47 protein-coding genes and 1 tRNA gene (1 of these 48 running past the window's edge) are annotated in these 57,251 nt (G+C 65.9%); 13 read left to right on the forward strand and 35 right to left on the reverse strand.

Translation table 11 applies throughout. The features are described 5' to 3' along the window. Positions 1-235: 235 nt before the first annotated feature. Complete coding sequence (locus tag NOG11_RS09045) at positions 236-1,606, reverse strand: PleD family two-component system response regulator (protein ID WP_256619431.1); 1,371 nt, start codon at positions 1,604-1,606, stop codon at positions 236-238. 39 nt (positions 1,607-1,645) lie between these two features. After that, positions 1,646-2,020, reverse strand: coding sequence for a response regulator (locus NOG11_RS09050; protein ID WP_256619432.1), 375 nt, complete (start codon positions 2,018-2,020; stop codon positions 1,646-1,648). Positions 2,021-2,111: 91 nt separating this feature from the next. Between NOG11_RS09050 and NOG11_RS09055 the strand changes: the two genes are divergently transcribed. Together NOG11_RS09055 and NOG11_RS09060 are read left to right on the forward strand one after the other, a co-directional pair. Then, positions 2,112-3,389, forward strand: a complete 1,278-nt coding sequence (locus NOG11_RS09055) for a DNA polymerase IV (protein ID WP_256619433.1) — start codon at positions 2,112-2,114, stop codon at positions 3,387-3,389. Further along, a complete protein-coding gene (locus NOG11_RS09060) occupies positions 3,386-3,847 on the forward strand; it encodes a RidA family protein (protein WP_256619434.1) in 462 nt (153 codons plus the stop codon). Before NOG11_RS09055 ends, NOG11_RS09060 begins: the two co-directional genes overlap by 4 nt. Here NOG11_RS09060 and NOG11_RS09065 read toward each other — a convergent pair. The 13 genes from NOG11_RS09065 to NOG11_RS09125 all read right to left on the reverse strand — a co-directional run bounded on the left by NOG11_RS09065 (position 3,797) and on the right by NOG11_RS09125 (position 17,079). Further along, positions 3,797-4,975: a lipid-A-disaccharide synthase gene (locus NOG11_RS09065; RefSeq protein ID WP_256619435.1), complete on the reverse strand. Its 1,179-nt coding sequence runs from the start codon at positions 4,973-4,975 to the stop codon at positions 3,797-3,799. The genes NOG11_RS09060 and NOG11_RS09065 overlap by 51 nt on opposite strands. Beyond that, a complete protein-coding gene (locus tag NOG11_RS09070; protein WP_256619436.1) occupies positions 4,972-5,850 on the reverse strand; it encodes an LpxI family protein in 879 nt (292 codons plus the stop codon). Before NOG11_RS09070 ends, NOG11_RS09065 begins: the two co-directional genes overlap by 4 nt. Further along, a complete protein-coding gene (lpxA, locus tag NOG11_RS09075; RefSeq protein ID WP_256619437.1) occupies positions 5,832-6,623 on the reverse strand; it encodes an acyl-ACP--UDP-N-acetylglucosamine O-acyltransferase in 792 nt (263 codons plus the stop codon). Before lpxA ends, NOG11_RS09070 begins: the two co-directional genes overlap by 19 nt. Next, positions 6,620-7,087: a 3-hydroxyacyl-ACP dehydratase FabZ gene (gene fabZ / locus NOG11_RS09080; RefSeq protein ID WP_256619438.1), complete on the reverse strand. Its 468-nt coding sequence runs from the start codon at positions 7,085-7,087 to the stop codon at positions 6,620-6,622. Before fabZ ends, lpxA begins: the two co-directional genes overlap by 4 nt. Before the next feature lies 1 nt (position 7,088). Beyond that, on the reverse strand, positions 7,089-8,078 hold the full coding sequence (gene lpxD / locus NOG11_RS09085) for a UDP-3-O-(3-hydroxymyristoyl)glucosamine N-acyltransferase (protein ID WP_256619440.1): 990 nt from the start codon (positions 8,076-8,078) through the stop codon (positions 7,089-7,091). 90 nt (positions 8,079-8,168) lie between these two features. Then, positions 8,169-8,834, reverse strand: a complete 666-nt coding sequence (locus tag NOG11_RS09090) for an OmpH/Skp family outer membrane protein (protein ID WP_256619441.1) — start codon at positions 8,832-8,834, stop codon at positions 8,169-8,171. A 105-nt stretch (positions 8,835-8,939) separates the two neighbouring features. Continuing rightward, complete coding sequence (bamA, locus tag NOG11_RS09095) at positions 8,940-11,579, reverse strand: outer membrane protein assembly factor BamA (RefSeq protein WP_256619442.1); 2,640 nt, start codon at positions 11,577-11,579, stop codon at positions 8,940-8,942. Between the two features lie 32 nt (positions 11,580-11,611). Next, on the reverse strand, positions 11,612-12,841 hold the full coding sequence (locus NOG11_RS09100) for a M50 family metallopeptidase (protein WP_256619443.1): 1,230 nt from the start codon (positions 12,839-12,841) through the stop codon (positions 11,612-11,614). 9 nt (positions 12,842-12,850) lie between these two features. Next, positions 12,851-14,035 (reverse strand): 1-deoxy-D-xylulose-5-phosphate reductoisomerase, encoded by a 1,185-nt coding sequence (gene dxr, locus NOG11_RS09105; RefSeq protein WP_256619444.1) that lies wholly within the window; start codon positions 14,033-14,035, stop codon positions 12,851-12,853. 36 nt (positions 14,036-14,071) lie between these two features. Then, complete coding sequence (locus tag NOG11_RS09110) at positions 14,072-14,893, reverse strand: phosphatidate cytidylyltransferase (RefSeq protein ID WP_256619445.1); 822 nt, start codon at positions 14,891-14,893, stop codon at positions 14,072-14,074. Beyond that, the gene (locus tag NOG11_RS09115; RefSeq protein ID WP_256619446.1) at positions 14,890-15,657 is read right to left on the reverse strand and encodes an isoprenyl transferase; all 768 of its coding nucleotides are present in this window, start codon (positions 15,655-15,657) and stop codon (positions 14,890-14,892) included. Before NOG11_RS09115 ends, NOG11_RS09110 begins: the two co-directional genes overlap by 4 nt. 62 nt (positions 15,658-15,719) lie before the next feature. Further along, positions 15,720-16,271: a ribosome recycling factor gene (gene frr / locus NOG11_RS09120; protein WP_256619447.1), complete on the reverse strand. Its 552-nt coding sequence runs from the start codon at positions 16,269-16,271 to the stop codon at positions 15,720-15,722. Positions 16,272-16,362: 91 nt separating this feature from the next. Next, positions 16,363-17,079: a CRISPR-associated protein Cas4 gene (locus NOG11_RS09125; RefSeq protein WP_256619448.1), complete on the reverse strand. Its 717-nt coding sequence runs from the start codon at positions 17,077-17,079 to the stop codon at positions 16,363-16,365. A 316-nt stretch (positions 17,080-17,395) separates the two neighbouring features. On the opposite strand from NOG11_RS09125, the gene rpsB reads away from it, so the two are divergent. Continuing rightward, the gene (gene rpsB / locus NOG11_RS09130; RefSeq protein WP_256619449.1) at positions 17,396-18,295 is read left to right on the forward strand and encodes a 30S ribosomal protein S2; all 900 of its coding nucleotides are present in this window, start codon (positions 17,396-17,398) and stop codon (positions 18,293-18,295) included. A 36-nt stretch (positions 18,296-18,331) separates the two neighbouring features. On the opposite strand, the gene NOG11_RS09135 is transcribed toward rpsB, so the two are convergent. Further along, positions 18,332-19,606 carry a glycosyltransferase family 4 protein gene (locus NOG11_RS09135; protein WP_256619450.1) on the reverse strand — a complete coding sequence of 425 codons (1,275 nt, stop codon included), beginning with the start codon at positions 19,604-19,606 and terminating at the stop codon, positions 18,332-18,334. A 201-nt stretch (positions 19,607-19,807) separates the two neighbouring features. Here NOG11_RS09135 and tsf point away from each other — a divergent pair, with 201 nt between their 5' ends. Then, positions 19,808-20,716 carry a translation elongation factor Ts gene (tsf, locus tag NOG11_RS09140; protein ID WP_256619451.1) on the forward strand — a complete coding sequence of 303 codons (909 nt, stop codon included), beginning with the start codon at positions 19,808-19,810 and terminating at the stop codon, positions 20,714-20,716. A 252-nt stretch (positions 20,717-20,968) separates the two neighbouring features. Here the strand turns inward: tsf and NOG11_RS09145 are convergent, their stop codons facing one another. Further along, positions 20,969-21,694: a TetR/AcrR family transcriptional regulator gene (locus NOG11_RS09145; protein WP_256619452.1), complete on the reverse strand. Its 726-nt coding sequence runs from the start codon at positions 21,692-21,694 to the stop codon at positions 20,969-20,971. A gap of 169 nt (positions 21,695-21,863) precedes the next feature. Between NOG11_RS09145 and pyrH the strand changes: the two genes are divergently transcribed. Continuing rightward, on the forward strand, positions 21,864-22,580 hold the full coding sequence (pyrH, locus tag NOG11_RS09150) for a UMP kinase (RefSeq protein WP_256619453.1): 717 nt from the start codon (positions 21,864-21,866) through the stop codon (positions 22,578-22,580). Positions 22,581-22,655: 75 nt separating this feature from the next. On the opposite strand, the gene pdxH is transcribed toward pyrH, so the two are convergent. Beyond that, on the reverse strand, positions 22,656-23,357 hold the full coding sequence (pdxH, locus tag NOG11_RS09155) for a pyridoxamine 5'-phosphate oxidase (RefSeq protein ID WP_256619454.1): 702 nt from the start codon (positions 23,355-23,357) through the stop codon (positions 22,656-22,658). A gap of 69 nt (positions 23,358-23,426) precedes the next feature. Between pdxH and aroC the strand changes: the two genes are divergently transcribed. Continuing rightward, positions 23,427-24,539 (forward strand): chorismate synthase, encoded by a 1,113-nt coding sequence (gene aroC / locus NOG11_RS09160; protein WP_256619455.1) that lies wholly within the window; start codon positions 23,427-23,429, stop codon positions 24,537-24,539. 165 nt (positions 24,540-24,704) lie between these two features. Here aroC and NOG11_RS09165 read toward each other — a convergent pair whose 3' ends face one another. Then, positions 24,705-26,174, reverse strand: a complete 1,470-nt coding sequence (locus tag NOG11_RS09165; protein WP_256619456.1) for an alkaline phosphatase family protein — start codon at positions 26,172-26,174, stop codon at positions 24,705-24,707. Between the two features lie 84 nt (positions 26,175-26,258). On the opposite strand from NOG11_RS09165, the gene NOG11_RS09170 reads away from it, so the two are divergent. Continuing rightward, entirely contained in the window at positions 26,259-31,103 is a 4,845-nt protein-coding gene (locus NOG11_RS09170) for an alpha-2-macroglobulin family protein (RefSeq protein ID WP_256619457.1), read from the forward strand. Next, positions 31,100-33,091 carry a penicillin-binding protein 1C gene (gene pbpC, locus NOG11_RS09175; RefSeq protein ID WP_256619458.1) on the forward strand — a complete coding sequence of 664 codons (1,992 nt, stop codon included), beginning with the start codon at positions 31,100-31,102 and terminating at the stop codon, positions 33,089-33,091. The genes NOG11_RS09170 and pbpC overlap by 4 nt, the downstream gene beginning before the upstream one ends. A gap of 77 nt (positions 33,092-33,168) precedes the next feature. On the opposite strand, the gene NOG11_RS09180 is transcribed toward pbpC, so the two are convergent. The 8 genes from NOG11_RS09180 to NOG11_RS09215 all read right to left on the reverse strand — a co-directional run bounded on the left by NOG11_RS09180 (position 33,169) and on the right by NOG11_RS09215 (position 40,766). Continuing rightward, positions 33,169-34,077: a pirin family protein gene (locus tag NOG11_RS09180; RefSeq protein ID WP_256619459.1), complete on the reverse strand. Its 909-nt coding sequence runs from the start codon at positions 34,075-34,077 to the stop codon at positions 33,169-33,171. A 105-nt stretch (positions 34,078-34,182) separates the two neighbouring features. Beyond that, complete coding sequence (gene gltX, locus NOG11_RS09185; RefSeq protein WP_256619460.1) at positions 34,183-35,538, reverse strand: glutamate--tRNA ligase; 1,356 nt, start codon at positions 35,536-35,538, stop codon at positions 34,183-34,185. A 54-nt stretch (positions 35,539-35,592) separates the two neighbouring features. After that, a complete protein-coding gene (locus NOG11_RS09190; RefSeq protein WP_256619461.1) occupies positions 35,593-36,318 on the reverse strand; it encodes an oxygenase MpaB family protein in 726 nt (241 codons plus the stop codon). Between the two features lie 372 nt (positions 36,319-36,690). Beyond that, a complete protein-coding gene (gene pdhA, locus NOG11_RS09195) occupies positions 36,691-37,686 on the reverse strand; it encodes a pyruvate dehydrogenase (acetyl-transferring) E1 component subunit alpha (RefSeq protein WP_256619462.1) in 996 nt (331 codons plus the stop codon). Positions 37,687-37,965: 279 nt separating this feature from the next. Beyond that, positions 37,966-38,262 (reverse strand): hypothetical protein, encoded by a 297-nt coding sequence (locus tag NOG11_RS09200; protein ID WP_256619463.1) that lies wholly within the window; start codon positions 38,260-38,262, stop codon positions 37,966-37,968. 117 nt (positions 38,263-38,379) lie between these two features. Next, complete coding sequence (locus NOG11_RS09205) at positions 38,380-38,943, reverse strand: DUF924 family protein (protein ID WP_256619464.1); 564 nt, start codon at positions 38,941-38,943, stop codon at positions 38,380-38,382. Then, positions 38,940-40,241, reverse strand: a complete 1,302-nt coding sequence (locus NOG11_RS09210) for a cation:proton antiporter (RefSeq protein ID WP_256619465.1) — start codon at positions 40,239-40,241, stop codon at positions 38,940-38,942. The genes NOG11_RS09205 and NOG11_RS09210 overlap by 4 nt, the downstream gene beginning before the upstream one ends. Before the next feature lie 54 nt (positions 40,242-40,295). Continuing rightward, positions 40,296-40,766 carry a DUF2306 domain-containing protein gene (locus tag NOG11_RS09215; RefSeq protein WP_256619466.1) on the reverse strand — a complete coding sequence of 157 codons (471 nt, stop codon included), beginning with the start codon at positions 40,764-40,766 and terminating at the stop codon, positions 40,296-40,298. Positions 40,767-41,148: 382 nt separating this feature from the next. Between NOG11_RS09215 and NOG11_RS09220 the strand changes: the two genes are divergently transcribed. Further along, positions 41,149-42,249, forward strand: coding sequence for an ATP-dependent DNA helicase (locus tag NOG11_RS09220; protein ID WP_256619467.1), 1,101 nt, complete (start codon positions 41,149-41,151; stop codon positions 42,247-42,249). 10 nt (positions 42,250-42,259) lie between these two features. On the opposite strand, the gene NOG11_RS09225 is transcribed toward NOG11_RS09220, so the two are convergent. The 7 genes from NOG11_RS09225 to NOG11_RS09255 form a co-directional block, all read right to left on the reverse strand. After that, positions 42,260-42,649, reverse strand: a complete 390-nt coding sequence (locus NOG11_RS09225) for a type II toxin-antitoxin system death-on-curing family toxin (protein ID WP_256619468.1) — start codon at positions 42,647-42,649, stop codon at positions 42,260-42,262. After that, on the reverse strand, positions 42,646-42,870 hold the full coding sequence (locus NOG11_RS09230; protein ID WP_256619469.1) for an AbrB/MazE/SpoVT family DNA-binding domain-containing protein: 225 nt from the start codon (positions 42,868-42,870) through the stop codon (positions 42,646-42,648). Before NOG11_RS09230 ends, NOG11_RS09225 begins: the two co-directional genes overlap by 4 nt. 62 nt (positions 42,871-42,932) lie before the next feature. Further along, complete coding sequence (locus tag NOG11_RS09235) at positions 42,933-43,532, reverse strand: YceI family protein (RefSeq protein WP_256619470.1); 600 nt, start codon at positions 43,530-43,532, stop codon at positions 42,933-42,935. A gap of 79 nt (positions 43,533-43,611) precedes the next feature. Then, positions 43,612-44,010 (reverse strand): DUF1801 domain-containing protein, encoded by a 399-nt coding sequence (locus NOG11_RS09240; protein ID WP_256619471.1) that lies wholly within the window; start codon positions 44,008-44,010, stop codon positions 43,612-43,614. A gap of 323 nt (positions 44,011-44,333) precedes the next feature. After that, complete coding sequence (locus NOG11_RS09245; protein ID WP_256619472.1) at positions 44,334-46,529, reverse strand: 3-hydroxyacyl-CoA dehydrogenase NAD-binding domain-containing protein; 2,196 nt, start codon at positions 46,527-46,529, stop codon at positions 44,334-44,336. A 21-nt stretch (positions 46,530-46,550) separates the two neighbouring features. Next, a complete protein-coding gene (locus NOG11_RS09250) occupies positions 46,551-47,498 on the reverse strand; it encodes an isoaspartyl peptidase/L-asparaginase family protein (protein WP_256619473.1) in 948 nt (315 codons plus the stop codon). A gap of 161 nt (positions 47,499-47,659) precedes the next feature. Beyond that, the gene (locus NOG11_RS09255) at positions 47,660-48,871 is read right to left on the reverse strand and encodes an acetyl-CoA C-acetyltransferase (protein WP_256619474.1); all 1,212 of its coding nucleotides are present in this window, start codon (positions 48,869-48,871) and stop codon (positions 47,660-47,662) included. Between the two features lie 139 nt (positions 48,872-49,010). Between NOG11_RS09255 and NOG11_RS09260 the strand changes: the two genes are divergently transcribed. Next, positions 49,011-49,087, forward strand: a tRNA-Met gene (locus tag NOG11_RS09260). Positions 49,088-49,317: 230 nt separating this feature from the next. Here NOG11_RS09260 and NOG11_RS09265 read toward each other — a convergent pair. Beyond that, a complete protein-coding gene (locus NOG11_RS09265) occupies positions 49,318-50,814 on the reverse strand; it encodes a TolC family protein (RefSeq protein WP_256619475.1) in 1,497 nt (498 codons plus the stop codon). A 361-nt stretch (positions 50,815-51,175) separates the two neighbouring features. Between NOG11_RS09265 and NOG11_RS09270 the strand changes: the two genes are divergently transcribed. The 3 genes from NOG11_RS09270 to uvrC form a co-directional block, all read left to right on the forward strand. Beyond that, positions 51,176-52,315, forward strand: coding sequence for an efflux RND transporter periplasmic adaptor subunit (locus tag NOG11_RS09270; protein WP_256619476.1), 1,140 nt, complete (start codon positions 51,176-51,178; stop codon positions 52,313-52,315). Continuing rightward, a complete protein-coding gene (locus NOG11_RS09275; protein ID WP_256619477.1) occupies positions 52,312-55,509 on the forward strand; it encodes an efflux RND transporter permease subunit in 3,198 nt (1,065 codons plus the stop codon). Before NOG11_RS09270 ends, NOG11_RS09275 begins: the two co-directional genes overlap by 4 nt. A 268-nt stretch (positions 55,510-55,777) precedes the next feature. Further along, a protein-coding gene (gene uvrC, locus NOG11_RS09280; protein ID WP_256619478.1) for an excinuclease ABC subunit UvrC crosses the window boundary here: on the forward strand, positions 55,778-57,251 show its 5' portion. The gene runs 446 nt beyond the window's last position; the window shows 1,474 of its 1,920 coding nt (coding positions 1-1,474); it begins with the start codon at positions 55,778-55,780; the stop codon falls past the right edge of the window.

The raw sequence follows: 57,251 nt of genomic DNA on the forward strand, positions 1-57,251 counted from the left end.
AGCTTCGCTGTCCGGGATGACGGCGGGAGGAACTACGCTTACTGCATAGGAATGGTGGCCGCCTCCGGCGTCCACCCTACGGGCCGTCATTCCGGGGACGCGAAGCGTAGCCCGGAACCCAGAACTGGGACCTTAGGAACAGAAGAGCCGCCCGGCAAACCCACCCGGACCGAGTCTGGGTTCCGGGCTCAGGCTCCGCCTTCCCCGAAATAAGACAGCCAAGCCAAACCTACCTTCAGGCGGCAACCTCGGTGATCTGGTTCCGCCCGTTCTCCTTAGAGCGGTAGAGCGCCTCGTCCGCCTTCTTCAGGATGCTGGCCAGGCTGTCGCCTTCGGACAGGCTCGCCATGCCGATGGACACGGTCACATCGAGGCGCTGGCCGTCGGCGAGGTGCACCCCCTCCGCCGAGACGGCGCTCAGCACACGATCGGCGATCTCCTTAGCAGAGGCTCTCGGCGTGCGCGGCATGAGCACGGCGAACTCCTCGCCGCCCGTCCGGCAGGCGAGGTCCGATCCCCGTACGGAGTGGGTGAGGCGGGAGGAGACCTCCTTGAGGACATCATCACCTGCCTCGTGGCCGTAGGTGTCGTTGACGAGCTTGAAGTGGTCGATGTCGATCATCAGGCAGTGGAGGTCGTCCCCCGATGCCTTGGCCTCCTCGATCAGGCGGCTGCCCTGGTTGGCAAGGAAGCGCCGGTTGTAGAGGCCGGTGAGCTGGTCGATGATCGCCAGCTCCATGGTCTGGTCGAAGCTAGCGCGCAGCTTCTCGATGGACCGCATACGCCGCACCTGGGTGCGGACGCGGGCGGCGAGCTCCTGAGCATCGACCGGCGCCATGATGTAGTCGGAGACGCCGAGGTCCAGGGCGCGGATGAGCTGCCTGGTCTGCTCCTGCTCGGCGATGGCGAGCAGCGGCGCGAGGCGCGAGTTGTCGAAGGCGCGGATGGCCGAGCAGAGCCGTAAGGGATCGTAGCTCTCCATGCCGAGGTCGATGAAGACGAGGTCCGGCTCGCCTCGGCGGATGGCTTCGAGCGCCATGCGGGCGTCCTCCTCATAGACCACGTTCATGTGCTTGGGCAGGTGCTCCGACCCCTGATCGAGGGCGGCGACGCGGCCCCGGTCGGTCACGGCGAGGATCGTCGCCTGCTCTTCGTCACCCCCGGCGAGGTCCGCCTTGCTCAGCACACCCATGGCCGCCCCGGCTGCATGGCGGTGGCGCAGCTCGTCCGTCATTTGCTTGAAGCGCGTCAGGGATTTTACACGGGCGAAGAGCGCGATGTCCTGGACGGGTTTGGTCAGAAAGTCGTCGGCCCCGGCCTGGAGGCCTGCCACACGGTCGGCCTGCTGGTCGAGAGCGGTCACCATCACCACGGGGATGTGCCAGGTGTCGTCGTGGGCCTTGAGCATCTCGCAGGTTTGGAACCCGTCGAGGCCGGGCATCATCACGTCGAGGAGGATGATATCGGGCTGCTGCTCGACGGCGATGTCGATCGCTTCCTGACCGGACAGCGCCGTCAGCACCTCGAAATACTCAGCCCGAAGCCTTGCTTCGAGGAGCTTCACATTCGGTTCGAGATCGTCGACGACGAGCACACGAGCTGTCATAGCGTCCCCAGGCGCGGGCGGATCCCGCGGGGCTTATGGCTAGGACAAAACCCTTTTTACTTTCTCAAGAAACTCGGTGACGCTGATCGGTTTCGCCAGATAATCGTCGCAACCCGCAGCCCTGATACGCTCCTCGTCGTCGCGCATGGCGAAGGCGGTCACGGCGATGACGGGGATATCGCGGATCTCCGGATCGGCCTTGAGCTCCTTGGTGACCTCCAGGCCGGACTTCTCAGGGAGCTGGATGTCCATGATGATGAGGTCGGGCCGCTCGTCCTTGACCAGTTGATAGGCCTCGGTCCCCCGCCCCGTCTGCACGATGCGGTAGCCCTGTACCTCTAGCAGGTCGTGAAAGAGCTTCATGTTCAGCTCGTTGTCCTCGACCACCAGGATGGTTTTCTGCTGCTCTTGCATCCGTATATCCTTCTGCAGAAGCCCATGACGCGGGCTTTGCATCCCTGGCCTAGAAAGTTGCACTTGAATGGTCGAGCTTAAACGATCGTTGATGACAGCTCCCGCAGCTATCTGCATTGGATGCGGCGCCGTGGTGCCTGCCGGAGAGGACGAGCACTGCCAGGGCCACCGGGTGCTGGAGCATCCTGAGCTCGCCGCCCTCTCCATCGCCCATGTGGACTGCGACGCCTTCTTCGCTAGCGTGGAGAAGCGGGACAATCCCGAGCTGGCTCACCAGCCCGTCGTCGTTGGCGGCGGGGAGCGGGGCGTCGTCGCCGCCGCCTGCTACATCGCCAGGACCTACGGCGTGCGCTCCGCCATGCCTGCGTTCCAGGCCAAGAGGCTCTGTCCCAACGCCGTCTTCGTGAGGCCGCGATTCGAGGCCTATAAGGAGGCTTCGATGAAGGTCCGGACGGCCATGGAGGATCTGACGCCGCTGGTGCAGATGGTCTCCGTCGACGAGGCCTATCTCGACCTCACCGGCACCGCCCGGCTTCACGGCAAGGTACCCGCCGCCTCCCTGGTCGCCCTGCAGCGGCGGATCGAAGCGGAGGTGGGTGTCACGGTCTCCGTCGGCCTCAGCCACAACAAGTCCCTCGCCAAGATGGCCTCCGACCTCGACAAGCCGCGCGGCTTCGCGGTGATCGGCGAGGAAGAGACCCTGCGCTTCCTCGCCCCCCTGCCCGTCTTACAGATGCAGGGGGTCGGGCGCTCCTTCGCGGCGAAACTGGAGCGCGACGGCATCGCGACGATCGGTGACCTGCAGCGGCGGGAAGCACGCGACCTGGTCGAGCGCTACGGCGAGATGGGGCTGAAGCTCCACTACCGCTGCCGCGGCCGGGACAACCGGCCGGTGACGACGGTGCGTGAGACGAAGTCGATCTCCGGCGAGACCACTTTCTCAAAGGACACGGGCGACCCGGCGGTCCTCGAGGACAAGCTCTACGCCATGGCCCAGAAAACGGCCCTGCGCGCCAAAGAGAAGGGCTATGCCGGGACGGTGGTCACGGTGAAGCTCAAGACCGCGCGGTTTAAGAGCCTGACCAGGCGCAAGACTTTGGGCGTTGCGACGAACCTCGCCGAAGTGCTGTTCGCGGAGGGGCAGGCGCTGCTCCATGAGGAGCTGAGAAAGAACCCCTCCCTCACCTACCGCCTCATCGGCATCGGCATCAGCGAGCTCGTCACCACGGCGGCCATGAAACAGGACCTTGCCTATCCCGAGGAACGCGAGAAACTAGAGGCCAAGGAAGACGCACTCGGTCGGCTCCGCCAGCGCTTCGGCTCGCAGGTGATCGGCACGATGCGCGACAGGAGGACTGCCAAGAAGTGACCACCGTCGAAGAGAAACTGGCCGAGAAGGGCTACACCCTCCCCGAGCCTGCAGCGCCGCTGGCCAGCTATGTGCCGTTCGTCAAATCCAGGAACCTGCTCTTCATCTCAGGCCAGCTTCCCATGCAGAACGGCGAGATCATGACTGGTCATGTGGGTACGGATCTTTCGGTCGAGGAAGGCGCGAAGGCGGCGGAGCTCTGCGCCGTGAACATCATCGCCCAGATCGGTGCCGCCCTGACCCGCGACTTCGGACGCCTGCGCGACGTGGTGAAGCTCGAAGGCTTCGTTTCCTGCGGCCCGGACTTCACCCAGCACCCCGAGGTCATCAACGGGGCCTCCGAACTCTTCGCCCATGTGTTCTGCAGCCGCGGCAGCCACTGCCGCACCGCCGTCGGCGTACCCTCCCTACCCAGGGGCGCGGCGGTGGAGATCGCGGCGGTCATCTCCATCGACTAGGCGCAGCACGGCTTCAGCCGCAGCCGATGCCGCGTCCTTCGAGCCGAGGAGCTGCGGCAGCAGCCTGCGAAACGCAGAGACCTGGAGCCGCTTCGCCTCGTCGTCCTGCAGCAGGCGGACGATATCCGCGCTGAGCTGGATAGGTGTGGCCTCTTCCTGCAAGCGCTCGGGCACCACGGCTTCGCCTGCGGCAACGTTGAGGATGGTGACGTAGGGGCTGGTGATGACCCTTCGCGCCCAGGCCGCCACCAGGGGGCCGACCTTGTAGGTCACGACCATCGGCGTGCCGGTCAGCGCCAGCTCTGTCGTGACCGTGCCGGACGCAGCGAGCGCCACGTCCCCTGCATCGAAGGCGTTGAAGCGGTCCGTGGGCGGTACGATGATGATGTCCGCGTCCCACTTGCTGACCTGGCTGCGGACGTAGTCCTCGACCGATGGCGCTGCGATGATGGCGGCACGTAGTCCCTTGATCCGCTCGCACACCTCCTCGAAGCTCTCGCGGTAGATGGGAAGGAGCTTCTTGATCTCGCCCATACGGCTGCCGGGGAGAAGAAGAAGCAGGGGCTCGTCCTTGAGGCCGTAGCGCGCCCTGAAATGGGGGCCGGAGCGGGGCTGCTCTGCGGCGTACTGAAAGTTCGGGTTGCCGACGAACTCGGCGCTCCCTCCCGCCTTCTCGAACCACACGGGCTCGAAGGGAAGTAGGCAGAGAAGATGGTCGAAGAGCCCTGCAGCCGTTTCGGCCCGTTCAGGTCGGGACGCCCAGACCTGGGGCGCTGCGAACTTGACGAGCTTCGTCTCGGGCGAGGTCTTGCGCAGACGCTCCGCCGCCATTTTAGAGAAGACCCAACTGTCGATCAGCACCGCAGCGTCGGGTACTTCGGCAGCCGCCATCAGACCGAGTTTGCCAACCAGCTTCTTCGCCCGCGGAAGAGCCGCCAGAGCGTCGATCGGCCCCATGACGGCCAGCTTCTCCGTCGAGAGATCGCCTTGCAGTCCGGCGCGCCGCATCGCCTCGCCCCCTGCGCCGACAAAGCGGATGCCGGGACGCCGCTCCGCAAGGGCCTCCATGATCCGTGCGCCGAGGGCGTCTCCCGACGGCTCCGCAGCGGTGAGGAGGATGGTGGTCATGCTTCCTCCACCGAAGAGACTCCGTAGACGTACAGGCCCAGCTCATCGGCGAGACGCAACGTCTCCTCTCGGTCCACCAGCAGAGCAAGCCCCGCCCCGACGGCGATACCCTTGAGCCCCGCCGCGTGGACATGCCGGACGGTGGCGGGACCGATGGTGGGCAGATCCACGCGAAGCTCCTGTCCGGGCTTGGGCATCTTCACCAGGACGCCGGACCGCACGCTCTTCTCTCCCGGCTCTCCACCCTTCAGCGTATCGGGCAGCTCGGCCACGCGGGCCAGCATCCGGTCGGTCCCCTCGGCTGCCTCCACGGCCAGCACGAAGCCTCGCCGCACCACCACCCCTTGCGCCACGTCGAACGGGCCGAGCGCCTTGACGATGGCTGCCCCCTTCTCGATATCGGCGAGATCCTCCGCACTCGGCTCGGTGCGGCCGATAGCGCCGCTGGGCATGGAGAGAGAGCCTGCTGCCTCATGCGCGCCGATGACCCTGAACCCGGCCTGCTCGAAGCTTTCGACCATCACGTCGAGAATGGCGCCGTCCCCCCTTCGCGCGGCAGCCGCCACCTTCGGCAGCAGGCGCATCCCGCCCCAGTCGAGGCGAAGCTTCGCCAGATTAGGCCGCAGCACGTGACCGGCAAAGCAGACCGCATCGCAGCCGGCCTTCTTCAGCCCCCGGATGACGCCGCCGACCTCACCGACGCCGGCGCGCATCTGCTCGAAGCGCTCGGGAGGGGCCTCTTCGGTCAGCGCACAGAAAAAGGGTTTTCGACCCGCCTCGATCTCGGCATCGGCGATGCGGATAGGCAGGTCGCCGCTTCCCGCGACGATGCCCAGCCGCTGCCAACCCGCGGCGGCTACTGGCCCGGCAGGCAAAGCGAACGGTCCTTCGCCGCGCGCATGAAGGTGACCATCTCCATCACCTCGGGCACCTCACCGTAGGCCTCGACGCAGTCATCGATCCGCTCCTGCAGCGTCCCCTCGGGGGCGAACAGCATGCGGTAGGCGGCTCTGATGGCGTGGATGGTCTTGCGCGGCATGCCCCGGCGCTTCATCCCGACGATGTTGAGCCCCTCGAGCTTCGCCCTGTTCCCGAAGACCGAGCCGTAGGGGATGATGTCACCGGTGACGATGGCCCCGCCGCCGACAAAGGCGTAGTTGCCGATGCGGCTGAACTGGTGGATGGCGACGAGCCCTGAGATGAAGACGCCGTCGCCGATATGGATATGGCCGCCCAGGGTGGCGTTGTTCGCCATGATGATCCGGTCACCGAGGATGCAGTCGTGGGCGATGTGGGCACCCACCATGAAGAGGCAGTCGTCGCCCACCACGGTCTCGCCGCCGCCCTGCACCGTGCCGGGGTTCATCGTCACATGCTCCCTGATCTGGTTGCGCCTGCCCACCTTCAGCGTGGTCGGCTCGCCCTTGTAGCTAAGGTGTTGGGGCGGCGTGCCGAGGACCGCGAAGGGCATGATCTCGGTCTCCTCGCCCACCTCGGTGTGGCCAAGGACCACCGCGTGCGGATGAAGCTTGACGCGGTCGTGGAGCCTTACATGGGCGCCGACATGGACGAAGGGTGCGATCTCGACCCCCTCGCCGATCTCAGCGCCCTCCTCCACGATGGCGCGTGGATGGATGCCGGCGGTCATTTCGGCTCCGTCAGCATGGCCTTGAACTCGGCCTCGGCGACGACCTTGCCGTCGACCTTGGCGATGCCTTCGTACTTCCAGACGGGCGGGCGCTTGGTCGCCGTGCGGACATGGAGCTCGAGAACGTCGCCTGGCACGACAGGCTTGCGGAACTTCGCCTTCTCCACCCCCATGAAGAGTACCACCTTGCCGTCCGTGTCGAGCTTTTCGCCGTAGGCGGTGTAGGCGGCTGCGGCCTGCGCCATCGCTTCGATGATCAGCACGCCGGGCATGACCGGCATCTCCGGGAAGTGGCCTTCGAAATAGGGCTCGTTGTTGGTGACGTTCTTAATGCCCACCGCACCGTTATCCGTCGTGACACGGACGAGCTTGTCGATCATCAGGAAAGGGAAGCGGTGCGGCAGGACCTTTTTGATGCCGGTGACATCGAGATCGGGGAGGTATTCTTGGTCTTGTTCGCTCATCCTATTTCCCGTTCGCTAGGCGCCCGAGGGCAGCCGTTTCCTTCATCCACTGACGCATGGGTTTGGCCGGTGTGCCGCCGACCTTACCGCCTGGCTCCACGTCGCGCATCAGGCCAGCCTTGGCGGCGATGACCGCACCGTCACCGATATGAAGGTGATCGGCCATGCCGACCTGCCCGCCCATCATGACGTAGTCACCGATCGTGCAGGAGCCCGAGATGCCGGTCTGGCTGGCGATCAGGACACCGCGGCCGATGCGGCAGTTGTGAGCCACCTGGCAGAGATTGTCGATCTTCGTCAGATCACCGATCACCGTGTCCGACAGCATGCCCCTGTCCACGGTCGTCAGGGCACCGATATCCACTTCGTCGCCGATCCGAACCGCGCCGAGCTGGGGCACCCTTTGCGGGCCGGTCTCCCCTGCCGTGTAGCCGAACCCGGCCTCGCCGATCTTCGCGCCCGCGTGGATGCGGCAGTTCTTGCCGAGGGTCGCGTGGGTGATCGAGACCTGAGCGGCAAGAGACGTTCCGTCCCCTATGACGACCCCTGGACCGACGAAGCTTCCCGGTCCGATGACGACATTCGCTCCGAGCACGGCGGAGGGGTCGATGACGGCGCTCTGATGAATGCGGCAGGCTTCTCCGCGTTCTCCAGGGCCCTCGCCTTCAAGCCCCTCTTCGGCGAAACTCGTGAACATGGCCGCCGCGATCTTCGAGAAGGCCAGTTTCGGTGAGCGCGCCTCCAAGACTGCACCCGGAAAGTCCTCGCAAACGCTCGCTTGGCCTTCGGGGACGATCAGCGCAACCGCGGGAGCAGGCGCACCTTTCAGCTTCTCGGCGAAGACCAGGGCGCCGTCGCCGCCAGTGCTCAGCTCCGCGACGGTTTCAACGCTACCGCTTCCCCGAACGATCTCGGCCCCGCCGATCTCGGCCGCTTCAGCGATGCTGAGCACACCGTTCCGGCGAAAGAACCGCGGGTCAGGGAAGATCATAGGGTCTCCAGATACAGTAAAGGCGGGCCTAGAGCCCGCCTCGTGATTTGTGAAGGCCAGTAGCCACTAGCCGCTCCGCACCGAAGGCGGTTACTGGTTCTCGCCAGCGGGGACCGCCTGTGCCGGCTGCTGCTGGGCGGCCGCGGCGGCCTGGGCGGCCTGCTGCTGCGCCCGCTGCTGGGCCAGAAGCTGGCCTTGCAGGTCCGGCTTCACCACGTCGATGGAGGTCACTTCCTCATCGAGAGCGGCGATGAGCGCCTCGGTGATGTCGCCTTCCTCGTTGGAGAACAGGACGTTCTGCTTCTCCATCAGGACGAAACCGCCGCGCTCTTCGTACAGGTCCTCGGACAGAGGCTCCCACTCCTCGGCCAGCTCGGCGATGGCGTTGGCGCGGGCCTGCTGCAGCTCGGCCTGACGGATCTGCTGGAGCTGTTCGAGCCCCTGGGCCTTCTGGCGCAGGAACTGGACCCGGCGGGCCAGCTCTTCCTCGCTGTAGTTCTCCCGGTCGGCCTGCAATTGCTGACCTTCGGCCTCGATCTGGGCCTGAATGGTCTGAAGTTCCGTGGCGACTTCCTCGCCGAGCTTCTTGAGCTGCTCGTCGATGGACTTGCCCGCTTCGCTTTCGAGCAGCACCTTCTGCTGGTCGAGGAAGAGGATGTTGGCCTTGCCGCCGTCCCGGCCCGCAACGACCGTTCCGCCGAAGAAACCGACGACGAGCGCAACCGCCGCGGCAATGATGATCTTGAGAATGTTCATGATGGTGCTCTGCCCGTACTAACGTTCGCGTGACACATGGCAAAGACTTCCCGTTTAGGAAAGCCATTGCCGATTAAACTTATGCTAGCGGGTAAGTTCCGCCCCCTAGAACCTGCCCCCTGCCGAGAAGCGGAAGGAAAGCGGCCGGTCGTAGGGCTCGGCGATCAGCGCTTCGGAGAGGTCCACCTGGATCGGCCCGAAGGGCGAGTTCCAGTTGACCGAGACACCGGCCGTCACCCTCGGGTCGAAGCCGTTCTGCAAGGGATCGTCGAACTCCTCGTCGCCGAAGAAGTCGAGGGTCGGCTCGCCGGTATTGAACAGCGCGTCGTCGCCGCGGCTTGTCCCGCCGATATAGCCGCCGTCCACGAAGAGCGACGCCCTGATGCCGTAGCTCGGCGGCAGCGGCAGGGGCAGCAGCGCCTCCGCCGTGCCCACGGCGTAGGCTCTTGCGCCGATGGACTGGCCCCTCGTGGCAGCACGGCCCGTCGCGCCCGCCTGGAAGAGACGGGGGCCGACACCGGCGACATCGAAGCCGCGGATGATGCGGTTGCCGCCGAGGAAGAAGCGGTCGTTGATCCGCACACCGTCATTGTCGAAGCTGTCGACATAGCCGCCATTGAACTTCAGCGAACCGATCAGGCGGAAGGGCAGGCGCTTATAGGTGCCTGCACGGATGGTCGTCCGGTGGAAGTTCACGTCCCCGCCGAGCCCCGCGAAGCTCTGCGAGATGGTGAAATCGTAGCCTGCCGAGGGGACGATCGGGTCGTTCGTCTTGTCCATGCGGAAGGTGTAGCCGACCTGGGAGGTCACGAACTCGCCGTTTCTGGCGCAGGAGAAGTTCACCTGCTGCCCTTCGAGCGAACAGCTATCGAAGCGGACGATGCCCGGATTGCTGATGGCGAGGAAGCCGTCACCGTCCGTATCAATCGGAATATCGCCCAGACGGTCGAAGCTGCTGCCTTCGATCAGGATATCGTCGATGGTGAAATCGGTGAAGCCGAACACGTTGTTGCCTTCGCCGTCCATCGTCTGCTCCAGGAGGAAGAGGTCCCCGCCTTCCTCGCGCTGACCCACGGCTCTGCGGGTCGGAAACTCCACATTGTCGTAGCGCAGGCCGTAATTGACCAGCAGCGATGAGAACTCCGAGGACGGAAAGCCTGCGTTGACGTTGAAGCCCACCGTGTCGGAGACGAAGCCCGCTTCTTCGAAGTCGGTGGCGTTGTAGAACACCGATGCGCCGGCCCTGAGCTGGCGGCCGAGGAAGCGCGGCTCGGTGATCGACAGGCGGGCCTGCTTGGTCCGCTGCGCCGCCTGAAGGTCGAGAAGGACGTACTGGCCGCGGCCCAGGAGGTTCCGCTGCTCCACCGAGACATTGAAGATGAAGTTGTCGTTCGAGCTGGCGCCGCCACCCACCTGGAAGCTGCCCGTGGGCTGCTCGGTGACGTTGACGTTGAGGATGGTGCGGTCGGGGGCCGAGCCGGGCTCCTCCTCGATCACCACGTCGGAGAAGAAGCCGAGACCCTTCACGCGCCGTTCGGAGCGGTCGATGCCGATGCGGTTGTAGGCATCACCCTCGATGACCCGCATCTCGCGCCGGATCACCGGGTCGAGGGTCTGGACGTTGCCGTTGATGTTGATCTCTTCGACATAGACCCTGGGGCCTTCATTCACGTCGAAGGTGATGTCGACGGTGTTGTTCTCGGGGTTGCGGTCGAGCCTCGGGTTGATGTCCACGAAGGCGTAGCCCGCCGCGCCCGTGGCGAAGGTGATCGACTCCTCCGCCTTCTCCACCAGTTCCGAGTTGAAGGTCGTACCCGAACGGATCGGAATCCGTGCACGGAGCAGCCTGCCCGGAAGCTTGGAGAGGGTCGTGTTCACATCGACGCTGCCGAAGCTGTATTTCGGCCCCTCCTCGACGGTGAAGGTGACGATGAAGTCCTTCCTGTCGGGGGTCAGCTCCGCCACCGAGGACACCACGGAGAAGTCCGCATACCCGTTCTTGGAGTAGAACTCGGTCAGGAGCTGCTGCTCGTATTCCAGGCGGTCGGGGTCGTAATTGTCGTTAGACTCGAAGATGTTCCACCAGCGGGACGGCGCGGTCAGGATGGCGCCGCGCAGCTCGGCATCGGTGAAGGCCGTGTTGCCGACGAAGTTGACCGCCTTGATGCCGCTCTTCGGCCCCTCGTCGATGTCGAAGACCACATCCACCCGGTTCTGATCGAGGCGCTTGATCTTCGGCACCACCGTCGCGCCGAACCGGCCCGAACGGCGATAGACCTCGATGACGCGCTGAGCGTCGGCCTGGGCCTTGGCGCGGGTATAGACCGAGCGGGGCTCGAGCTGGATCTCCTCCTCGAACTTCTCCGCCTTCGTCCTTTTGTTGCCCTCGAAGACCACGCGGTTGACGATGGGGTTCTCGAGGACGTTGACCGTCAGCACGCCCCGGCGCGGATCGAACAGCACCTCGGCATCCTCGAAGAGGCCGGTGGCGAAGAGCGATTTGAGCGCGGCGTCGATCTCCAGCGAGCCCACCTGCATGCCGGGCTCCACGGGCAGGTAGGAACGCACGGTGCCCGCCTCGATCCGCTGGTTGCCGGTCACCTCGATGGAGCGGATCAGAAGCCCGCTCTCCTGCTGGACCTGCTGAGCGGCAAACGCCTCGCTCAGGGGCGCGAACCCCATGGCCATCGCCGTCGATAGAAGGAGTAGCCCCGCGAAGGATCGCCCTGCCGCCTGCCTCACCATAAACTTCTCCCGTACCTACCCAAAGCGTCCTGCTAGCCCGCTAGCCGCGCCACATCGTTAACGACAACAAAGGCGATGAGGCCGAACACAGCCACCATGCCGAACCTGTAGAGAACCCCCTGCACCGCCTCGTTCATGGGCCGGCCGGCCACCGCCTCGTAGGCATAGAACATCAGGTGCCCGCCATCGAGGACCGGCACCGGCAGAAGATTGAGAAAGCCGACCGAGATCGAGATCAGGGCGGCGATGGAAAGGAAGGCCGAAAGGCTCGTGAGCAGCCTGTCGGTTACCGTGAGCTCCGGCGCGTCGATGGTGAAGCCTAGGCTTGCCGCCTGTCCCGCCATCTGACCGATGCGCAACGGACCGCCGATCTCGCGGGGGTCTTCCTTGAGGGTCAGAAGCCTGCCGAAAAAGCGCACGGTGAGGCTCACCACCCTACCGACCTCGCCGCAGGCTGCCTGCAAGGCTTCCAGCGGACCGAAGCGCACACGGGTGACGAAGCGCGGGTCGGAACCCACCCCAAGCTGGCCGGCATAAGAGGTATTGCCGAAGCCGTCGGTCACCTCGACCCGGCGCGGGGTGGCACGGATTTCCTGGGAAGCCCCGCCCCGCTCGACCACGAAGGTCAGCTCCTCGCCGGAACTGAGCCGGATGCGTCCGGTCAGATCGTTGAAGGTCCTGATCCGCTGTCCGTTGAGGGTCAGGATGCGGTCGCCTGGCTCGAAGCCTGCCTCGGCGGCCGCGCTATCCTCTGCCACCAGACCGACGACAGGCTCGACCTCCGTTCGGCCGAGGCCAATGAAGAGACCGGCGAAGATGACGACCGCCAGGACGAAGTTCGCCGCAGGCCCCGCCGCGACCACGAGCGCGCGCTGCCAGACCGGGCGGAAGTGGAAGCAGACCTTCTGCTCCTCCTCGGTCAGGGAGGCGGCGAGCTGGTCCGAGCGCGAGGGGAACTGCGTCGTCCCCGCCGTTCCCTGTTCAGTCGCGGCGCCCGTGGAGGCTGCGTTGGCATCGCCGAAGAACTTGACGTAGCCGCCGAGCGGCAGGGCGGAGATGCGCCACACCGTGCCGTGACGGTCCACCCACCTTTTCAGCTCCGGCCCGAAGCCGATGGAGAAGGCGTCGATCCTGATACCGAGGATGCGGCCCGTCTGAAAATGGCCGAGCTCGTGCACGAAGACGATGACCGGCAGCATGACGAGAAAGGCCAGCACACTGACGAGCACCGTCGAAAGGCTTCCTGCGAAGTCTGCCAGCATCAATCCTGCTCAGCCCCTCTGTGCCAGTTCTTCGACCCTCTCCCACGCCCTCTCCCGCGCGAGTTTATCGGTCGCCAGCACTGCTTCGAGATCAGGCCCATCCTGATTAGGCCTCACGTGATTGAGACAATGTTCGGTTACGCCCGCAATGTCCAGAAAGGGCAGGTGACCCTTGAGAAAGGCGGCCACCGCCACCTCGTTCGCCGCGTTGAGGATGCAGGTCGAGAGCCCCCCCTCATCGAGGCTCTCGCGGGCGAGGCGAAGGGCGGGGAAGCGCCGCTCATCGGCAGGGAAGAAATCCATATGCCCAACTTTCACGAGGTCGAGCTGCTCGGCGGGGGTTGCGACCCTGTCGGGCCAGGCCAGCGCGGAGGCTACCGGAATGGTCATGTCCGGCGTGCCGAGCTGGGCCAGGACCGAGCCGTCCACATAATCCACAAGGCTGTGGATAACCGACTGCGGATGGACGACGATCTCGATCTTCTCCTTGGGAGTGGGGAAGAGATAGGCCGCCTCGATCCTCTCCAGCCCCTTGTTCATCATGGTGGCGCTGTCGACGGAGATCTTCGCGCCCATGGACCAGTTGGGGTGCTTGACCGCCTCGGCCGGGGTGATGCCGCGCAGGGTGTCGGGCTCGCGCTCGCGGAAGGGACCGCCGCTGGCCGTCAGGATCAGACGGCGGATGCGGTGGGGCCGCTCGAAATCGTAGACCTGGAAGATGGCGTTGTGCTCGCTGTCCACGGGGAGCAGCTTGCCGCCGCCGCGCTCCATGGCGGCGAGCACGGCGTCACCGGCACAGACCAGGCACTCCTTGTTGGCGAAGGCGATGTTCGCGCCCCGCTCGGCGGCAACGAGCAGCGGCTCGATCCCGGCCGCGCCGACAATGGCCGCCATGACCCAGTCGGCATCCATGGCCGCAGCTTCGAGGACGGCCTCCTTACCGGCGCCGGATTTGATCCCCGTACCGACGAGCCTGGCCGCAAGCTCCTCGCCCGCGTGAGGGTTGGCGATGGCAGCGAACTTCGCGCCGGAAGCCTTGGCGGCCTCGGCGAGCTCGTCGACCTTCGAGTTGGCGGTGAGAGCGACCACCTCGATCTCGGCATCGCGCGCCTTATTAGCGGCGTCGATCAGCGCCAGCGTGGTCTGTCCTACGGAACCCGTCGCGCCGAGGATCGTCGCGCGTCTTTTCAACATCTTGTCTATCCTGCCTCGGCTGCCCAGCCTTTTTTCCTAGGAGCTTTGCAGCAAAAGCACGCTCGCCGCCAGAGCCAATACCGCAAAGAGGAAGCCGTCCAGCCGGTCCAGCACGCCGCCATGGCCGGGAAAGGCGCCTCCTGAGTCCTTCATACCGTAGCGGCGTTTGAGTGAGCTTTCGGCGAGGTCGCCCAGGACAGCGGCGATGCCGATAGTCCCGCCGTAGAAGCAGAAAAGAAGCGCAGGCCCCCCGAAAAGCAGCGCAAAGGCGAGCCCCGTCGCGCCTGCGCAGAGAAAGGCGCCCCCCGCCCCGGCCCAGGTCTTCGCCGGTGAGATCCTGGGCGCGAGCTTCGGCCCGCCGATCAGCCTGCCGAAGAGATAGGCGCCGCTATCCGACGCCCAGACACACAGGAAGAGAAGGATGGTCAGCCTCGCCCCGTCCTCCGCTTCGAGCCTCAGCCAGAGGGCCGCGATGGCGGGCAGGACGATGTAGGCCGCCCCCGCCGCGGGCCAGCTCTGCGGGTTGGTCTTGGTCCACTCCGAGCCGGTTGCCAGCGCGCCGCCCAGCGCCGTGGCGAGGATCGCCGCGATCACCTCGCCGCCGGCGGCGAAGTAGCAGGCCGAGGTGGCGGTGGCGGAGAGGAGAAAGAAGCCGCGTTGCAGCTCCGCCCCGTCGACAATCCTGGTCCACTCGAAAAGGAGGAAGATCGTCATGGCGGCGATCACACCGACATAGAGCCTGCCGCCTAACAACACCGATCCCAGCGCCAGCGGGATGAGGATGAGGGCGGTCAGGAGCCGGTGGGCCAGGCCGGGCGGCGGTGGGGAGCCGGTGCCTTCCGCCTTCCTCTCGCTCACGGAGCCGAAGCGGCCTTCGCCTTGCGCCCGCCATAGCGGCGCTCACGCCGATGAAACTCGGCGATGGCCTCTTCCAGCTCCCTCTTGCCGAAGTCCGGCCAGAGAAGGTCGAGGAAGATGAACTCCGAATAGGCGGCCTGCCAGAGGAGAAAGTTGGAGATGCGCTGCTCGCCCGAGGTGCGGATGACGAGGTCGGGGTCGGGCACGCCCGCCGTGTCGAGCTCGGCCGCCAGGGCCTCCTCGGTTACCTTGGCGTCGCCGCCTGCCGCCGCCTTCCGGGCAAGGCTCGCCGCCGCGCGGACGATCTCGTCCCGGCCGCCATAGTTGAAGGCGATCTGCAGGGTGAAGGCCGTATTGCCCGCGGTGCTATCCTCCGCCTCCTCGACCAGTTTCTTGAGGTCGGGGGGGAGGCTTTCATGGTCGCCGAGGATGCGCACCCGCACCCCCTCGCCCGCGAGCTCCATCAGGTCCTCCCGGAAGAAACGACGCAGCAGGCCCAGAAGATGGCGCACCTCCCAATCGGGGCGCGACCAGTTCTCCGTGGAGAAACTGTAGAGGGTAACGATGGTGACGCCGCAGTCCCTAGCCGCGCGCACTGCCCTTCGGGCAGCCTCGACCCCGGCCCTGTGGCCTTCGAGGCGCGAGACGCCCTTGCGCTCCGCCCAGCGGCCATTGCCGTCCATGATGATGGCGACGTGACGGGGACCGGCAGGCGTATCGCCGCCGCCCGGTGCTTCGCCTCGATCCTTCTTGGCAGCCAGCATCGCGGCTTCCCCAAACTCGGTGCAGCGATGAGGCTGCGACCCTCGAAGCACCCGCGTGGGTGCTAGACCTGCATGATCTCTTCTTCCTTGGCGGACTGCATCTCTTCGGCCCGCTTGATCTTCTCGTCGGTCAGCTTCTGGACCCGGTCGGAGAGGCGCTTCTTGTCGTCCTCGGGGATCGAATCGTCGCCCTTGATCTCGTCCATGCCGTCGCGGCGGACGTTGCGGATCGCGACCTTTGCCGTCTCCGCATACTTGCCGGACATCTTGGCGAGATCCTTGCGGCGCTCCTCGGTCATGGGCGGCAGCGGCACGCGCACGGTCTGGCCGTCGGTGACCGGGTTGAGGCCAAGGCCTGAGTCGCGAATGCCCTTCTCGACCGCGCCGACCAAGCCTTTGTCCCAGACATTCACCGCTAGGGTGCGGGCGTCGGAGACCGTCACCGTACCCACCTGGTTGATCGGCATGTCCGAGCCGTAGGCGTTGACCGTGACCGGCTCCAAAAGGTTCACCGAGGCGCGGCCCGAGCGCAGACCGCCGAACTCGTTCTTCAACGCATCGAGCGCACCGTCCATCCGGCTTTCGAGTTTCTTGAAGTCGGGTCCGTCGCTCATGGTCTGTTCCTGGCTTGGTTTTGCTGTCCGGGCGGCGGCTTATAACGGCTTGGCAGGCTTTGGAAAGGTGTTGTGTGCGCTGTGATGCGGCCTAGCCCAGGAGGCACCCCGAGCATCGCTCGCGGTGGCCGCAGGATTTACACACTGAGACCTGGCTGGCGAAGGAGGGCTTCTCGCGGCCCCGCTTCATGCGCTGGTAGCGGCGGTGGGCCTCCACCACGACGTCGTCTGGCGGCAGCTTGATCTTGCGGAAGGCGAGCTCCTCCCCGCCGGTGAAGCGCATATAGGCGTGGGCTGCGAGCGGCGGGCCGTCGGTGCCGCGCAGCATATAGGCGTAGGCCGCGAGCTGCATCCGGTCGGAGGCGAAGACATGGGCCTTCCGGCTCTTGGTCTCGACGATGTAGCGTCTGCCGTCCTTGACCCAGACCTCGTCTGGCCGCCCGCGCACATGGACGGGCTTGGTCCGCACCACACTTTTCTCACTTTGATGGAGGGTTGCGCCGGAGAGTTCTTTGGGCAGCAGCGCATCGGTATCGCTGGCCCTCGCGCCGCCAAGCAGCACGAACGCAAGAACAGCCAGCGCCAGCAGTCCCAGGATCCAGATCATCGGTCTTGCCTTTCTTCCCTCCGGCTTCGTCGCGGTCACCTGCCGGTAGAGCCGATCGTGCACGGCCCTTCCCTCTGCCGCCCTCTCCTTCCAGCGCTGGCCCCGCCTCTCGCCATACTTGGCGTCGAAGAGAACTTGCTGAGAACACCGCTCCAGCGAAGCCAGCGTGGTGACCGAGACCGGTTCGCGATCGCCTTTCAACCGGGCCTCCCTCGGACCTACCGGACGTCCGGTATGGCGGGTGTTCGCGTTTTGGTCTAGATGTTTTGCCTCACGGCGCGCAGCGCCTCCGGCGGGGCGGACCATACGGTCCGGGCACCCGGTCGGGCGCCTTCCCGCGGCACCGTCGGGCACGGGAAAGCAGCAGGGCGGCTCGCCCAGCGCTCCGCCTTACGGAAAGAGGCTTGCCACCCTTGCCTTTTCCCTATACTCCGCCCGCCTCAACCCACAGGGCGGTGGACCTTCGGTGGCGCTTCGCGTCCCCCCACCGTTCGACGCCAACCGAAGGAGTCACATCGTGAGCGTCCCTGAATTCTCCATGCGCCAGCTGCTCGAAGCCGGCGTGCACTTTGGTCACCAGACCCACCGCTGGAACCCCAAGATGCGCCAGTACATCTTTGGCGATCGGGGCGGTGTGCATATCATCGACCTATCCCAGACCGTGCCCATGCTGCACGCGGCGCTGACCAAGGTGCGCGACGTGGTGGCCGGCGGCGGCCGGGTGCTCTTCGTCGGCACCAAGCGCCAGGCCCAACAGCCTGTCGCCGAAGCCGCTGAGCGCTGCGCCCAGTACTACATGAACCACCGCTGGCTCGGCGGTACGCTGACCAACTGGGAGACGGTCTCCAACTCGATCAAGCGTCTTGGCGACATCGAGCAGACCCTCGAAGGTGAAGGCCGCGCGCTGACCAAGAAAGAGCAGCTCGGCATGACCAGGGAAGCCGAAAAGCTGAACCTCTCCCTCGGCGGTATCCGCGACATGGGCGGCCTGCCCGACCTCATGTTCGTCATCGACGTCAACAAGGAGCAGATCGCCATCAAGGAAGCCCGTAAGCTGGGCATCCCCGTGGTCGCCGTGGTCGACACCAACTGCTCGCCCGACGGCGTCGAGTTCGTGATTCCCGGCAACGACGATGCCAGCCGAGCCATCAGCCTCTACACCAACCTCGTCGCCGACGCGGTGATCGACGGCCTCGGCGCCGCCGCCGTCGCCTCCGGTGAGGACCTTGGCGAGCTGGCCGATTTCGAAGGCGAGCCCGCCCTCGACGCGGCCCAGGACGTGCCCGGCGAGCAGACCGTCGAGGACGCAGCCGAAGCCCCCGCCATGCCTTCCGAAGCTGGCCAGGCGGACACCAACGCCCACGACGAGGAAGTCATCGCCAAGGAGATGGACAAGGAAGCCGAGCAAGCTGTCTAAGCCGCTTCGTTTCGATCATGCCGGGGGCCGGAAGCGCTACAAGCCTTCCGGCCTTTTTTCTGCGCCGAGCTGCGCCAGCGCCTCAGCCACCCGGCTGCCCCACGCCAGCTCACGATCTTTGTAGATCTCTCTGCCTTGAAGAGCACCCTGCTCAAGTTCCGATCGCAGGGCTGCGTCGCTGAGAAAACGCCTGATCGCGCCAGTGAGCGCCTCCCTATCGTCCGCCGGAAAGACCAGCGTGCTCTTCGTCGCCCGTGACGGAGCCACCGAACTGGCGATGACCGGGCAGCCTGCGAGATGTGCCTCGTGGATCACCCGCGGCAGCCCTTCCAGGAAGCCCGACCTCGTCGGACAGACAAGGCAGGCAGCGCTGGCCATGGCTTCGCCCACAGCCGAACCTTCGCGCCACCCCTCGACCGATATCCAGTCCTTCGCATCGGCCTTGGCTACCTGTTCCTTCAGCTCCTCCAGCGCTGCGCCGGCACCGAGGAAGCGAAGGCGCAAGGAGGGGATGTCGGGCTTGAGAAGAAGAGCCGCATGAAGGAGGTCGAAGACGCCCTTGTTCCGCTCGATCCTACCGACGAAGAGCAGATCGCCTGATCGTCTGCCGCGCGTCTGAGGCGTCGCCGCGCCGTCTTTGGCTTGGGTCACCGAGACCAGAGGTGTCTGGCCGCCGCGCGAGAGCACCGCGACCTGTCTCGCTCCTACCTCGGACACGGCGATGGTGGCGATCCGGCCCGAGCGCAGCGGCCCTCTCGCCAGCGCCAGTTTCGTTCCATCCCGCAGACCCGGCCTCTCTCTATCGGGTCGCCAGGGGTTGTTGTGAAAGGACACCACCACCGGGCACGGAAAACTGCCGAGGCTGGGCCAGAACGGGCTCATGCTGAAGATGACCGCGTCCGCTTGAAAGCGCGCCGCCTGATTGCGCGCATGCCTGGTGATGCGGCGCAAGCCTCGGTAGTGACCGGCCAGACCGCTCCCGCCCGCACCTTTCTCGAACCGGGCGACGGCGATCTCTCCATGAGGCTCGAGCGCCGTATCGGCCTCCCCTGGGCACAGCATGGCGAGCTCGGCGCTCAGCGCATCGGCGACGTCGAGTAGCTGCGTAGAGTAGCTGACGGCTGGAGCCTTGGGGTCCACTTCCCCCCGCTCCCAGGCCGCGTAGCTGCCTAGAACATGGTCGGTGGCGGAGACGTAGAGAAGGCGCAGCGGTCTCTCATCCGGAGCACGGTTCAGCGCACGGATCGCAGGAACGATGTCAGGGGCTATCCGTACGGTACCGCAACGCCCGGTAAGCGGGGCTTCATCCACTATCACGTTGCTAGTCTCGATCCCGCCCCTGGCCACGAACCTGCCATTTCCCCAAAAAGGTCTGTCTCAGCCCTTTCGGGAAGACATTGCCATAAACAAGCTAATCCCGGCTTGACAACAAGGCGAAGCACGCGGTTATCGCTCACCGATCATCGAACACGAAGCGGGCAACTGGGCGCCGCTACCGAGGAGGACCGACACATGGCCGAGATCACCGCCAAGATGGTGAAAGAGCTGCGCGAGATGACCGGCGCAGGCATGATGGATGCGAAGAAGGCGCTCGTCGAGAACGGCGGCGACAAGGACGCGGCCGTCGACTGGCTGCGCACCAAGGGTCTCGCCAAAGCCGCCAAGAAAGCCGGCCGCACCGCTGCCGACGGCCTTGTCGCCTACGCGCTGGACGGCACCAAGGGCGCGCTCGTGGAGGTCAACGCCGAGACCGACTTCGTCGCCCGCAACGAGAAGTTCCAGGCCATGGTGCGCGACATCGCCGATGTGGCGCTGACCGTGGACGGTGAGACCGACAAGCTGCGCGCCGCCTCCTATCCCGGCGCTGACAAGACCGTCGATGAACAGGTCACTGCCATGGTCGCCACCATCGGTGAGAACATGGCCCTGCGCCGCTCCGAGGGCATCTCGGTGAACTCCGGCGTGGTCGTGCCCTACCTGCACACCCCCATCGCCGACCGCGAAGGCAAGATCGGCGTCCTCGTCGCGCTCGAATCGACCGGCGACAAAGAGGCGCTGGAGGCTGTCGGCAAGCAGGTCGCCATGCACATCGCCGCCGCTCGCCCCCAGTCGCTGAACATCGAAGGCCTCGACCAAGCCGTCGTCCAGCGCGAGAAGGACGTCCTCTCCGAGCAAGCCAAAGCATCCGGCAAGCCGGACAACATCATCGAGAAGATGGTCGAGGGCCGCATCCGCAAGTTCTACGAAGAAAGTGTGCTCCTCGAGCAGATCTTCGTCATCGACGGCGAGACCAAGATCAAGGACGTGGTCAAGAACGCTGGCGCTGAGCTGAAGGGCTATATCCGCTACGAGCTGGGCGAAGGCATCGAGAAGGAAGAAGACGACTTCGCCGCCGAGGTCGCCAGCCTCTCCAAAGGCTAAGCGCCGCTCTCAATCTCTACGGAAAAGCCCGGCCTTCGCGCCGGGCTTTTTTGTGTAGGGCTCGTAGCATAGCAGTTTGGCAGAACAGCCACCACTCAAGACGTCTTCCCACGGCGGAGGCGAAGCCGCAGACCGTGGGACCCATCACCTGAAGAAAATGAGGTCGTACCCCTCTAGAAGTTGGATCCCACGGATCGCTTCGCGACCATGGGAAACCGCAGCAGATAACACACCGACCTGATTGGAAGGCCCCTACCCCTCACCCCGCAGCTTCAGCGCCGAGAGATGTGCTGCGACCGCCTTCCTGACATCTCGGCTTGCCGAGGGCGTCTCCGGTTTGTCGGCTGTGATCTGGACCTCGCGCACCTCCGCCTGGGGCTGCTGCGGCGGCTTCTGATCCCCTACCTCCTCGGAGCCGCGAAGAAGGTCCTCCGTCCAGCCCGCCATCACGGCCTTGAACGGAGCCTTGTCGCCGTAGACGCGGGCCAGGACCAGTGCTCCTTGGATATCCACCACCGCCTTGAGGCCTCGGCGTCTCGCCTCGTCTTCAGGCACGCCAGCTGAGGCGAGAACCTTGCTGATCGCGCTGATCAAGGAAGAGACCAGGGTCTGCGCGCCCTGCCTCAGGCTCTCGGGGTTACCCGACGGCGTGCCGAAGAGGTTGATGAGGCAGGACTGGCCACCGTCCCGGTAGAGGGTCCTGAACCCGGCAGCTGCCGCTTCGAGCTTCTCTCTCGGCTCGCCGAGGCCGCGTAGTACCGAGAGGATGCGCTCGTCCACGAAGCGCACCGTGGAGGCGAGCGCCTCCTCCGCCATGGCTTCCTTGCCCGAGGGGAAACGGTGATAGAGGCTGGCGCGCTTGAGCCCGGTGGCTTCCGACAGTTTGGTCAAGGAGGCGCCGCCATAGCCCGCCTCCCTAAAGACGGTGCCGATAGCCTCGACCAGCTCGGGTTTGGTGTTCTGCGGCGTCCTGGCCATCTGCGCCTCTCCTGCTTGCCGAATGATCGGTCATCTTTCCCGGCTACACAAGCCGGATAGAGCAACGCGGTCAACGAAGTGGAAAGAGGGAAAGTCGCACCAGATCGGGTCTCGCAGCGAGCGGGAAAACCTGATAGCGCGCCGCAGCTTCCTCAGGAGAATCCCCATCATGGCCGAACCCACCTACCGCCGCGTCCTTCTCAAGGTCTCGGGCGAAGCGCTGATGGGCGAACAGGAGTTCGGCCTCGACCTGCCCACCGTCGAGCGGATCGCGGGCGAAGTGAAGGCCGCCACCGAGCTTGGCGTGCAGGTCTGCATGGTGGTGGGCGGCGGCAACATCTTCCGCGGCCTCTCCATGGCAGCCAGCGGAATGGAGCGCGCCAGCGCCGACTATATGGGCATGCTGGCCACGGTGATGAACGCCCTCGCCATGCAGAACAGCCTTGAGGCCATCGGCCTCGACACGAGGGTTCTGTCGGCCATCGAGATGCAGTCGATCTGCGAGCCCTATATCCGCCGCCGGGCCATCCGGCACCTGGAGAAGGGCCGCGTCGTCATCTTCGCCGGCGGCACGGGCAACCCCTTCTTCACCACCGACACCGGCGCCGCGCTAAGGGCCGCCGAGATGGGCTGCGAAGCGCTCTTCAAGGGCACCCAGGTGGACGGCATCTACTCGGCCGACCCGAAGAAGGACCCCGATGCCGAGCGCTATGACGAGATCACCTACCGGGACATCCTGACCAAGGACCTGCAGGTCATGGATCAGGCGGCGGTCAGTCTCACGCGGGAGAACGGCATACCCATCGTGGTCTTCAGCCTGAAGGACGGCATCGTCGGCGCGCTGACGGGACAGGGCAAGTTCACGACGGTGGTGAACGCTTCGTAGGGCGGATTGCGAAGCCATCCGCCGTTCTCTCATCTTACCCTAAGCGGCGGAAAGCTGCGCGTTCCGCCCTACGGGTCAGGGATACAAGATCTCCGTCACCCACTCGTCGCCCTCTCTGGTGAACCGCTTGCGGTCGTGGAGGCGGAAGGGGCGGTTGACCCAGAACTCGACGCTGCGGGGAACGATCCTGAAGCCGCGCCACCATTCGGGGCGGGGCACCTCGCGGTCTTCGAACAGCGATTCGAAGTCGTCGATGCGCGTCTTGAGGATGTCCGGCTCGCTCATGGGTCGGGACTGTTGGCTGGCCCAGGCGCCGATGCGGCTGCCGCGGTCCCGCCGGGCGAAGTAGTCGTCGGCTTCCTTGTCCGAAAGCGGCACGGCCTGCCCCCTCAACCGCACCTGGCGGCGGATCGACTTCCAGTGAAAGAGAGCCGTGCAGGCCGGGTTGTGGAGGAGCTGCTCACCCTTGGCGCTCTGCATGTTGGTGTAGAAGGTCAGCCCGTGGTCGAGCTCCTTGAGGAGGACCATGCGAGCATCGGGGGAGCCGTCGCGGTCCACGCTCGCCACGCACATGGCGTTGGGGTCGTTGATTTCATGCTTGCGCGCAAGCTTTAGCCAGTCGCTGAGGATGGTGAGCGGGTCCTGCTCCTCGCCGAACACGTCGCCCTGATCGTCCTCGACGCCGAACGCTTCTTGCGCCTTGGCCTCCTCGGCATAGTCCTCCGCCGTAGGGGTGGCGGGGATGAGGTCGTCGGTGTCGCTCGGCTGGTCGGTCATGGCGCCCGCTTAGATGCAAGTGAGATGCCCCGCTATCCCCGCCGTGCAAAGCAGGGCTAGAAGGCTGTCATGTCGCATAACAGTTTCGGGCACCTCTTCCGCGTCACCACCTGGGGTGAGAGCCACGGGCCAGCACTAGGCTGCGTCATCGACGGCTGCCCGCCCCTCATCCCCTTCGATCTGGCCCGCGTGCAGGACGCGCTGGACCGTAGGAAGCCGGGTCAGTCGCGCTTCGTGACCCAGCGCCGCGAGGACGACCGGGTCAAGGTTCTCTCCGGCGTCTTCGAAGACGACCGAACGGACGGTCTAGTGACGACGGGTACGCCGATCAGCCTGATGATCGAGAACACCGACCAGCGCTCGAAGGACTACAGCGCCATCCGGGATACCTACCGACCAGGGCATGCGGACCTGACCTACCAGCAGAAATACGGCATTCGCGACTATCGAGGCGGCGGCAGATCGTCGGCGAGGGAGACAGCCGCTCGAGTGGCGGCTGGGGCGGTCGCTCAGATGGTTTTGGAACGCTTGTTCGGACAAGTGCAGATCAGAGCCGGGCTTGTCTCGATCGGTCGGTCTACTACGGAGAAGCGGGATTGGGCGGCGGTCTCCGCCAACCCCTTCTTCTGCCCCGACGCCGAGAAGGCGAAAGATTGGGAGGCTCTCATCGACGAGACCCGGAAGGCTGGCGACAGCCTGGGCGGCATCGTCGAGGTCGAAGCGGCCGGCTTTCCGCCCGGTCTAGGCGCACCGGTCTATGGCAAGCTCGACCAGGACATCGCCTCGGCACTGATGTCGATCAACGCGGCCAAAGGGGTAGAGATCGGCGACGGCATGGAGGCCGGGCGCCTCAAGGGGACCGAGAACGCCGACGAGATGCGCATGGTAGACGGTCAGGTGACCTACCAGTCGAACCACGTAGGGGGCGTGCTCGGCGGTATCAGCACCGGCGCACCGATCGTTGCGCGGGTGGCGATCAAGCCGACCTCCTCGATCCTGACTCCGACCCGCTCGGTAACGAAGGACGGGGCGGACACCGAAGTGGTGACCAAAGGCCGTCACGACCCCTGCGTCGCCATCCGTGCTGTGCCGGTGGTCGAGGCGATGATGGCGATCGTGCTGGCTGACCACGCGCTGAGGCACCGTGGTCAGGTGGGCGGATTTGGCGGGGTGGGTAAGTAGCAAGCTAGCTCGCCACAACTAATCTCTCCCTTGGGAGAGATCGACCATCTACGATCTCGAGTAAGGGCGAGTAGCGGACAAAGGTTGGGCAACGAATGCCGTCACCCAAAACCTGACCTGGTCAGGTTTTGACCTTTCCCGGAGGGAGAGGTGGACGCCTCACTGCTACTTCCGCAGCGCATCCTCCATCACGTAGTAGATATAGCTCTGCTCGTGCACGCCGGTCAGGAGGTGCGCTCCCGGCCCCTTGGCGTAAATGGCCACGTCCTGGCCGCCGTGTGTTTCGCCGTAGAGAGGGATCGCTGCCTGCTGGCGGTGCTCGGGGCGGGCGACCTCGTCATCGGTGAGGAAGGGGCGGCCGGGGTCACCGTCCTTGGTGGCGGTGCCGCTGCGTGCGCCTGGGCCGTTGGCGTAGGAGAGCGTGGCGTAGGGCCGCTGGTCGCGGGCCTGCTCTGGCAGCTCCAGCGGTTCGCCATCGGGGCCGACGCCGCGCACGAGGCCCATGATGGGGTTGCCGCGTCGGGGATAGCCTTGAAACGCCATGGTGTGGCCGTGATCGGCGGTGACGATGATCAGCGTTTCTTCCGCATCGGTCATCTCCAGCGCGACCTTCACCGCATCGTCGAAAGCGATGGTGTCGACGAGCGCGCGGTAGGCGTTGCCGCCGTGATGGGCGTGATCGACGCGGCCGCCCTCCACCATCAGAAAGAAGCCGTCCCGGTCCTTGGACAGCCGCTCGATGGCGAAGCCGGTCATCTCGGCGAGCGACGGCTCGTCGGCCTCCTCTCTCCGGCGGTCATGCTCGTACATCATGTGGCTGGGCTCGAAGAGGCCGAGCACGCGGTCGCGGCCACCTGCCTCCATCAGTTCCGAAGCGGTGGTGACCGTCTTGTGCCGACGGGAGATGCCGCGCCAGGCCGCCATCAGATCCTTCGCGTCCTCACGGGCACCGGTCTGGCGCTCGTTCTCGGGGTCTTGAGTGGCCTCGGGGAGGAAGTTGCGGCGCCCTCCCCCGAGCGCGACCAGCAGGTCGTAGCTGCGGCCAGCCTCGATGAGCTGGCTGGCGATGTCGGTGCAGCCTTCGGCATCCTCGGGCAGGTCGCCGTCGTTCTCCCAATCCCGGCTCGGCGAGCTGGCATAGAGGGTGGCGGGGGTCGCGTGGGTGATCCGCGCCGTCGAGATCACGCCTGAGCTGCGCCCCGTCTCCTGGGCGAGCTCGAGAATGCTGGGCAGGCGCTTGCCCTCTGCGCTCGCGCAATCGCCGGGGGTGACGGTCTGGTCCACATTGATGACCCCGGCCTTGGTCTTGTGGCCGGTCATGATCGCCGTCGCCGTGCCCGCGCTGTCGGGCACCTGGACATTGGTGTTGTAGGTCTTCGCGAAGCCCGTGAAGGGCAGGCTCTCGAAGGTGAGAAGGTGCTCTTCACCCGAGCCGCCGAGCTGCTGCCCGGCCAAAATACGAGCGGCGGTCGAGGTGGTCACGTCCATGCCGTCGGCGATGAAGAGGATGACGTTCTTCGCCGGACCCTCGACCACGCGCTCTTCCTTGGCGGCGGCCAAGGCGGCGCGGCCGTCCGCTTCCCAGTCCGTGACGTTTGCGGCTGCCTGCATGGCGAGCGCTGCCAGAATGTCCATGGATCGACCCTCCCGAAATGTCCGGCCCGCTTCCCCCAAAGCGCCCGCTATGGCAACGATGGGAAGGCCAGGGAGGGCGGAGAAATGATGAAATTTTTGCGGCAATGGGCGGTGCTGGCCGCCGTCGCAGCGCTCGTCTCCTGCGGCGATCCGAACGAGCGTTCTTCGGGTGCGGGCGGTGAGCGCAATAGCGAGCGCGGAGAAGCAAGTGTTTCGTCCGCCCCCGCGCCTGAAGAGGAGAGGGAAGAAGACCTCCCCTTCGCCTTCCTCCGTACCGAAGTCTTATCCGGTTCCCGTCAGCCCACCCTCTGCCTCGTCTTCTCCGAACTTCTCGACAGCACGAGAGACTACGAGCCCTATGTCGCCATCGACCGCGAGGTTGCGCTCGCAGCGAAGGACAAGACGCTCTGCGTCGAAGGGCTGTCCTATGGCGAGGAGGCTACCCTGACCCTCCGGGCGGGGCTTCCCTCACGCGAGGGCGAGGAGCTGGCGAGGGACGAAGAGGTCACCCTCACCTTCTCCGACCGCCCGCCCGTGGTGCAGTTCGCCGGGAGCGGCATCGTTCTTCCCAGGGACGGCGCAGGCGGCGTCGGTGTTCAGACCATCAATGTGGACGAGGTGGCCGTCGCCATCACCCGCCTCAACGACCGGGCGCTGACCCTCAGGCGGATCACCGAGGGCTATGCGGGGGGCGAGGGCGTCTACCAGTACGTCCCCTTCGACGAGCGGCCGGGGGAGCTGGGCGATCCGATCTTCGAGGGCACGCTTCTCACCGAGGGTCCCCGCAACACGCTTACCACAACGCTTCTGCCCATCGAAGAGAGCCTCGGCGAGCTCGAAGCGGGCGCCTACTATATCGAGCTCGAGGACCAGGCTGCCTTAGAACGGGGTGAGAACCAACCGGCGCGGGCAGCTCGCTGGGTGGTGGTCACGGACCTCGCCATGACGGCCTACCGGAGCCAGGGCAGCCTCGACGTGGTGCTCCGCTCCCTGAGCAATGCCTCCCCCATGGGAGGGGTGCAGGTCCGGCTCGTGGCGCAGTCGAACGAGGTGCTGGCGACCGAGCGGAGCAACCGGCAGGGCCGGGTCACCTTCCCCGCGCCCCTGCTGCGCGGCGAAGAGGGCAACCGGCCCAAGCTGATCGTGGCGGAGAGCCGAGGCGGCGAGTTCGCCTTTCTCGACCTCGACCGTGCCCCGCTGGACCTCTCCGCGCTCGATGTGGGGGGCAGGATGCCTGCCGAGGGCACTGAAGCCTTCGTCACTACCGAGCGCGGCGTCTACCGACCGGGCGAGACGGTCCATCTGACAGCCCTTCTGCGGGACGAGGCTGGCAGGGCGAGCGATGGCCAGCCGGGCCACATCGTCGTGCTGCGGCCCAACGGCACCGAGCAGCAGCGCCTTCCTATTCAGCGCTGGACCAGGGCGGGCAGCGTGGTGCGGGACATCATGCTGCCTGAGGCTGCGAGCCGGGGGCGTTGGCAGGCGGTGGTCGAGCTCGAAGGGCTCGGGAAGGTCGGCGCGGTCAGCTTCTCCGTGGACGACTTCGTACCCCAGCGCCTCGCGCTCGATCTGTCGGCGGATGACGCGCCCTTGGGCCTGGACGAAGACAGGACCATCAGGGCGGACGCCCGCTTCCTCTACGGGGCGCCGGGCAGCGGCCTCAGGGTCTTCGGCACGGTGCGGGTCGAGGAGGACCCACGTCCGTTCCAGGACTTCGAGGCGTACGGTTTCGGCCTCCACGACGAGCCCTTTCGCGGCAAGCTGATCGAACTCGGCACGCAGACCACGGACGGTGCGGGTACGGCGGACCTGACGATCGAAGGGGGCGCGCTGCCCAAGATGGCAGCCGCTCCCTTGCGGCTGCGGACCGTCATCCGCGTGGAGGAGCCTGGTGGCCGTGCGGTCCAGGACGATCTCCGCATCCCCTACCGCCCGGCGGCCTTCTATCCGGGCATCAAGCCGCGCTTCGAAGGGACGGTGCCGCGTGGCGGGGCCGCAGGCTTCGACATCGTGGCGGTCGGGCCGGACGGCGCCCTTCAGCAGGAGGAGCTGGCCTACCGCCTGGTACGCCGGGACTTCGACTATGACTGGTATCAGGAGAGGGGCGGCAGGTGGCGCTGGCGCCGCTTCGAGCGTCTGGTTCCGGTGGCGGACGGGTTGATCGAGACGATTACGGAAGAGGCCGTACCCCTCGACACGCGCGGCCTGCCCTGGGGCGACTACGTGCTGACGCTGGCTCAGGAAGGCCGCGACCTCTCAAGCTACGGTTTCTACGTGGGCTATGGCGGTCGGACGGAAAGCGGTACCCCCGCCCCCGATCAGGTCCGCGTCTGGGTCTCGGATGAAGCACCAGCGATCGGCGAAGACGTCACCGTCTCCATCGTCGCCCCCTATGCAGGCCGCGGCGAGGTCGCCGTGGCCGCGGGCGAGATCGTCGAGATCAGACCGTTCGTAACTGACGGCTCGGGTTTTGCCGAGATCACTCTGACGGCCAGTGACGATTGGGACCGGGGCGCCTATCTCCTCGCCAGCGTCTTCACCGAGAGGGAGCCCGGCGTGGTCCCCGTTCCTCGGCGGGCGGTCGGCGCGGTCTATGTTCCCCTCGACCGAAGCCGGAGGGAGCGGGAGGTGCGCATCGAAGCGCCGCGCCTCATTCGGCCCGGCCAGAAGGCGACCCTCACGGTCCTCAGTCCGGGGAGCAGCCGAAAACCGATCTACGCCGCTATCGCTGCCGTCGATGAGGGCATCCTGGCGCTGACCAAGTACGAGACCCCCGACCCCGCCGAGGCTCTGTTCGGCAAGCCCCGCCTGGTCACGAGCATCTATGACGACTACGGAAGGGTGCTCGACCCCGATACCGGGCAGCTCGGCGAGCTGCGCTCGGGCGGTGATGCGATTGGCGGGGCGGGGCTCAGCGTGGTGCCGACCAAGACCGTGGCGCTTTTCTCAGGCCCCATCGAGCTGACGACCGGCGGCGCCTACCCCTCCCCCAGCGCGACTTTCGAGCTCGACATCCCCGACTTCGCCGGAGAGCTTCGGGTGATGGCGCTCGTCTGGTCGGAAGAGGCGGTGGGCTCCGCATCCCGCGCCGTCACGGTCCGGGACGAAGTGGCGGCGGAGCTGGTGCTGCCGCGCTTCCTCGCACCGGGGGACCAGGCGCTGGCGACGCTTTCCGTGGACAATGTGGAGGGGGAGCCGGGTGAGTACAGCTTCGAGCTGACCGGTGAAGGTCCGCTGCAGGCAAGCGCCGAGCAGCGCTTCGAGCTAGAGCAAGGGGAACGCAGCGACCGCGCGGTGGAGGTTAGCGGCACGGGGGTCGGCGTTGCGAGGTTGGAGTTCGTCGGCACCGGGCCGGACTTCTTCCAGACCGAACGGAGCTACGACATCGAACTGCGCAGCGCCTTCCTGCCGGAGAGGCGGACGCTTCGCCGCGTGCTGGAGCCGGGAGAGAGCTGGTCGGTCCCCGAAGAGCTCCTTGCCGGGTTGGAGGTGAGCTCCGCCAGCCTCCTCGTCTCCGCCTCTCCTACACCGATCGACCGCCGAGCGGTGGCACGCAGCCTCACGAGCTACCCCTATGCGTGCACGGAGCAGCTCGTCAGCAGGGCCACCGCCCTCCTCACCGATCCGAGGCGGAGCACGGAGGACACGGGCAGACTGCAGCGCATCATTGAGACGATCCTCGAGCGTCAGAGCCCCGACGGTGCCTTCGGCATGTGGCGGGTCGGCGACCGCGGTGCGAGCCCGTGGATCGGTGCCTATACGGTCGATATGCTGATGGAGGCGCAGCGTCAGAACCTGCCCGTGCCGGACAGCGCCCTCGAACGTGCCTATCTGGCGCTCCAGCCGGTGAGCCAGGGCGAGCTCTTCAGGGCCTACGGCTATGACGGACGGATCAGCCGCGCGCCCTGGACGATCGACACCCAGGAGGCGCTGGACGAGCGAAGCTCCGCCTACGCCCTCTATGTTCTGGCCAAAGCCGGGCTCGCCGATCGCTCCAGGCTGCGCTATCTCCACGACGCCCGCCTCTCGCGCACCAGCAGCGCGCTGGCCAAAGCTCATCTGGCCGGCGGTCTTGCGGCGATCGGCGATGCGGGGCGTGCACGGAACGCCTTCACCGCTGCCATCGACGACCTCGGCTACCAAAACGACGGGGACTACTACCAGACCCCCCTCCGCGACGCCGCCGCCGCGATCGAACTTCTCGCCGAGGCGGGCGAGGACGAGCGCGCCAGGAAGCTCTGGGACCAGACGGCAGAGGAAACACCGGAGCCGGAGGGCCTTACCACTCAGGAAAGCGCCTTCCTTCTCAGGGCGAGCGACGCCTTCGCAGGTGGCAGGACGAACGCCTTCGTCACCTATGACGGCAGCCGCTTCGAGAGCGTGGTGTTGAAGGAACAGGAGATCGCCGGTGCTCCGTTCACCAATGACAGCGACCGACCCGTGACGGTTACCGCCAGCCTCTCCGGCCACCCCTCCTCCCCGCCGCCAGCGACAGCGAGCGGTCTCGAAGTGCGGAAGGAGCTCTTGACCCTCGAGGGAAGAGCTGCAGAGGCCGAGCTCAACCAGGGCGACCGGGTCCTCATCGTCCTGACGGTCAGGCCTTCGAACGTGCGCGAGGCGCAGCTCGTCGTCACCGATCTCTTGCCTGCGGGCCTGGAGATCGAAACGGTGCTCGGCCCCGGCGACGCGGCGGATAGCTCGCCCTTTGCCTTCCTGGGTATGCTCAGCGAGACCAGCATCGCCGAGAAACGGGACGACCGCTTCGTTGCCTCCCTGACCAAGCGCGGAGAGGACATCTTGCGCTTCGCCTATATCGCGCGGGCGGTGACCCCCGGCGACTTCGCCTTCCCAGGCGCGGTGGCGGAGGACATGTACCGCCTGGAAACCTTCGGCAGGTCTGAGAGCGGTAGGCTGACGGTCGCGCCGTGAGGGGGCTCTTCGGCCTCTGGCTGACCCTCAGCGGGGCGTTCATCAGCCTTCATCTTCTCGACGCCGCGTTCCCGCCGCCGCTGGAGGTACGGACATCAGCCGTGGTGCTCGATGCGGGCGGCGTCCCGCTCAGGGTCTTCCCGGTCGAGGACGGACGTTGGCGGCTGAAAGCCCGTGCGGAGGAGCTCGACCCCCGCTTGATCGAGGCGCTCTTGGCTGTCGAGGACAAGCGGTTCTTCGAGCACCGGGGGGTGGACCTCTGCGCCGTCGGACGGGCCGCTCTGACCAATCTTCGGGCAGGCACGACCCTCTCCGGTGCCTCGACCATCACCATGCAGACGGCTAGACTGCTGGAGCCGAGGCCGCGCAACCTTCCCTCCAAACTGATCGAGATGCTTCGTGCCCGCCAGATCGAGCGACGCCTTTCGAAGGAGGAAATCCTCGGCCTCTACCTCACCCTCACCCCCTATGGCGGCAATTTGGAGGGGGTGGAGACCGCCAGTCTCGCCTATTTCGGCAAGGCGGCGCGGCAGCTCAGCGACAGCGAGATCGCGCTGCTTCTGGCCCTGCCCCAAAGCCCTGAGGCCCGCCGCCCCGACCGGCAGACGGCGGGCGCCAAGGCGGGCCGCGCTGCCGTGCTGGCCAAGCTGGAGCGAGCCGGAATGCTGAGCGCCGACCGTGCCGACGAGGCCGATCACGATCCTCTCCCCACGAGGCGCCGCAACTTCCCCGCTGGCGCCTGGCACGCCGCCGCCCGCTTCGCCGAAGATGGCGGAAGAGTGACCACCACCATCGAGGCGGACAAGCAGCAGGCGCTGCGACGCATCCTCGTCTCGCTCGCTGAAGCGGAGGGGCCGGATGTCCAGGCCGCTGGCATGATCGTGCGCCTCGATACCAGGGAGGTCGTCGCCTCGGTCGGCAGCACCCACCGACGCCGGCCCGGCGGATGGCTCGACCTCACAAGCCGCCGCCGCTCGCCTGGCTCGACGCTCAAACCCTTCGTCTACGGACTGGCCATGCAGGAGGGGCTGGTCAGCGAGGAGATGCGCATCGCCGACCTGCCTACCCGCTTCGGCACTTACGAGCCGCAGAACTTCTCACGCGACTTTGCTGGCGAGCTGACCGTAGGCGATGCCCTGCGCCACTCCCTCAACGTGCCCGCCGTGCTGATCCTCGACGCGCTCGGCGCGGACCGTCTTCTCGGCAGCATGAGGAGCGCAGGGGTCAGGCCCCTCGTGCCCGTCACCGGCGAGCGCGAGGCGGGTCTGGCCGTGACCCTTGGCGGTGTCGGCGTCACCTTGGAGGAGCTGGCTCTTCTCTATACGGCTCTGGGGGCGGAGGGTCTCGCAGCGCCCCTTCGCTACCGTTTGGATGAGAAGACGAACGACCCCGCAAGGCTGATGGGCCAGGACGCTGCCGCCCGAACTTTACGTATGCTGAGGGCATCACCGTCGGTAGAGGGACGGATCCCTCCAGCGCTGGCTACCGATGCGCCCCAGGTGGCTTTCAAGACCGGCACCTCCTACGGCTACCGCGATGCCTGGGCGGCGGGTGTGGGGGAGCGCTACGCGGCGGTGGTGTGGGCAGGCCGCGCCGATGGCAGCGCGAGACCGGGCCGGACAGGCCGCGCCGCCGCCCTCCCGGCCCTCCTCGATGTCTTCGATCAGCTCGGAGAGGGATCGGGTAAAACCCATCCGGGCCGAGCTGCCGTCCCTAGCAGCGACAGGGTCCTGACCGGTGCCGCTGAGCTGGAGATCACCTTCCCGCCGGACGGCGCGAGCCTCCCCACGCGGGCGCGATCCTACGTGCTCGCCGGGCGGGGCCGAGGGGAGCTGCGCTGGTATGTCGACGGAGAGATGCTGTCTGCCGACGAGAACCGGCAGGTCCACTGGCGCCCGCCAGGACCCGGCTTCTATAGTGTTGCCCTCGCCGACGACGAGGGAAGACGGACGGAAGCCACGGTCCGCGTCATCGGCTCCAAGAGCTGAAAGGCGCTAGAGCAGCATCTCTCCGCCGCGGTGAGGCGCCGAAGGCGACGAACGTTCCCACTTCGCGGTCCGATGCTCTAGTCCAGCGGGATGAACTCCTGGTCGTCATGGGGCGGAAGTTTGAACCGTCCGTGGTCCTCCTTCTTCCACTCGCGCTTGGCCTCCTCGATGATCTCCTTGTCCGAGGCGACGAAGTTCCAGAAGATGTGCCGCGGGCCGTCCATGACCGCGCCGCCGAACAGCATTAGCTCTGCCCCGTCCGGCCCCGCCCTTACCGCGCCAGGGCTGTCGCCGAAAATCAGCATCTGTCCTGGCTCGTAGGTCTTGTCCGACAGCTCCACCCTGCCCCTGGTCACGTATATCCCGCGGTCCTCGTGGTTGTCAGGCAGGGGCAGCACCGCACCCGCCTCCAGCACGAGATGGGCATAGAGGGTTTCCGAAGCGGTCTTGACCGGCGAAGTCTCTTCGTAGGCGTCGCCCAGGATCAGCTTGCCCTCGATCCCCTCCCCAGAAAGGCTCGGCAGCGCCTCTTTTGCATGGTGCACGAAGTCGGGCTCGCGCTCCTCCTGTGCTTTGGGCAGAGCGATCCAGGTCTGGATGCCGAACATTTGGTGCGGCTTGCCGGAGAGGTCGTCCGGGGTGCGCTCGGAATGGGTGATGCCCCGCCCCGCCGTCATCCAGTTCACCGCGCCGGGCTCGATGTCCTGGGTGGTGCCGAGGCTGTCGCGGTGCCTGATGCGGCCCTCGAAGAGGTAGGTGACCGTCGCAAGCCCGATATGAGGGTGGGGGCGCACGTCGATCTCGCGGCCGGGGCCGAACTCGGCCGGACCCATCTGGTCGAAGAAGATGAAAGGACCCACCATCTGCCGCTGCGGGCTCGGCAGCGCGCGCTTGACGGTGAAGGCGCCGAGGTCACGGGCGCGGGGGATGATGGTGGTGTCGAGCGCCTCGGTCGAGGCAAGATCGGCATGCGGAAAGACGGACATGGCAGGCTCCCATAGGGCGGACCCGCGAAGCCATCCGCCGCGCTACAATAGCTATGAGGGACGGCGGAAAGCTTCGCGTTCCGCCCTACGAACTGAGCCCTACAGCTAAGCCCTCTCGCCGCGAAGCCTAGCGGCTGCTTTCTGTTTTCCCATCAGCGCAAAGAGGTCCGGCATCTCGGGGCCGTGGTCCTTGCCGGTCAGGGCCAGACGCAGCGGCATGAAGAGGCCGCGGCCCTTGCGGCCCGTCTCGTCCTTCAGCGCCTTGGTCAGGGTGCTCCAGCTCTCCTTTCTGGCCTCGCCAGCCGCCTCGACCTCGGCGGCGGCAGCGGCGCAGAACTCCCTGTCCTCGTCGGCGATGACCGGGTTCAGCTCGCCCTCGATCACTTCGCGCCAGACGGCAGCCTCTTCCAGCGTCTCGACATTGCCGTGCACCGCCTCCCAGATGGGCTGGCTGACACCTAGGCGCTCCAGGCGGTCGGCCACATCCTCGTAGCTCATCTCGTGCAGGATCTTGGCGTTGAGAAGCTTGAGCTCTTCGGGGTCGAAACGGGCGGGTGCGCGGCCCAGAATGTCAAAACTGAAGCCTTCTGCCAGTTTCTCCATGGAGAGGACGGGCTCCACCGGCTGGCTGGTGCCGAGGCGGGCGAGGAGGCTGGTCACCGCTTGGGGCTCCAGCCCCTCGCGCCTCATGTCTTCGATGCCGAGCGAGCCCAGGCGCTTGGACAGCCCCTCCCCGTCCTTGCCGACCAGAAGCGAGTGGTGGCCGAAGGTGGGGATGGCGCCCTCGCCCCTATAGGCGATGACGGCCTCGAAGACCTCGATCTGCGCGGCGGTGTTGGTGACGTGGTCCTCGCCTCGGACAACATGGGTGATGCCGAAATCCACATCGTCGATGCAGCTTGGCAGGGTGTAGAGGAAGGCGCCGTCCTCTCGGATCAGCACAGGGTCCGACATGGTGCCGGTGTCGAAGGTCTGCTGGCCGCGGATGAGGTCGTTCCAGTGGACCTCCTTACGCGCCAGCTTGAAGCGCCAGTGGGGCTGACGTCCCTCCGCCTCGAGATCGGCGCGCTCCTGCTCGGAAAGCTCCAACGCGGCACGGTCGTAGATGGGGGGCAGGCCCCTCGCTCGCTGCAGCTTGCGCTTGCGGTCGAGGTCCTCGGCAGTCTCGTAGCAGGGGTAGAGGAGCCCCTGCTCTTTGAGGTGCTCGGCCACATCCTCATAGACCGAGAAGCGCTCGGACTGCCGCGCGAACTCGCCCCACTCGAAGCCGAGCCAGGAGAGATCTTCCTGGATCTGATCCTCGTACTCCTTGGTCGAGCGGGTCTGGTCCGTATCGTCCGAGCGGAGGAGAAACGTCCCGCCCTCCTTGCGCGCGAAGAGCTGGTTGAACAGCGCGGCGCGGACATTGCCAACATGCAGCTTGCCGGTGGGGGAAGGAGCGAAGCGGACTTTGACGGTCATGAAAGGCTCTCTCGAAGCGTGATCGTGGGCTGTAGAGGAGGCAATTCGGGTTGGCTAGCGTTTAGAAGCGAGCCGCCTGCGTGCCAGCTCGCGGGGGTGGTTGCGCAGGCTCATCCATGTCGAGCCGCGCGCCAGCAGGTTCAGCAAGGCGCTCTCCCCCGGCCTCGGTCCCAGCTCGTCGATCCCCGTCCGGCGGCGAATGGAGGGCGGCACCAGCCCCACGGCGGCCCTGACCAGTAGCGGCTGAAGGCGACTGAGAACGCCGGGCAGCGCCGGTTCATCTCGCATCATACGGAGGAAGGTCTGCAGGGTTTCCGAGGGCTCCAGACGCGGCTCCAAAGCTTGCAGCAGTTCCCGGAGTCCTTCCTTGGAAAGCGGCGGCGTCGCCACACCGTAGGCTTCGGCGACCGGCTGCGCTTCGGTCAGCGCCCTCTCCCAGTCGTCATCGTTCAGCCTACGCACGAAACGGCTATAGGCCTTGATGAAGCCGTAGGCAGCGGTGGCCTGGACCCAGAGGAGAAGCTCGGGGTCGTCCGCGCGGTAGGACTTGCCGCTGTCTGTCAGACCCTCGATCCTGGCGTGGCGGCGGTTGATGCCCTCGATCATCGTCAAAGCCTTGGAGCGCGGTGCATAGAAGCTGACCATGGCGGCGAGGCCGGTGCGTCTTAGGCGGAGAACCGGGTCGGCCGGAAAGACGGAGTGGTCCCAGACCCCGTGCCTCACCCGCGGCTCCGCCAGCTCCAAAATGACCGCCGCTACCCCACCGATGAAGAGGGTCACCGGGACGGCGTAGATGTCGGCACTCAGACCGTCGATCGGAACCAGCCCCGCTTCGCCTTCGGGCTCGGTGAAGAGAAGCTGCTGGTCCTCGCGCTCATAGAGGAACTTGATCAGCTCCCGCTCGGCATAGTCGGAGATGGGACACAGACGGATGGTGCGGTCTCCTTCCGACCCTTATCAGCAGAAACCCAAACCTCTACCTAGTACCGCCGTCATCCCAGCCGTAGCGAAGCGAAGAGCCGGGAGCCATGGACCGTCCGGGTCATCCTGTCTCGTTAGGTTAGTCCATCGGTCCCAGATAAGCCTTCGGCTTTCCGGGATGACGGTAGAATTGACCGTCTCAAGTGTTAAACGGGCCGCAGTAGAAAGTGCCTACGCTTCAGCCAATACATCCGTATAAAGCTCGCTCGGATCAGGCTCGGGGCTTTCGAGAGCGAAGTCCGCCGCCTCCTTCACCTGCGCCTTGATCTCCTTGTCGATCTCTTTCAGCTCTTCCTCGTTCGAGCCTGCCGAGAGGAGGCGGTTCTTGCAGCCCTCGATCGGGTCCTGGTTGGAGCGGATGTCGTCCACCTCATCCCTTGTACGGTATTTCGCCGGGTCGGACATGGAGTGGCCGCGGTAGCGGTAAGTCTTCATCTCCAAGACGTAAGGCCCGCCGCCCTCGCGGGCATGCTCGACGGCCTCGCGGGCCTCCTCGCGCACGGCCACCACGTCCATGCCGTCGACCTCCTTACCCGGAATACCGAAGCTAGCGCCCCGGCGGTAGAAATGGGTCTCGGCAGAGGCGCGCTTGACGCTCGTGCCCATGGCGTACTGGTTGTTCTCGATGACGAAGACCACGGGCAGCGACCAGAGCTCGGCCATGTTCATGGCTTCGAAGACCTGGCCCTGGTTGGCAGCGCCGTCGCCGAAATAGGCGAAGCTGACATTGTCGTTGCCGCGGTACTTGTTGGCGAAAGCGAGGCCGGCGCCGATCGGCACCTGGGCACCGACGATGCCGTGGCCGCCATAGAACTTCTTCTCGGAGCTGAACATATGCATGGAGCCGCCCTTGCCCTTGGAGTAGCCCCCTGCCCTCCCGGTCAGCTCGGCCATGACGCCCTTGGGGTCCATGCCGCAGGCCAGCATGTGGCCGTGGTCCCTGTAGCCGGTGATGACCTGGTCGCCTTCCTTGCGTAGCGCCTCGAGCCCGGTGACCACGGCTTCCTGGCCGATATAGAGGTGGCAGAACCCGCCGATGTGACCCATGCCGTAGAGCTGGCCCGCCTTCTCCTCGAATCTACGGATGAGCAGCATCATGCGGTAGTATTCGAGCAGCTCCTCCTTGGAGGCCTGGTAGTTGGTTCTGGAAGCGCCGTTCTCAGCCATGGGGTCGTCCTTCGTTCTCTGAGAGGAGGATTAGGCTAGCCGCGAGGCCTTGGCAAACAAAGGCGGCATCGGCCTGCGAGGCTCATCAAACGATCGAAGCCACAAAAAAGGGCGGCAGGATTCCTGCCGCCTTCTCTTGAATGAAGAATAGCCGCCGCGCGCTCCCCCTCAGCCTACCGGCAGCTCCCCCTCGGGGAGGGGGAGCGAGTAAGCGAACAGCGTTCGATCTGCTTCCCTCCCCCATGTTCCATGGGGGAGGTGCCCGAAGGGCGGAGGGGGCTACTGGGCCTTGGCTTCGAAGGTGGAGTTGCCGAAGGCGCCGAGCTTGACGTTGCCGTTGATGTCGTCGCCGGCTTCCTTGCCCTCGAAGGAGAGGGTGAGCGGCATCGGCTTCTGGACATCGACGTCCCAGGTGGCGGTGTCGCCCATCACCTTGCCGTTCTTGACCTCGGCGCTGTCGCCGCCGGCGGACATGGTGCCGGTCAGGGCATCGCCGTTCTCTTCCAGGGTGAGCACGCCTTCTTGCTTGCCCATGGGGGTGTTGATGGTGACGTTGTAGGTGCCTGCGAACGACATGAGCGTTCCTCCGGTTTAGGTTGCTGTTGAGAGGCGAGTTACTGCGCGCCGCCGTTTCGGCCAACCCTTCAACGCTGTCCGTTGCAGTCGCAGGGTCCGGCGCCGGGCTGGGTCCTTTTAGAAACCCCCTTCATGCGCGAGGTAGTCCTCCTCGTCCGGCCTCGTGGCCCTGCCCAGCGCCTCGTTGCGGGAGGGGTAGCGGCCGTAGCGGGCGATGACGTCCCGGTGCTTCTCGCCGTAGCGGATCGCCTCGCCGAGCTCCGAGCAGTAGCGCTGCATCAGCGATATGCAGCGCTCGACCGTGCCGAGGTCCTCGGCGTGCATCAGCGGCATCAGCACGAAATGCGCGCGGTCCTGGGGCCAGGCGTCAAGATCGCCGGAGGCGATCGCCAGCTCGGCCAGGAGCCGGCCCTTGTCGTCCGCCGCATAGGCCTCCCCGTCGCCCCGATGAAGGTTGCGGCTGAACTGGTCGATCAGGATGATCGCGGCCAGCCGCCGCTCCGGCGTCTTGGTCCAGGCGGGGGGCACGAAGGCTGCCAGCTCGTCCCGCAGCTCGCCGAAGCGGGCGCGGATTTCCTCGTCCAGCCGCTCGTCGGACTGGAAGCGCTTCTCCGCCGGAGTTTCGAGGAACCAGAAGCGCAGTACTCCTAGGGCTTGGGTTTCGATGCTGACGCTGCTCATGCTGCCTTTTTCTCGTTCGCCATGTCCTCTTTCACCGCGTTCATGGCCGGGTGCTCCTCCTCGTCTCCCCCTTCGCGGTCCAGGGTGAAGTTGGCGGTGAAGCCGTGCACCACCATGGAGATGAGGATGGTGATCCCCGCGATGCGCCAGACATTGTCGATCTCGGCGAAGGGGGCATGGTTCTGGGCGTAGGCGATGTAGAAGATCGACCCCATGCCCCTGATGCCGAAGAAGGCGATCTTCGACCTGTCGACCCTGGGGCAATCATAGAACAGAAGAGCGAGCGCCCCTGCCGCAGGCCGCACGACCAGCACGATCGCCAGGGCGACGCCGATCTCCATCCAGGTGGCCCCCTCCAGCCCGCCGCTGCCGACGAACATTCCGAACCAGAGGAGGATGAGGACGAGGAGGATCGATTCGAGCTGCTCGGCTCCGTGATGGGCGAAGCGCTCATAGCCCTCCATCTCCGTGCCCCGTGTGTTCGCGCGCCCCGCCCTCGCCGCCATGAACACGGCGAGGAAGCCGTAGCCGTTCACCGCCTCGGTGATACCGTAGGACAGAAGCGTCGCCGCCAGCACCACGAGGAGCGAGTTCCAAGCACCGTTGCGGCCGTCACCCACGGGACTGAAGATGAGCTTGGAGAGCGTCCAGCCCACCACCCAGCCAACGGCTAGGCCCGCCGCCACCCGGTAGAAGAGGTCGATGGTCAGCCACGACGCGAACCAGTCGCCGCCCTTCTCTCCCGCTGCGACCAGAGCGAGCGTGATGGCGAGGTAGACGAAGGGGAAGGCGAGACCGTCATTGAGGCCCGCCTCTGCGGTGAGGCTGATCTGCATCGGGTCCTCGCGCTTGCCGGGCGGACCCACCTGGACGGACTGGGCGAGCACAGGGTCGGTCGGCGCCAGCGCCGCCGCCAGAAGCACCGCAGCGGCGAGCGGCAGCCCCAGAAGCGAGCTGCCCGCCCAGGCGATGGCGGCGATGGTCAGCGGCATGCAGATGAGAAGGAGCCGGTAGGCAGCGGCCCAGTTCTTCCAGGTGCCGGGGCTGTCAATGGCGAGGCCCGCCCCGGCGAGGGAGATGATGACGATCAGCTCGGAGGCGTGCTCGACCACCATGGCCGAAAGTTTGCCTGTGCGGGGGTCCAGGACGGGCGCCCCGGCTCCGGCCAGGATGACGCCGACCACCACGTAGAAGAGCGGCACATTGAACCACGGCAGCTTGGCGAGGGCGGGCCTCAAAGAGAGGACGAAAAGCGCCGCTCCTACGACGAAGTAGAAGATGTCCCGCGCGTCGAGCATGAAGTCTCCTATTCGGACGGGAACAGGACGGCGCCGCGTTGGTTCGGAATGCCTTTAGCAGCCGTTCTCGGCACAGTGGGTTTCCAGCCGCTCGATCGTCTCCTGATCGGCGAAGAAGAGAAGGTGCATCCGCCTTCCGGGCACGAAGGTGAAGACACCGGCGATCAGGATCGCGCCGATATAGCTGCCGATCATGTGTCCCTTGTGGGAGCGGATGTCGCCCCGCCGAGCCGCCAGGACGCCCAGAGGCACGGCCGTCAGCGTGATGGGAATGAAGATGTGGATCCAGCTCATGCCCTTGAGCGACAGGTATTCGAGGCCGCTTACCTCGCCGGAGCGGATGAAGAAGGCCGCGATCGAGGTGGCGATCATCATCACGGCGTAGAGCCGCCCCAGCCAGACATGCCGCGGCGTTCCCTTCGAGAGCAGAAGCTGCAGCAGTCCAGCTACGAAGGCGATAGTAACGGTGGCCCAGTGAAGCTGGATCTCCGGACCGGAGAACCGCGTGAAGACTTCCCAGTTCATGCGCCGTGGTCCCCGATTTCCCCCGGTGGCCGAGGGTCATCGCCGATGCCGCCGCTGTCAATGCTGCACTGCAGTGAGCGGATCGCTGAGGGCGCGCGAGAGAAGCGGATTATGCCGCGCTCTTCATCTCTCCCTCCGGGAGAGATCGACATCTTCGATGTCGAGTGAGGGCGAGTGGAGAACTCCGGTACGGTCTTCAGAACGCCCTCACCCGAAGCCTGCTCACGCAGCCTTAGCCCTCTCCCAGAGGGAGAGGTGGGGGCCGAACGCCAGTTCCCTGCCGCGACGTTCAAACCCGACTTGCTACCACAGCCAACCCTGCCTTTACACCGGCGCCGGTTCTCCTTACGTTCCGCCCTCCCCCGGCCTAGAGGATGTTCCGATGAAGTGGTCCCCCCAGCAGGACGACGCGCTGCTTGCCGCCAGCCGCTGGCTGAAGAAGCGCGATGATCAGGTCTTCCGCCTCTTCGGCTATGCGGGGACGGGCAAGACGACGCTGGCCAAGGAGATCGCTCAGCAGGCGGACGGTAATGTCGTCTTCGGCGCCTATACGGGCAAGGCCGCGCATGTCCTGCGCCAGAAGGGCTGCGACGGAGCGAAGACCATCCACTCTCTGATCTACCGCCCGGCCGTGGGCGAGGACGAGGATACGGGCGAGAGCCCCACCTTCACCATCCGGCGGGACGCGCCTGCCGGCGAGGCCTCCCTCATCATCATCGACGAGTGCTCCATGGTGGACGAGGAGCTAGGGCGCGACCTTCTCTCCTTCGGCGCGCCGGTCCTGGTGCTGGGCGACCCGGCGCAGCTTCCCCCTGTGAAGGGAGGCGGCTTCTTCACCGATGCCGAGCCGGACGTCATGCTGACCGAGGTTCATCGGCAGGCGGAGGAGAGCGGCATCGTCCGCCTCTCCATGCAGATCCGCGAGGGCGAGGTGCCGAAGCTCGGCGATTACGGTGAGGCGCAGGTCATCTCCAAGCGCGAGCTCGATCCCGATCAGGTGCTCGAGACCGACCAGGTGCTCGTCGGCACCAACCGCACCCGCCGTCGCTACAATGAGCGCCTGCGGGAGCGTCAGGGCTACGAGGGAGAGCTGCCCTCCTCCGGCGAGCGTCTCGTCTGCCTGCGGAACAACAAGCAGAAGGGCCTCCTCAACGGCTCGATGTGGGAGGTGAAGATGCGCTCTCCGGCAGCCAAGAACGGCAAGATCAAGATGAGCCTTCTGCCCGAGGACGGCGGCCGCGTGGTCAGGGCCACGGTCCTCGCCGACCTTTTCTCAGGCGACGCCGCGGATATCCCCTGGCAGAAGAAGCGCGGTACGGACGAGTTCGACTACGGCTACGCCCTCACTGTGCATAAGGCGCAGGGCTCGCAATGGGACGATGTGGTGCTGTTCGACGAGAGCTGGGCCTTCAAGGAGCACAAGATGGCCTGGCTCTATACGGGGGTCACACGGGCGGCGAAGAAGCTGACCCTGGTGCGGTAGGCCGATGGCATCAGACCGGACGGCTGAAAAGTTCCAGCCATCTCGAGAGGTCTTCAGCCGAAAGCTTGCTCGTCACCACGTCGATCGTCACGGCAGCAGCCTCGGCCTCATCGGCGTCCAGTTCGTAGCCGTTCAGACCTAGAAAAACATAGGCCGCGAAGAAGGCTGTCCGCTTATTGCCGTCCACGAAGGCATGAGCCCTGCCGATCCCCGTCAGATAAGCGGCAGCCAGATCGAAGACGCTCGGTTCGTCGTAGGCGGACAAATGGAGAGGTTTGGCTAGCGCGGTATCGAGTAGCCCTTCGTCACGCAGTCCAGCCGCCCCGCCGTGGTCGGCAAGACTTCGCTCGTGCATCTTGAGTACGATAGGCTTGGTCAGCCATCTGATACTGGCTGTCACTGGGCAAGCGCTCTCAGCGTGTTCCGATAGCGCTTGGCGCCGCGCTCGATCCACTCATCCGCATCGGCCATGTCCGCTTCGAAGAACAAAAGCTCGAGGCCGCTGTCGGTCTCGTTCAGCATCAGCTCGGTATCGGCGCCGACGCCTTTGCGGTCGAGCACCTCCTTCGGCAGCACCACACCCAGCGAGTTGCCGATCTTGCGGATCTTGAGCTTGTGCATCGTCCTATCTCCTCGATGGTGAGAAGATAGGACGTTATAACTGATGTTGCAACGCCAGGGCGTTACTGCGCTTGAGCGAACTCTGCCTCGACAGTGATCGTCACGTCCTTGCCGACGCCGAACTGGGTCCAGGCATCGGAGCCGAACTCGGTCCGGTCGATGGTGGTCTCACCAGTAAAGCCGATGCGGGGCGAGCCCATGAAGTCGCCAGCGCCGCGAAGCTGCACTTCCATCGTCACCGGCTTGGTGACGCCGTTGAGGGTCAGGTCGCCGGTCACGGTGCCCTCGCCCTCGCCGGTCTTCTTCAGCGAGGTGGTGGTGAAGGTGATCTGAGGATTGGCATCGGCGCCGAGAGCGTTCTTGGCGATATCTTCCTGGAAGTTCGCATTGCCCGCATGGCTGACCGCTTCGGGGCTGTCCACGCTGTTGGCGTCGATGCTCACCGTCAGTTCGCTGCGCGCAGGGCGGCGCGAGTTATAGGTCAGCGTGCCTTCGATGGTCTCGAACGAGCCGCGATACATGGAAAACGGGCCGTGAGCCACGGACCAGACGACGGTGGTGTGGGTGGGGTCGAGCTTGTACTCGCCCGAGGGCACGTCCTGGGCGAAGGCGGCGGAGGAGAGAGCGATGGTGCTGACGGCGGCAGCGAGAAACTTGGTCATGGAGGCGGTCCCTTTCCTGTGGGTTCGACTGGGACCAAGATTGTTGGTCGCCGGCCAAAGGACAACCAAAGAAAGCAGGTCAAACCGGCAAAGCAGCCTTGCCGTGAGCTGAGGACTGCTCGGAGGCGATCACATTGAGCTGAAGCGCGAAGGCCTCCCTGATCAGCAGCCGCACCTCGCTATCGACATCGAGCATGGAGTGGAGGTCGAGGTAGCGGATCGGCCCCGATGCCGAACCCTTTAACCGGCCCGCAAAGCGCTGTTCCAGATGCTCACCCTGCCAGAAATGCAGCGTGCAGCGGCTGGTGAACGGCAGAAGCGAGAGCACCCTCGCATCATGGTACCAGGTGGGCACCCCCAGCGCGATGCCGAACTCGGCATAGGGGGCGGCGGCCAGGATCTCTCGCCGGACGGTGTCGGCGATGAGCCGCGCGCCCACCGGCAGGTCGTCGATCAGCTTCTCGCAAGGGTCGGTCATAAGGACCCTGGTGCCATTATCATGCCAGTAAGCATAATTTACGTGGGCCGGGATGTTCAAGCTCGGCTCTTTCTTCCCCCCGCCAGGGCAGGGCTATCGCATGGTACCTAGCATTGTCATCTCGGGGCCGCGTAGCGGGTTGAGCAGAGAAGCTGATCGATAAGATCTAGAATCGGTTAGGTTTGATGGCTAGCGACGCGCTTTGAACACCAAACCTGACCAATTCTGGATTCCGGGCTCGCTCTTCGAGCGCCCCGGAATGCCGATGGGATGTTCCGTACGCGCCTCCCCCTCCCCGGTGGGGAGAGGAAAGCACGCTACCGCTACGCCGCGTCGGCGTAGAGCTTCTGGTTCTTCTCGGCCATTTCGCGGAACTTCGCGGGCGGCGAGAACTTGGCGCCGTATTTCTGCGCTAGACGCTCGGCGGTGCGGACGAACTCCTCGATGCCAATCGTGTCGATGTGGCTCATGGGTCCGCCGGTCCAGGGAGCGAAGCCCCAGCCGAAGATCGCTCCGAGATCCGCTGACTGCGGATCATGGACCACGTCCTGGGCGTACATGTTGGCCGCCGCAACGAGCTGCACATAGAGGAGCCGCTCTTTCACTTCATCAGCACTCGGCTGTTCGGCGGCGCGGGGGAAGTGCTCCTCGAGCCCGTCCCAGAGCTGCTTCTTGCCGCCCTCGGGGTAGTCATAGAAGCCCTTGCCGACCTTCTTGCCCTTGCGGCCGAGGTCTTCGACGAAGGTCTTGAGCAGGTCCTCGACGCCGTTCGGCACGTAGTCGTCGCCCATCTCTTTCATCGTGGACTGGGCGATGCGCCAGCCGAGCTCCTGGCTGGTCTCGTCCATCAGGGCGAGGGGGCCGACCGGCATGCCCATATGGACGGCGCAGTTGTCGATCAGGGCGGGGTTGATCCCCTCCTTCACCATCAGCGCCGCTTCGTTGAGATACGGAACGACCACGGAGTTGCAGTAGAAACCGCGCGTGTCGGAGACGACGATCGGCGTCTTCTTGATCTTGCCCACATAGTCCAGCGCCGTAGCGAGCGCCTTGTCGCCGCAGCCTTCGGGGGTGATGATCTCCACGAGGGGCATCTTGTCCACCGGCGAGAAGAAGTGGACGCCGATGAAATCCTCGGTACGCGTAAAGTTCTTGGCGAGGTTGGCAATCGGGATGGTCGAGGTGTTCGACGCGAAGATCACATCCTTGCGGATCACCGCCTCGACCCGCTCGGTGATGTCCTTCTTGACGGCCGGATCCTCGAACACCGCCTCGATGATGAAGTCGACATCCTTCAGGTCCTCGACCTTGTCCGTCGGCTGAATGAGGCCGAGCATGGCGTCGGACTTCTCTTTCGTCAGCTTACCGCGCGAGATGCCTTTCTCGTTCAGCTTGACCGAATAGCCCTTGCCCTTCTCGGCGCTCTCCATATCGCGGTCGAGGAGCACCACCTTCATGCCGGCGCGGGCCGAGACATAGGCGATGCCAGCGCCCATCATGCCTGCGCCGAGGACGCCGAGTGTCTTAATCTCCTGCTTCGGCACGCCTTCGGGGCGGGCGGCGCCCTTCTCCGCCGCGCCCTTGTTGACGAACAGCGTGCGGATCATGTTCTTGGCCTGGGGCTCCATTAGGCACTGGGTGAAGTACTTGCTCTCGATACGGAGGCCGGTGTCGATCGGCACGATCGAGCCCTCGTAGATCGCCGAAAGGATGCGTTCGACGGCCGGGTAGTTGTGGTTGGTCTGGCCCTGCGCCATAGCCGAGGAGCCCGCGAAGATCGGCACCACGCGGGGGTCCATGGCACCTGCGCCGCCGGGGATCTTGAAGCCCTTGCGGTCCCACTTGGCCGCCGTCTTGGGGTTGGCCTTCACCCAGGCCTTGGCGTTGTCCAGAAGCTCCGCATTCGGCACGACATCGTCGATGAGCCCTTGCGCTTTGGCAGCCTCGGCGTCCATCGGCTTGCCCTGGGTACAGATCTGCATGGCGTTCTGCACACCGGCAAGGCGCATGGTCCGCTGGGTGCCGCCGGCGCCGGGGATCAGCCCCACCTGCACCTCGGGCTGGCCGAGCTGCACTTTACGGTCCGATGCCGCCACCTTGTAGTGGCAGGCCAGGACCAGCTCCATGCCGCCGCCGAGCGCGAGGCCGTTCAGCGCGCAAGCCACGGGCTTGGCGTTGGCTTGGCCCTTCTGCAGCGCTTTGAAGTCCTGGCCACCGGTCTCCATCTTGCGGATAGCCTTCTGCAGGCGGAAGTTCGCCTCGAAGATCTGCTCCGGCGTCGCATCGTCAGGCATCCCGCCCAGCATGGTCAGGTCCGCACCTGCGAGGAAGCCGCTCTCCTTGCCGCTCGTGATGACGAGGCCCTTATACTCATCGTTCGAGGTGAACTCGTGGATGAACGCCTCGAAATCGTTGATGAGGTCCTGGTTCCAGACATTCATCGACTTGCCAGGCAGGTCGATGGTCATGACGGCGATGCCGTCGGCGTCTTTTTCGATGGTGAAGCTGTTATAGATCATGTTGTTCCCTCCTGGGGCAGATTATTGGGCGCTGCCGCCTACGGGCGCGCCGCTGGTTTTTTGGGAGTAGGCCTGGCGGTCGTCAGACGCGAAGGCGTGGATGACGCCTCTGGTCGAGTGGGGAGCAGCGAAGTTTCCTTCCGCGTCAAGAACGATCATCGAGCCGAGGCCGTCGCGGCCGGACACCATGTCTTCGAGTACCGTCGTCGCTGCGTCGAGCGGCGAGAGGCCGCCTTCCACCAGAAGCGACGTCGTGTGCGCCGCTGCGTGGCGGATGAAGAACTCGCCGTGACCCGTGGCGGAGACGGCGGCGCCGTCATTGTCCGCATAGGTCCCAGCGCCAATCACCGGCACGTCGCCGAGGCGTCCTGGCACTTTGGCGTCGTAGCCGCCGGTGGAGGTGGCCGCAGCCAAGTTGCCGCAGCGGTCGAGCGCCACCGCGCCCACCGTTCCGTGCTCGTCTTCTTCCGATCCCGCCTTGAGGAACCAGCCCTTCGGCGCTTTCTCGGCACCGAGCTCGCGGACATATTTCTCGCCGCGGTCGCCAACGACCATGGCGTGGCGCGACTGGTCCATGACGAGGCGCGCCGCGTGGACCGGCGAGCGGGTCTCGATCAGGGAGCCCACAGCGCCCGCATTGAGATTGCTGCCGTCCATGATCGAGGCGTCGTTCTCGACATAGCCTTCCTGATTGGTGATCGAGGCTCTACCCGCATTATAGAGCCCGCTCTCCTCCATCGCGCCCACGGCCAGCTCGACCGCGTCCACAGCCGAAGCGCCGTTGCGAAGGCGCCTGCCGATCTGCGCCGCCAACTCGCGGATATAGGTCATCTGCTGGACGGAGATGTTCTCGCCGTTCGTGTATGCACCGCCGTGGAGGCCGACCGCGTAGGCGGTGGAGGTGTTGCACTGTTGGGCGTTTGTTTGGGTCGCGACGCTCAGCGCGAGAATGGATAGTAGTGTCTTCATGTCTTGCTCCTTCTCCCCTCTCCCGCCTGCGGGAGAGGGGTCGGGGGTGAGGGGAAACTACGCTTGCTATCTAAGAGCTTTGCTTCGCTACGGCTTCGCCGAAGCCCTCACCCGAAATCGAAGATTTCGACCTCTCCCGCGAGCGGGAGAGGTAACCCGGACTACACCCGCTCTAGGATCGTCGCCGTGCCCATGCCGCCGCCAATGCACAAAGTGACGAGCGCCGTCTGCTTGTCCGCGCGCTCCATCTCGTCGAGAACCGTGCCGAGGATCATCGCGCCGGTCGCGCCCAGGGGGTGGCCCATGGCGATGGCGCCGCCGCAGACATTGATGTCGGAGTGGTCGATATCGAGGGCCTGCATGAAGCGCAGGACCACGCTGGCGAAGGCTTCGTTCAGCTCCCAAAGGTCGATGTCGGACTTGCTCATACCCGCCCGGTCGAGAACCTTCTTGGCCACGAACTCGGGGCCGGTGAGCATGATCGTCGGCTCACTGCCGATCGAGGCCATAGCCTTGATCCGTGCACGGGGCTTCATGCCGAATTTCTTGCCCATCTCCTCGTTGCCGAGGAGGATGCCCGCCGCGCCGTCCACGATGGCCGAGGAGTTGCCCGCCGTGTGGATGTGGTTGATGCGCTCGAGCTCAGGGTATTTCTGCAGCGCCACCTTGTCGAAGCCGGGCATCATCTCGCCTAGGCCCTGGAAGGCGGGGGGCAGGCCGCCCAGGCTCTGCATGTCCGTCTGGGGACGGATGTTCTCGTCGTGGTCGAGGACGGTCATGCCGATGACGTCCTTCACGGGTACGACGGACTTGCCGAAGCGGTTCTCTTCCCAGGACTTGGCCGAGCGGCGCTGCGACTCCACCGCATAGGCGTCGGCGTCATCGCGGGTGATGCCGTATTTCGTCGCGATGATGTCTGCCGAGATGCCCTGGGGCACGATGTAGTTCTTGAAGGTCACCGCCGGGTCCGAGACCATGGCGCCGCCGTCCGAGCCCATGGGCACGCGGCTCATCGCCTCGACGCCGCCGCCGATCGCCATGTCGGCCTCGCCGGTCATGACTTTGGCTGCGGCCATGTTGGTGGCTTCGAGGGCCGAGGCGCAGAAGCGGTTGATCTGCACGCCTGCGGTGGTCTGGCTGTAGTCGGCCTGGAGGACCGCCGTGCGCGCGATGTCGGCGCCCTGCTCGCCCACCGGCGAGACGCAGCCGAAGACCACATCGTCCACGTAGCGGGTGTCGAGCTCGTTGCGGTCGCGCAGCGCCTGGAGAACCTGGGCGCCGAGCTGGACGGGGGTGATCTCGTGCAGGCTGCCGTCGGGCTTGCCCTTGCCGCGCGGGGTGCGGACCGCGTCGTAGATATAGGCTTCTGCCATGGAAGCGTCTCCTTTATCAGGTGTCGTTGCCGCCGCCCTAGCGCCTCGCGCCGCCTCGCACCAGAGAGCCATGACAGCTCATTGGCCAGCGCCCGGATTGGTGATAGGGCGCCCCTTCGGCACCCTTTGCCGAAGCCCTGGGGGCGTAGCTCAATTGGTTAGAGCTGACGGTTCATACCCGTTAGGTTGGGGGTTCGAGTCCCTCCGCCCCTACCAGCCCGAAGGGCTGGTAGGTTTGTTCGATCTCACGCGCCGCGGGCGCTGCGATGGCGCGGCCTGCTCGGCCGGAACCGCAGTCGCGGTCCTTCCCGTTCCAGCGTTGTGCTTCCTCCCCCTCAGCCTACCGGCAGCTCCCCCTCCCTGAGGGGGAGCGAAAACGAAAGTGGACGTCGGTGCTTGTTCCCTCCCCCATTTCAATGGGGGAGGTGCCCGAAGGGCGGAGGGGGCTAGTCCGCCAGCACTCGATGCACCGAAGCTCTCGTCCGCAGCGCGGCAATCTTCGCCGTCACCGCCTGGTCCTGGACGCTGAGCGCCGTCCTTTGCGCATCGAGGAGCGCGAGGAGGCTGTCCGCCCCCTCCCTGTACCTTGCCTCGATCAGCTCCGCTGAGCGCACGGCATCCCGCTCGGCCTCGGTCAGAAGAAACGCCTGCTCCGCCGCTCCGGCATGGAGCGCCAGCGCCCGGTCGGTTTCGGTAAGCGCGGTCAGCACCGCCTGCTCATAGGCCGCGAGCGCCGCACCAGCCTCGGCCTTGGCGGCGGCACGCTGCTTCAGGAGCTGGGGATAGGAGAGAATGTTCCAGCTAATCGACGGACCGTAGGCAAAGCCGAAGGCGTCCTCCTGACCAAGCCCTGAGAAGTCGAGCGCCGTGAGGCTCGCCGCGCCGGTCACGCTGACCTGCGGGAACAGCCCCGCCGTTTCCACGCCGATGTCGTAGGTCTCCGCCGCCAGCGCCCGCTCCGCAGCCCTCACATCAGGGCGCCGCCGCAGCACCTCGGTCGGCGCAGCCAGCACGACCGCGCCTTCCGCCGAAGGAATGGGCGGGGCGATCTCCTCGTCCACCAGCCCCTCGAACCGCTCGAGGAACGCCGGAACCGAAAGCCCCATCAGGAGCGCCAGGGACGAGGTGGCGTCCGCCGCCGCGCTCTCCACCTGCTTCACCTGCGCCGCCGTGGTCCTCACGAGGCTGCGCTGCTGCAGGAGGTTGAGCTGCGGCACCTCGCCGAGCTCGTAGAGGGCCTCGGTCAGCTCCAGGCTCCGCTCCTGAAGCACGAGGTTATCCAGCGCCACGCGCCTTCTGTTCAGCGCCTCGACCAGGAGGAGATACGTGTCCACCACCTGCGCCGCGGTCAGCCGTTGGGCATCGGCGAGAAGCTCGAGCTGCTGCTCCGCCCGCGCCGAGGCGCCCTGGGCCTGGCGCCTGATCCGGCCGAACAGATCGACCTCCCAAGCGGCCTGGGCCTGCGCCTGGTAGAGGGTGAAGGGGTCGTTGTTGCCGAAGGGGAAGCCGGGCGGGCCTTCCCCCTCCCCGTCGCCCGGCGGCACCTCGCCATCGTCGCCGCCCGCAATCCCCGCGAACTGGGCCTGGGCCTGCTTCTGGCGGGTTATGCCGAAGCTCACCGAACCCTTGGGAAGAAGCGCCCGGCGCGCCGCCCCTGCCCGCGCCTGGGCCGCTTCGAGACGATAGGCCGCAGCCACGAGGTCGCGGTTCTGGGCCGTGGCCAGAAGCACCGCCTCGGCGATCCGTTCGTCGGAGAAGCTCGTCCACCAGGGCGCATCACTCTTTTGTTCGCCCGTGCGATAGACAGCCTCATCGCCGAAGACGTAGCCCTGCTGCACCCCTTGGGGCTCGGGCTCTTCGTAGCGCGGACCGACCGTCACGCAGCCTGCCAGGAACAAGGCTGGCAGTGACAAAGCGGCGGCCTGCCATAGGTAGGTTCTCATCGGGCCAAAAGACTCCCTCGGGGCTTTACGGTCCCCTAGCACCATTTGGGTAAGGTTAGGTTGCGCTCGTGGTGGGACTAGGCCGTGTGGACGGATTTCGCGCCGTCCTGGTCATGGCTGAAGGCGGGCGATGTTAGGAAAGACGACGAAGGACATGCTGGCATATTCGAGAAGGACTGACGCGGCAGCGTCCGTCTTCAGACATGACCCCTTCGGGGTTCGGCCGAGCTGGCCCCTGGCTTCGTTGCGAAGCCTTGAAAGGGAATGGCCCTTCCGGCGGCTCCGCGCCTTGCCAGATGCCAGCTCGGACCCGAACCAGGACGGCGCGAAATCCGTCCACACGGCCTAGAGGACTTGGAAGATGCGTGTGGGTGAAATGATCAGGTCGCAGAAATGGGTGTTCATCGCCCTCGCGGTGGTCGCCGCAGGGTTCGGCCTCTACTTCGCCGCCGGGGCCGTGGCCGAGTCGCGCCAGGAGGCTCTGCCGCCGAAGAAGGAGACCCTCCCCCTCGTCGAGGTGGTGGACCCCGAGCCCGTGGAGCAGCTCTTCGTCACCGAAGAGGGCTTCCTCCGCCCCCGCGCCGAGATCGAGGTGATCGCCGAGGTGGCGGGCAAAGTTGTCGAGGTCTCGCCCAACCTGCAGCCCGGCGGCCGGTTCGAGGAGGGGGATGTCCTCTTCAGGATCAACCCGCGGACGCTCGAGGGCGACCTCGAACGCGCCCGCGCGGACGTCGCTTCCGCCGATGCCGCTGCCGCGAGAGCCAAGCGCCTGGAAGGCATCGGCGCCGCCTCCACCTCCCAGCTTCAGCAGGCCGACGCCGCTGCAGCCGCCGCTCGGGCCGGTCTGATCGCCGCAGAGAAGCGGCTCGACGACGCCGTCGTTCGCGCGCCCTTCGCCGCCTCGGTGATCTCCGAGAGCGTCGCCCTGGGCCGCTACCTTCAGCCGGGCACGGTCGCCGCCACCATCTTCGACACCGGCGCCGCCGAGGTCGTGGTGGGCCTGCGCCCCGAGGACGCCGCCGCCGTCCGCCGCGCCGCCGAGGCCCAGGACGGCCCCCTCGACGTAGTCGTCTCCCCCTCCCGCGCCAGCGCCGGATCGGTGACCTTGCGCGGCGAGGTCAAGCGCTTCGGCCAGGCCGTGGACCGTCTCAGCCGCACCGTACCCGTCGTCATCGAGGTGCCCGGCGCCTTCTCCGAGGAGCGCGGCGCGGTCTTCGCCAACGACTATGTCACGGTGGAGATCCCCGCCCTCACCGAAGAGATGCTGTTCGCAGGCCCTGTTGGGGTCGTCCGTCAGGAGCGTTTCGTCTGGATCCTCGACGGTGAGGACCGCCTGCGCCAGGTCGCGGTCACCCCGCGCAGCCGCGACGGGTTGAGGGTCGTCTTCTCAGCCGGACAGGATTTGAGGGGCGAGCGCCTCGTCCTCACCGCCCTCACCGAGGAGTCCGAGGGGCTCAAGGTGGAGGTCGCCGACGAGCCCGAGCGGCAGGCCGCCCGATGAACAAGCTCATCCGCTGGTTCGTCGACAGCCGCGTCGCGGCGAACCTTCTGGCCGTCTTCCTGGTGGCGGCGGGCTTCGTCAGTGCACGGGGCCTCACCGTCCGCCTCTTCCCCGATGTCGAGCCCTACGCCATCAACATCACCGTGCCCTATCCCGGCGCCTCCCCCGAGGAGGTCGAGGAGGGCATCATCGAGCCCATCGAGGAGCAGGTGCAGGGCCTCGACGGGGTGCGCAAGATCGATGCTCTGGCTGCGGAGAATGTCGGCAACATCATCGTCTCGCTCGATTTCGGTGAGGACACGGCGGACCTCGCCAACGATGTGCGCAACGCTGTCAACCAGATCACCGTCTTCCCCGAGCAGGCCGAAGAGCCCCTCATCTCGGAGATCAAGAGCGAGGAGGTGGTCGCCCAGGTGGTCCTCTCGGGCAACCGCGACCCCATCGAGCTGAAGAAGCTCGCCGACGACCTTCGCGCACGCTTCCTCGACAGCCCCGAGATCAGCCGGGTGCAGATCGTCGGCGTGCCGGAGTACCTGATCGAGATCGAAGTGCCCTCGGCCAGGCTCGAAGCGCTCGGCCTCTCCCTCGACGACATCGCCAGGCGGATTGCCGCTCGCTCCTTGGAGCTCTCCGGCGGCGAGGTGGAGGGGCAGCAGAGCCGTTACCTCGTGCGCACCCTGGGCGAGGCTGAGATCGGCGAGGAGTTCGGCAAGATCGTCGTCCTCACCTCCGAGGAGAACGCGCCGGTCCTTCTCGAGGATATTGCCGAGATCAGCGACGGCCTTGACGAGACCCCCTTGCGCACTTTTCTCGACGACCGCCCCGCCGTGGGGCTCAACGTCTTCCGCATCGGCGACGAGCAGATCTTCAACCTGACCGACGACGTCAAGGAAGTGCTGGCCGAGGCGGACAGCTTCCTGCCGCCGGGGGTCGAGGCCACCTTGTTCGTGGACCGCTCCGTGGAGCTCAACGGCCGGGTGGACCTTCTTATTCGCAACGGCCTGATCGGCTTCGTGCTGATCTTCGTGCTGCTGCTTCTGTTCCTCGATGTGCGCGTCGCCTTCTGGGTGGGTGTCGGCGTCGCCATCAGCTTTGTTGGTGCCTTCATCCCCATGGCGGTGGCGGGCATCCCGATCAGCCAGCTCTCTCTCTTCGGCTTCATCCTCGCCATCGGCATCGTCGTCGACGACGCCATCGTGGTGGGCGAGAACATCTACGCCACCGTCGAGGAGGGTGAGGACGATCCCAAGCAAGCGGCCAAGCGCGGCACCATCCGCGTCGCCTCGCCGGTCTTCTTCTCGGTCTCGACCACCGTCGCCGCCTTCCTGCCGCTGATGTTCGTGCCATCCACGGTAGGGCAGTTCATCGGCGACATCGCCTTCGTGGTCTGCGCCGTTCTGGTCCTGTCGCTGATCGAGAGCTTCTACATCCTGCCCCAGCACCTCAGCCACCTGCACGACAGGAAGCCCGGCAAGCTGTCGATCAGGCGCTACGCCGATCCCCTAAGGAACAAGGTGGCTGCGGGCCTCGACAGCTTCTCGGAGAAGCAGCTTCGCCCAACCATCCGCTTCGCCGTGGCCAAACCCTTCGCCACCGCGCTCTTCGCCTTCGCGGCACTGGTGGCGACCTTCTCGCTCTTCTCCGGCAGGCTGATCACGACGATCTTCTTCCCGGAGATCGAGGGCAATTTCGTCACCGCGCAGCTCCAGCTCGCCGAGGGCACCTCCGAGGTCCAGACCACCAAGGCCGTGCGCCGCATCCTCGACGGGGCGGAGGAAGCCGCCCGCCGCGTCGCCGAGGACAGCGGCACGCCGGAAGAGGAAGTGGTGGAAGGCGTCCTTTGGGCCCTGGGCCAGAGCATCGCCGGGCCGGATGTCGGCAACTACGTGACCTCCGGCGGGGCGGCGGCGAACTACGCCCAGATCGAGGTGGAGATCCAGGACGCCGCCGAGCGCAACTTCACCGCCGAAGCCTTCGAGACCGCCTGGCGCGACGCCACCGGCGCCATACCCGGCGCCCAGCGCCTCAACTTCACCTTCAACCTCGTCGCCGCCACCCTGCCCGTCCAGATCCAGGTGCTGAGCACCGACGAAGAGGCCGCCCGCGAGGTGGCCGGTAAGCTCCGTGCCGAGATGGAAGGTTATCAGGGGGTCTTCGACATCTCCGACGACCGCTTCCGCTCCACCGGCGAGGTGCAGATCAGCCTCCTGCCCGAAGCCGCTTCCTTCGGCGTCGATCTTCAGACCGTGGCCACCGCCGTGCGCGCCAGCTTCTTCGGCGCCGAGGCGGCTCGCATCCAGCGCGACCGCGAGGAGATCGAGGTGCGCGTCCGCCTGCCCCAGGAGGAGCGCCAGACCATCGAGGACATCAAGCGGCGCAAGATCATCCTCGGCGATGTCGCCGTACCCATCAGCGCCGTGGCCGACATCACCGTGGGCCAGGCACCCTCCACCATCACCCGCATCGACACGCGGCGGGTCTTCGTTCTGTCGGCCGATGTGGACAGCTCCCTCACCACCGGGGGCGAGGTGACCCAGCGCGTCCTCGCCGAAGCCTGGCCGGAGATCGCGGCGGACTACCCCAATGTCTCGGTCCAGCCCGGCGGTGACCAGGAGGAGCAGGCCCGCGCTCTCCCCGCCCTCCTGCGCAACTTCCTCCTGGCGATCTTCTGCATCTACGCGCTGCTCGCGCTCGCGTTCCGAAGCTACACCCAGCCGCTGATCGTCCTGTCGGTCATCCCCTTCGGTCTGATCGGCGCCTTTATCGGCCACGCCATGCTGGGGCTGCAGATCAGCCTCCTGTCGATCTTCGGCATCATCGGCCTTTCCGGGGTGATCATCAACGACGCCCTGCTGATGGTCGACTACATCAACGAGAACGTCTCCCGCGGCATGGAGATCGGCAAGGCGGTGGTGGACGCCGCCGTGAAGCGTTTCCGCCCGATCATCCTCACCTCGCTGACGACCTTCTTCGGGGTGACGCCCATCGTGCTCGAAACCTCGGTGCAAGCGGCTTTCCTGAAGCCCACGGCGGTCTCCTTGGGTTTCGGCATCCTCTTCGGCACGGTGGTGCTGATGGTCCTCGTTCCTGCCATGACCATGCTGCACTACCGGTGCCGCGAGGGTGCCAGCCGGGCCAAGGCGAAAGTGAAGGGTTGGGTGAAGGACAAGGCGGGCGGAGCGCAGACGGCGTAACTATCGCCCCCCTCTCCCGTTCACGGGAGAGGGGCCGGGGGTGAGGGGGTTCTGGGCGCAGGTCTTGTTAGCAAGCGCAGCAGAACGGCTTCGCCGATCCCCTCACCCAAAGTCTGCTACCGCAGCCTTTGACCTCTCCCGCAGGCGGGAGAGGTAGGCCTCCTGGAAAACCACCTACCAACCCGTAACGCCCCCATCCCCCCTCCCCGCCTAGTCACGGAATCGCGCGTCCGCTAAGCGCCCGAATCCTCTAAACCCCTGGGAGAGCATGAGCGAGACGGCGGAGAGAACCCTGAAAGGCCACGAGCTGATCGCCGACGAGGTGCGCCGCCTGCCGCAGAGGCCGGGGGTCTACCGCATGTTCGGCGAGGGCGGCGAGGTTCTCTATGTGGGCAAGGCCAAGAGCCTAAAGAACCGCGTCTCGAACTACGCCACGCTGAACGGCCACTCGAACCGCATCGCGCGCATGATCGCCGAGACCCGCGCCATGGAGTTCGTGGTTACGGACAGTGAGACCGAGGCACTGCTGCTCGAAGCGAACCTCATCAAGTCGCTCCGCCCACGGTATAACGTCCTTCTGCGCGACGATAAGAGCTTCTCCTCGATCCTCATCGCCAAGGACCACGCCTTCCCGCAGATCCTCAAGCACAGAGGCCGCCAGAAGCGCCCCGGCGAGTATTTCGGCCCCTTCGCCTCCGCCAACGCCGTGAACCAGGGGCTGACGACCCTGCAGAAGGCCTTCCTCCTCCGCTCCTGCACGGACTCTGTGTTCGAGAACCGCGAGCGCCCCTGCCTCCTCTACCAGATCAAGCGCTGCGCCGCTCCGTGTACGGGCGTTGTGAGCGAGGCCGAGTACGCGGACCTCGTCAGCGAAGCTATCACCTTCCTGCGCGGCGGCAGCAAGGCGGTGCAGGCGGAGCTTTCCGCCGGGATGGAGAAGGCCGCCGAGGAGCTCGACTTCGAAGGCGCGGCGCGGCTGCGCGACCGCATCCGTGCGCTGGCGCTCCTTCAGGAGAGCCAAGGCATCAACCCCGGCTCGGTGGAGGAGGCGGACGTCTTCGCCGCCTATGCCGATGGTGGCCAGACCTGCATCCAGGCCTTCTTCTTCCGTGCGGGCCAGAACCTCGGCTCGAAGGCATTCTTTCCAAAGGCTGATAAGGAAGAGACGGCGGCAGCGGTTCTGCAGAGCTTCATCGCCCAGTTCTATGACGGCCAGATGCCGCCGCGCACCGTCTTCATCTCCGAAGACATCGAGGACCAGGCCCTCCTTGCCGACGCCCTCTCGGTCAGCGCCGACCGGCGCGTCGAGATCCTCACCCCCCAGCGCGGCGAGAAGCGTGCGCTGGTCAAGCACGCCTTGATGAACGCCCGCGAGGCGCTTGGCCGCCGTCTCGCCGATACCGCCAGCCAGAAGAAGCTCATGGCCGCCCTCTGCGAAACGCTCGAGCTCACCGGCCCGCCCTCCCGCGTCGAGTGCTACGACAACTCGCACCTAGGCGGCACCCAGATGGTGGGTGCCATGATCGTCTCCGGCGAGGAGGGCTTCGAGAAGCAGAAATACCGCAAGTTCAACATCAAGAGCGAGGAGATCGCCCCCGGCGACGATTTCGGCGCCATGCGCGAGGTCCTGACCCGCCGCTTCTCGCGCCTCGTCAAGGAGAGCGCTCCGGGCCAGGACGACTGGCCGTCGCTCATCGTCATCGACGGCGGCCTCGGCCAGCTCTCGGCGGCCAAATCCGCCA

This window comes from Parvularcula maris, from assembly GCF_024505085.1.
Classification (GTDB): Bacteria; Pseudomonadota; Alphaproteobacteria; order Caulobacterales; family Parvularculaceae; genus Parvularcula; species Parvularcula maris.

Excerpts from the sequence above, each read along its gene's own strand:
- NOG11_RS09230 (WP_256619469.1), bottom strand. The coding sequence starts at position 42,870 with ATGCACAAGCTCAAGATCCGCAAGATCGGCAACTCGCTGGGTGTGGTG.
- NOG11_RS09180 (WP_256619459.1), bottom strand. The coding sequence starts at position 34,077 with ATGTCCGTCTTTCCGCATGCCGATCTTGCCTCGACCGAGGCGCTCGAC.
- NOG11_RS09210 (WP_256619465.1), bottom strand. The coding sequence starts at position 40,241 with ATGCTCGACGCGCGGGACATCTTCTACTTCGTCGTAGGAGCGGCGCTT.
- NOG11_RS09100 (WP_256619443.1), bottom strand. The coding sequence starts at position 12,841 with ATGCTGGCAGACTTCGCAGGAAGCCTTTCGACGGTGCTCGTCAGTGTG.
- bamA (WP_256619442.1), bottom strand. The coding sequence starts at position 11,579 with ATGGTGAGGCAGGCGGCAGGGCGATCCTTCGCGGGGCTACTCCTTCTA.
- NOG11_RS09275 (WP_256619477.1), top strand. The coding sequence starts at position 52,312 with ATGAACAAGCTCATCCGCTGGTTCGTCGACAGCCGCGTCGCGGCGAAC.
- pdxH (WP_256619454.1), bottom strand. The coding sequence starts at position 23,357 with ATGACCGACCAGCCGAGCGACACCGACGACCTCATCCCCGCCACCCCT.
- NOG11_RS09250 (WP_256619473.1), bottom strand. The coding sequence starts at position 47,498 with ATGAAGACACTACTATCCATTCTCGCGCTGAGCGTCGCGACCCAAACA.
- NOG11_RS09050 (WP_256619432.1), bottom strand. The coding sequence starts at position 2,020 with ATGCAAGAGCAGCAGAAAACCATCCTGGTGGTCGAGGACAACGAGCTG.
- NOG11_RS09240 (WP_256619471.1), bottom strand. The coding sequence starts at position 44,010 with ATGACCGACCCTTGCGAGAAGCTGATCGACGACCTGCCGGTGGGCGCG.
- NOG11_RS09215 (WP_256619466.1), bottom strand. The coding sequence starts at position 40,766 with ATGAACTGGGAAGTCTTCACGCGGTTCTCCGGTCCGGAGATCCAGCTT.
- NOG11_RS09205 (WP_256619464.1), bottom strand. The coding sequence starts at position 38,943 with ATGAGCAGCGTCAGCATCGAAACCCAAGCCCTAGGAGTACTGCGCTTC.
- NOG11_RS09055 (WP_256619433.1), top strand. The coding sequence starts at position 2,112 with ATGACAGCTCCCGCAGCTATCTGCATTGGATGCGGCGCCGTGGTGCCT.
- fabZ (WP_256619438.1), bottom strand. The coding sequence starts at position 7,087 with ATGAGCGAACAAGACCAAGAATACCTCCCCGATCTCGATGTCACCGGC.
- gltX (WP_256619460.1), bottom strand. The coding sequence starts at position 35,538 with ATGACCGTCAAAGTCCGCTTCGCTCCTTCCCCCACCGGCAAGCTGCAT.
- NOG11_RS09235 (WP_256619470.1), bottom strand. The coding sequence starts at position 43,532 with ATGACCAAGTTTCTCGCTGCCGCCGTCAGCACCATCGCTCTCTCCTCC.
- NOG11_RS09170 (WP_256619457.1), top strand. The coding sequence starts at position 26,259 with ATGATGAAATTTTTGCGGCAATGGGCGGTGCTGGCCGCCGTCGCAGCG.
- lpxA (WP_256619437.1), bottom strand. The coding sequence starts at position 6,623 with ATGACCGCCGGCATCCATCCACGCGCCATCGTGGAGGAGGGCGCTGAG.
- NOG11_RS09245 (WP_256619472.1), bottom strand. The coding sequence starts at position 46,529 with ATGATCTATAACAGCTTCACCATCGAAAAAGACGCCGACGGCATCGCC.
- NOG11_RS09090 (WP_256619441.1), bottom strand. The coding sequence starts at position 8,834 with ATGAACATTCTCAAGATCATCATTGCCGCGGCGGTTGCGCTCGTCGTC.
- NOG11_RS09145 (WP_256619452.1), bottom strand. The coding sequence starts at position 21,694 with ATGGCCAGGACGCCGCAGAACACCAAACCCGAGCTGGTCGAGGCTATC.
- NOG11_RS09270 (WP_256619476.1), top strand. The coding sequence starts at position 51,176 with ATGCGTGTGGGTGAAATGATCAGGTCGCAGAAATGGGTGTTCATCGCC.
- NOG11_RS09165 (WP_256619456.1), bottom strand. The coding sequence starts at position 26,174 with ATGGACATTCTGGCAGCGCTCGCCATGCAGGCAGCCGCAAACGTCACG.
- NOG11_RS09220 (WP_256619467.1), top strand. The coding sequence starts at position 41,149 with ATGAAGTGGTCCCCCCAGCAGGACGACGCGCTGCTTGCCGCCAGCCGC.
- NOG11_RS09065 (WP_256619435.1), bottom strand. The coding sequence starts at position 4,975 with ATGACCACCATCCTCCTCACCGCTGCGGAGCCGTCGGGAGACGCCCTC.
- aroC (WP_256619455.1), top strand. The coding sequence starts at position 23,427 with ATGTCGCATAACAGTTTCGGGCACCTCTTCCGCGTCACCACCTGGGGT.
- pyrH (WP_256619453.1), top strand. The coding sequence starts at position 21,864 with ATGGCCGAACCCACCTACCGCCGCGTCCTTCTCAAGGTCTCGGGCGAA.
- dxr (WP_256619444.1), bottom strand. The coding sequence starts at position 14,035 with ATGTTGAAAAGACGCGCGACGATCCTCGGCGCGACGGGTTCCGTAGGA.
- NOG11_RS09200 (WP_256619463.1), bottom strand. The coding sequence starts at position 38,262 with ATGTCGTTCGCAGGCACCTACAACGTCACCATCAACACCCCCATGGGC.
- pdhA (WP_256619462.1), bottom strand. The coding sequence starts at position 37,686 with ATGGCTGAGAACGGCGCTTCCAGAACCAACTACCAGGCCTCCAAGGAG.
- lpxD (WP_256619440.1), bottom strand. The coding sequence starts at position 8,078 with ATGATCTTCCCTGACCCGCGGTTCTTTCGCCGGAACGGTGTGCTCAGC.
- tsf (WP_256619451.1), top strand. The coding sequence starts at position 19,808 with ATGGCCGAGATCACCGCCAAGATGGTGAAAGAGCTGCGCGAGATGACC.
- NOG11_RS09255 (WP_256619474.1), bottom strand. The coding sequence starts at position 48,871 with ATGGCAGAAGCCTATATCTACGACGCGGTCCGCACCCCGCGCGGCAAG.
- NOG11_RS09265 (WP_256619475.1), bottom strand. The coding sequence starts at position 50,814 with ATGAGAACCTACCTATGGCAGGCCGCCGCTTTGTCACTGCCAGCCTTG.
- NOG11_RS09045 (WP_256619431.1), bottom strand. The coding sequence starts at position 1,606 with ATGACAGCTCGTGTGCTCGTCGTCGACGATCTCGAACCGAATGTGAAG.
- NOG11_RS09115 (WP_256619446.1), bottom strand. The coding sequence starts at position 15,657 with ATGCTGGCTGCCAAGAAGGATCGAGGCGAAGCACCGGGCGGCGGCGAT.
- frr (WP_256619447.1), bottom strand. The coding sequence starts at position 16,271 with ATGAGCGACGGACCCGACTTCAAGAAACTCGAAAGCCGGATGGACGGT.